Source organism: Clostridium sp. UBA1652 (assembly GCF_002320975.1).
Classification (GTDB): Bacteria; Bacillota; Clostridia; order Clostridiales; family Clostridiaceae; genus Clostridium_T; species Clostridium_T intestinale.
In genome coordinates this window covers 57,672-105,751 of sequence record NZ_DCLI01000087.1, presented here as the reverse complement: position 1 = coordinate 105,751, position 48,080 = coordinate 57,672, and the positions used below count along the sequence as shown (strand labels likewise).

The following is a 48,080-nucleotide window of genomic DNA, read 5'->3' as shown; positions in this document are numbered from 1 at the left end:
TTTATTAGAATATATATATAATATAAATGTCCAATATTATGAAAACTTTTCTTTACAAAGCATAAGCTATATGATAGAATTTCATAGTAACCGCACATAACAGGTTTTTAATTAAAACAAAGTTAAATCTTTGTACCTAAAATGGCGAGACCGTAATGAGGAGGTGTTTTTAATGTACGCAGTATTAACTACAGGGGGAAAACAATACAGAGTTCAAGAAGGAGACGTTCTATTCGTTGAAAAATTGAATGCTGAAGTTGACTCAACAGTTGAATTTAACGAAATCTTAGTTGTATCTAACAACGGTGAAGTTAAAGTTGGTAAACCAGTGGTTGAAGGTGCAAAGGTTGTAGCTAAAGTATTAGCTCAAGGAAAAGCAAAGAAAGTTGTAGTTTTCAAGTATAAACCAAAAAAAGACTACAGAAGAAAAGCTGGACACAGACAACCTTACACTAAGATCCAAGTTGAAAAGATCGAAGCTTAATTATGATTAAAGTAGTAATTAAATTTCAAGATGATAATATAATTGCAGTTGATATAAAAGGTCATGCTGTTAGAGATGCTGAAGCTGTTATAATAGGTGAAGCTTACGATATGGTATGTAATTCTGTATCTGTACTTTCTCAAAGTTTACTTATAGGCTTAGAGAGTGTATTAAAAATAAATTGTAGTTATGAAATCTATGATGGATACATAAGCTTAGATTTAAGCGATATAGAGAAAGAGGAATTATTAAAGGCACAAGTGCTTTTAAAAACCTTTGAACTTAGCTTAGAAAGTATAATGATATCCTTAGAACAAAGTTTTGGAAAAAATAAACGTGATAAATATATATTTCTTTTAAAAGAGGAGGTGTAACACCATGTTAATAATGAACCTTCAATTGTTTGCTCATAAAAAAGGAGTAGGTAGCTCTAAGAACGGTAGAGATTCTGAATCTAAAAGATTAGGAGTTAAATCAGCAGATGGTCAATTTGTTTTAGCTGGAAACATCATAGTTAGACAAAGAGGAACTAAAATCCATCCAGGTACAAATGTTGGAAGAGGTAAAGATGATACTCTTTTTGCAAAAGCTGATGGACTTGTTAAATTCGAAAGAGTGGGTAAAGATAAGAAAAAAGTTTCTGTTTACCCAGTACAGGTTGAAGAGATAGCTGAATAATTTACTCAGTAGCAAAGCACCCTAAGTTAGGGTGCTTTTTTAAATTTATTACAAAAGTGGCTTAAGAAAAAAATAAGTTATTTGTAACTCTTATGTATTTGCAAAATAAATTTCCATGTTGTAATATTTAAGAGATTAATAAAAAAATACCTGTTAATAATATATATAGAAAATAAGGTAAGGTGATTATATGTTTATAGATACAGCCAAAGTTTTTCTAAAATCTGGTGACGGTGGAAATGGTTCTATATCTTTTAGAAGAGAAAAGTATGTTCCTCTAGGTGGACCAGATGGAGGAGACGGTGGAGATGGCGGAGACATAACATTTGTAGTAGATACCAATATGACTACTCTTTTAGACTTTAAATATAGTAGAAAGTTTATAGCTGAAAGAGGCGTTAATGGTTCGGGCTCTAAATGTTATGGAAAAGATGGAGAGGATTTAATAATTAAGGTTCCAATGGGAACTATTATTAGAGACGTAGAAACTAATAAAATTATGGTAGACCTTTCTCATCCTGGAGATTCTTATAAAATCTGTAGGGGAGGAAAAGGTGGAAAAGGTAATGCTAAATTTGCAACACCTACAAGACAGGCGCCTAACTTTGCAGAACCTGGAATGCCAGGTGAAGAAAGATGGGTATTATTAGAGCTTAAACTTTTAGCAGATGTAGGTTTATTAGGGTTCCCTAATGTAGGAAAATCAACATTGCTTTCAATAGTTTCTAAAGCTAGACCAAAGATAGCTAACTATCATTTCACAACTTTAAAACCTAATTTAGGTGTAGTTAGTGTACCAGGAATAGAACCATTTGTTATGGCAGATATACCAGGTATAATTGAAGGAGCTTCAGAAGGTGTAGGCCTAGGAATAAAATTCTTAAGACACATAGAAAGAACAAGACTACTTATACATGTAGTAGACATATCAGGAGTTGAAGGAAGAAATCCTATGGAAGACTTCCTAAAGATAAATGAAGAACTTAAAAAATATTCTATAAAACTTTGGGATAGACCTCAAATCGTTGTGGCAAACAAAGCAGATATGTTATACGATGAAGAAGTATATACACAGTTTAAACAAAAGCTAAATGAAATGGGATATGATAAAGTATTTAAAATGTCAGCTGCTACTAATACTGGAGTAGAAGAAGTTATAAAAGAAGCTGCAAGAATGCTTCAAAGTATTCCAGTTATGGAACTTGAAATCTCTAAAGAAGACATGTATGTACAAGAGGAAAGAAGATTTACTTATGAGATTAGAGTTGAAGAAGGCGAAGAAAACGAAGATGGTAACAAGGTAAATGTCTATGTAATAGAAGGTAGCTTCGTAGATAGACTATTAACTGCTGTTAATGTTAATGATGCAGACTCGTTAAGATATTTCCATAAAGTTCTGAAAAATAAAGGAATTTTAGATGAACTTAGAGAAATGGGAATAGAGGATGGAGACTTCGTTAGACTTAATGACTTTGAATTTGAATACTTAATGTAATAAGAAGGGATGATTTTATGATAACTAGTAAGCAAAGAGCTTATTTGAGATCTCTTGCAAATAATATAGATCCTATATTCCAAATAGGTAAAAATGGTATAGAAGAAACCTTTATAAAACAGGTTGAAGATGCCTTAGAAGCAAGAGAATTAATAAAGATAAAGGTACTTGAAAACTCAGGATTAGAGACAAGGGAAGCCTCTGACATAATATGTGAAAAAGTAGGATGTGAAGGCGTTCAGGCTATAGGCAGTAAATTGGTACTTTACAAACAAAGTACTAAAAAACCTAAGATAGAGTTAAAGACAAAATAATGAAGAAAATTGGTATATTGGGGGGGACTTTTGATCCTCCTCATAATGGCCATATATATATCGCAGAACAAGCCTACAAAAGATTAAAACTAGACAAAATTATATTTATGCCTGCCGGAAGTCCTCCTCACAAAACTCATAAACAAATTACAGATGAAAATATAAGATATGAAATGGTTAAGCTTATTACGAAAGGTTACCCTTATTTTGATGTAAGTGATTACGAAATAAGCAAGGGTGGATTAAGTTATACTTATCTTACATTAAAACATTTAAATGAAGTAAATAAAGATTGTAAGTTTTATTTCATAGCTGGAGCAGACAGCTTACTTCAGCTAAATAACTGGAGAAATGTACAGGGAATATTGGATAATGCTACCTTAGTGGTGTTTGGTAGACCTGGTTTTCCTAAAGAGAAATTATTAGAAGAGAAAAATAAAGTTGAAGAAAAATACAATCATGAGATTATATATTTGGACTTATTAGAATTAAATATATCGTCTTCTCAAATAAGAGAAGAAATAGAAAAGGGGTTGCCTGTACCTGATGAAGTATTAACAGAAGAGGTAAGGGAGTATATTGGATATATGGGATTATATAAGGAGAGATAATTATGTGGAGTAATGAAGAGATACTACAATATCTTAGAGAGAATTTAAAAGAGAGTAGATATGAACACACACTAGGTGTAGTTAAGACAGCCAAAGCATTAGCAAAAATAAATGGTGTTGATGAAGAAAAAGCAGAACTTGCAGCTTTAATTCATGATAGTGCTAAAAATATGCACATTATTTCTATGAAGAAGATGCTAGAGGAGAATTTTGAGCAAATAGATGATATAGAAGAAAAAACACCTCAGCTTTTACATGGAAAAGTTGCAGCCATTATAGGTAAAAATATAATGGGTATTGAAGATGAAGAGGTTTTAAGTGCAGCTGCTTATCATACAACAGGTAAAAAAAATATGACGCTATTAGAAAAGATAATATATATAGCTGATTATATAGAGCCTAACAGGGTTTATCCTGGCGTTGAAGAGTTAAGAAAATTAACTTTTGAAGACTTGGATAAAGGTGTGATAGTGGGATTAAATAATACCATAAATTATATATTAAAACAAGGTGGACTTATTCATCCTAATACTATAGAGGCTAGGAATTATCTTATCATTAATGGTAAGGGAGGCTTAGAATAGTATGGATAACGGTGAAGAGTATAGAAGCAAAAAGAAAAAAGCCTACTACGAAAAACAAAGAAAAAGACGATTGATGATTATGAGTGGTGTATTGACTGCAATAATAGCAGCAGTTGTTTTTACTGTTATTTACTTTTATAATTTCTTTGGGAAATTTAGTACAGATGGGGTTTCAGTAGCTCCAAATGAAGTAAAGGCAAAAGAACCTGTTAATATACTTGTACTTGGATTAGATATAGGAGATGTTAATCAAAAGGATAATGAAAGTATAAAGAGAACAGATACCATCATGGTGCTTCATTATGAACCTAAAAATAATGCAGCAAGTCTTATTTCAGTTCCTAGAGATATGTTAATAAAGGTTAATAAAAAAAATAATAAGATAAATGCTGCTTACGCTATAGGAGGAGAAAAACTCATACAAAGCGAGGTAGAAAAACTTATAGAAGCAGATATTAACTATATTGTAAAAATAGATTATGAAGGATTTAGAGCTCTGGTAGATGCTGTTGGCGGAGTTGAAATGTATATTGAAAGAAATATGTATTATGATGACGATGCGCAAGATCTTCATATTAGATTCAATAAAGGTGAAACTGTTCTTTTGGATGGTAAAAAGGCAGAAGAATTCTTTAGATGGAGAAAAAACAACGATGGAACAGGTTTTGCAAATGGAGACTTAGATAGAATAGAAAATCAGCATAAGTTCATAAACAAGCTTATAGAAAAATGTACATCACCAGCTATAATTACAAACATAAAAGGAATACTAGATGTATTGCCTGCCTATGTTAAAACTAATATGTCACCAAGTAAGATTATCTCTTATGGTTTAGGGCTTAAAGATTTAGATAAAAGCAACGTAACTACGGCTACTTTACAAGGAGATCTTAAAACTATAGGGGGAGCCTCCTATGTGGTATACAATAGAAATATGAATATTGAAACCCTTGGATTACTGAGTGGATCAGAGTCTAGTAATGGTGCTATAAAGAAGAAAAATTTAAGGATAAATATCTTAAATGGAACTAGAATTACAGGATTAGCATCAAGGATGTCGGAAAATTTAAAAACAAAAGGCTACAGTGCTATAGACACAGGTAATACTCAAGAACGAAGCAAAACTATTATAAAAACTAATAATAAGGAAATTGGAAAACTTATAGTAGATGATTTAGGAACTGGAACTATTCAGGAGTTAGAAGATAATCCTCAAGGATATGATGCAATAATATTAATAGGAAGCGACTATAAAGAATAGATTTATTAAGGAGCAAAAATGAGTAAGATACAAAAGACAGTACCAGCTGAGTATGATAAACGAAAAATTAGAGAATATTTAAAAGAAGATTTGGGTTTATCAACAAGGCTAATAAGAGGGGCTGCTTTAGATAAACGAATATTAGTAAATAAAAAAGCAGTAAAAATGAACTATGTGGTATCAGAAGGTGAACATATAGTGGTTATATTAGATAAAGAAGAGAGTCAGAATATAGAACCGGAAAAAATGGATCTAGATATTGTATATGAAGATGAAGATATAATAGTAATCAATAAAAAGCCATACATGGTTGTGCATCCTACTAAAAGCCACTTTAATGGAACTTTATCTAATGGAGTTATGTATTACTTTAAAGAAACAGGACAAAATTCTATTGTTAGACTTGTGAGCAGACTAGATATGAATACATCAGGGCTTATAATTATTGCTAAAAATCAATTTGCACACATGCAGCTCTCTAAAGAGATGAGAGAAGAGCACTTCCAAAAAAGATATTTAGCTTTAGTTCATGGTAACTTAAAAGAAAGAGAAGGTACCATAAATAAACCTATTTATAGAGAAAGTGATGATGTAATAAAGAGAGTTGTAGACCCTAGAGGGCAGGAAAGTATAACTCACTATAAGGTTTTGGAGAGATATGAAAATGCTGACCTAGTAGAATGTCTTTTAGAAACAGGAAGGACTCATCAGATAAGAGTTCACCTAAGTTATTTAGGAAACCCTATTTATGGAGATTTTCTATATGGGGAAGAGGAAGATGAATTAATACCAAGGCAGGCTCTTCATGCATATGGATTAGATTTTTATAGTCCAAGAACAAGAGAGAAATTAAGTCTAAGAGCAGAAATGCCCGGCGATATGAAAGAACTTATAGAAAAAATTAAAAAATAGAGCATTTGCAAAAAAGCAAATGCTCTATTTTCTCATCTTCTTATTAAATATATTAGGATATTTTGCTTTAAGTTTTTTTCTCTTAATATGATTTTTATATTTGAGAAGAAAAAGAATTCCTAAAAAACTGCCTACTGATAAAATTATAGGAAGTGAATTTTTGTTTAAAATACTTTCTTTTACTGTTGTAGTTACTGGTTTAACTTCTCTATCTTCTCCAGAAGCTAAAGGAAGAGCTATGTAATTTTCGTTGTTTACTTTTACTTCAGAATTTAAAATAACCTCTCCTCTTTTAAAAGAAGTTTTAGATAAATCTTTAGTTTCACTTTCAACTTTAGAGTTTACATTTTTTTCTTGTCCTTTATCAGTAACGTAATAAACATCTTGAGTAGCTAATAAAGGGATTGTAGTATCCTTATCAACTTCATAACTTGAAACTTCTTGACCTTTAGAATAAAGTTTTACTAAGCTGAAATTATTAAATCCATATTCATATAAATCTTTTGCGTTTAGAAAAAAGGAATTTTTAATATCAGAACGCATAAAAGTAGCTATTAATCTTTGACCGTCCTTTTCAGCTACAGAAGTATAAGAATGTTTAGCGTCTATGGTATAGCCAGTTTTACCAGTAAGAGCATAAGGATAATAATACATACTATTTTTTCTTATAAGACTATTTTTGTTATCCGCCCATTTTTTCTCACCATTTATATTAGATGGAGGAAATTCATAAACAGCAGCTTGAGAAATTTCTAAATAATGAGGTGTTTTAGCAGCTTCTCTAGTAATTAAAGCTAAATCATAAGGAGTAGTTTTATGATTTTCATCATAAAGACCAGATGGATTAGTAAAATGGGAGTTATTAGCTCCTATTTCTTTAGCTTTTTTATTCATCATTTCAGCAAAACCTTCCACTGATCCTCCTACATATTCAGCTAAAGCTACAGCACAGTCATTACCTGAAAGTAGAAGCATGGCATGAAGTAAATCATTTACAGTGAAAACTTCTCCCTCAATCAAACCAAGTCTAGTTCCATCAACTGCTGGAGGATTTTTACCTATAGTTACTTTTGCATTTAAATCAGCATTTTCTAAAACAACTAAAGCAGTCATTACTTTTGTAGTTGATGCTGGAGCTAAAGATTCATTAGGGTTTTTTGAGTACAATAGCTTTCCGGTAGCAGCATCCATTAAAACAGCAGCTTCAGAATCAACATTAGGAACTTGAGCGGCTTTTGCAGGATTTCCTAAAAAAATAGTGAAAAAAAACATTAATGCAATAAAATAAACAAATCTTTTCATTTTATCCCCCGTCGGTTAATATCATTTAAAAATAAGTATAACAAATTATTAAACATATTTCTATATTATGTTTAAATTATGTCAATAATCATAAATAAATGAAAGATCTAGTATAAAAGTTGGAGGTCTTATGAGAATTAGAAAAAAAGAAAAGATTATTGGAATAGGAATACTTGTAACTCTATTAGTAGTTATAGGAGGGTTTTATTATTACATAAATAGACCAAAGCCCCTAACTAATGAAGAGATTGAAAATATGTTTGTTGAGGAAAGTACACAAGATAAAGAGGTTAAAACTCAAGAGAAGGTAGCTCAAACTGAAACTATAGTTGTAGAAATAAAAGGGGAAGTTAAAAATCCAGAAGTATACACATTGAAAAAAGGGGCTATAGTAAAAAACTTAATTGAAGAAGCTGGTGGACTTACTGAAAAAGGGGATACCTCAGCCATTAACCTTGCAAAAGAACTCCAAAACCATGAGTGTATAGTTGTTGGGAATATAGATGATAAAAGCGTTCAAGCTCAAAGTGTATCAGTATCCGGAACAGGTGGACAGAGTACTTCTAAAACAGATGGGAAGATTAACTTAAATTCTGCTACTGAAGCCGAATTAGATACTCTTCCAGGAGTAGGTAAGGTTATGGCTGGAAAGATAATTGAATATAGGGAGAAAAATGGTGGCTTTAAAGATATAGAGGAACTTAAAAATATAGATAGGGTTGGAGAAGCTACCTTCGAAAAGCTAAAGGATAAAATAAGTATTTAGAAATAACAAATAATTAATATAAAAAATAGTAGAATATGTATAAATAGTATATTAAAATTATAACTATAATATATAAGGGGGAAGGTTTCATGGATATACTTATTAACGTTGGATTAAGCTTTCTTTTTGGAATAGTTGGAATAGCAATAATGCTTATAGGTTATATACTATTTGATAAAGTTATAAAGGCTGATTTTGATAAAGAATTAGAAAATGGTAACATAGCGGTAGCTATTGTTGTAGCAGGAGTACTTATTGCAATAGGAATAATAGTTTCTCAAGTTATAGCTTAATAAAATCAGCGTATTCTATATAAGAATGCGCTGATTTTATTAAATAAACAATAATATTATCAAGTGTAAACATTTAAATGGTGATAGAAAATTAATAATTATATAAAAATATTAAATAATTCACAAAAAGAGAAAATACCTATTGCATATAGCCTTACTATATATTATAGTTATAAACATAAACTAAATAAAACTTTTTTGTTTCTTATCGTGAGAGGTGGAGGGACTGGCCCTATGAAACCCAGCAACCAACATAAATTCCATTTAATTTATGCATGGTGCTAATTCCTGCAGCTATTTTTTAGCTGATAGATGAGAGGATAGATTTCTAGGGCTGTTATTATCGCGCGGAGTTTATTCTCTAGCGCTTTTTTTATTGCAATCGATGGCTCAAAAGTCGTCGTAGCGATATTTTTCACTTTACCTAGGTATAACAATTTGGAGGAAATAAATGATAGAAATAAAAGGCTTAAGCAAAAGTTTCCATGGAACAGAAGTATTAAAAGATATACACCTTAAAATTCAAGAAGGCGAAATTTATGGGATTATAGGACATTCAGGAGCAGGAAAATCAACTCTCCTAAGATGCATAAATGGACTAGAAACCTATGATTCAGGTAGTTTAGAAGTTATGGGGCAAGAAGTAGCTGAACTATCTCCTAGAGGATTAAGAGAATTCAGAAAAGATTTGGGGATGATATTTCAAGGCTTTAATTTGTTACAAACAAAAACAGTCTTTGATAATGTTGCATTACCTTTAGAAGTATGGGGCTACAATAAGCAAGATATAAAGGAAAAAGTATATAAATTATTAGATTTAGTTGGACTTACAGAAAAAGAAAAAAGTAAGCCAGCAAGTTTAAGCGGTGGTCAAAAGCAAAGAGTAGCAATTGCTAGAGCTTTAGTTTTGGAACCAAAGATACTTTTATGTGATGAAGCAACCTCAGCACTAGATCCTAAAATGACAAAAGATATATTATCTTTATTATTAAAGATAAATAAGGAACTAGGAATAACAATAGTTGTAGTAACACATCAGATGGAAGTTGTTAAAGAAATATGTGAAAAAGTTGCTTTAATTGAAGGTGGGGTAATTAGAGCAGAAGGAAATGCAGAAGAATTATTCTTACGTCCAGGCTTGAGCCTTAAAAAGTTTTTAGGTGATGAGGAAGAAGAAACACTTCCAGAAACAGGAGTAAATATAAGATTATATTTCCCTAAAGATTTAAGTGAGAATTCAATAATAACTGCAATGGCAAGAGAATTAAATATAGACTTCTCAATTGTATGGGGCAAACTTGAAAAGTTTAGAGATGATGTTTTAGGAAGTCTTGTTATAAACATCAAAGAAGAGTATAAAGATATAGCAATAAATTATCTAAAATCTAAAGATATAATCTGGGAGGTGCTATAGGATGTGGAATGATATATTACTTAAAGCTATAAATGAAACGCTAATAATGGTTTTTGTTTCAACATTCTTTGCTGTACTCATAGGATTTATACCAGCGGTAGTATTAATTCTTACTGCACCAGATGGATTAAAGCCAAACAGTATTATATATAAAACTTTAGATGTAATAGTAAATGTCTTAAGAAGTATACCATTCATAATTTTGATGGTAGTAGTTGTTCCTATTACAAAATCAATAGTAGGAACTAGTATAGGAATCAAGGGGGCAATTGTTCCATTAACTATAGCGGCTGCACCTTTTGTAGCTAGAGTACTAGAATCTTCCTTAAGAGAAGTTGATAAGGGAGTAATAGAAGCTGCAAAATCATTTGGAGCCACAAACTCACAAATAATATTTAAAGTTATGCTAAAAGAGGCCATGCCAAGTATAATTTTAGGAATAACACTAACAATAATAAGTATAGTAGGATACTCAGCAATGGCAGGAGCTGTTGGTGGAGGTGGACTTGGAGCTGCAGCAATCCAATATGGATATAACAGATTCCGAGGAGATGTAATGTTTTATACTGTATTAATTTTAATTGTATTTGTTCAAGGATTACAGTCTTTGGGGAATTATATTTATAAAAAGAAAACAAAATAAAAAATTAGGGGGTTCTTAATATGAAAAGAAAAGGATTATTATCAATATTATTAGTAGGGGCATTAGCATTTAGTTTAACTGCATGCGGAAAAAAAGACGATAAAACTATAAAAATAGGTGTTACACCAGTACCACACGAAGAAATAGTTAATGAAATCAAACCATTAGTAGAAGCAAAAGGTTACACACTTGATGTAGTAGAATTTAATGACTATGTTACACCAAACACTGCATTAAATGAAAAAGAATTAGATGCAAACTTCTTCCAACATGTACCTTACTTAGAAAATATGAACAAAGAAAAAGGATTAGATTTAACTTGGGTAGCAAAAATCCATATTGAACCAATGGGTTTATATTCTAAAAAAGTTGCAAAATTTGATGATATAAAAGATGGAGCAAATATAGCTATACCAAATGATGCTTCTAATGGAGCGAGAGCACTTAAATTATTAGCAGATAACGGATTATTCAAAGTTAAAGATGGAGAATTAATAACTCCAAATGATATAACAGAAAATCCTAAAAATATAAAAATTACTGAATTAGATGCAGCTCAACTTCCAAGAACTTTAGATGATGCACAAGTTGATGCAGCTGTTATAAATACAAACTATGCATTAGATGCAGGCTTAAATCCAGTAAAAGATGCTCTTGCTATTGAATCAAAAGATTCACCTTATGCTAACATTTTAGCAGTAAGAAAAGGTGATGAAGAAACAGAAAAAATTAAAGTTTTAAAAGAAGCTTTAACATCTCCAGAAGCTAAAAAATTCATAGAAGAGAAATATGATGGAGCAGTAGTTCCAGCATTTTAATAACTAGAAATACAAAAAGCTATCATGAATTTAATTTGTGCACCTTGTTGCTGTAGAGGCTGCTCCTAAAGCCTCATTAAATTCATTATTTATAAAATATAAGACTGAAACTAGGAACCACTTCTACCGCAACCTTACTGCTGTAGAAGTGGTTCTCAGCTTTATTAAATTCATAGCTTAGTATTATTATGTTTAAAAAAGTTAAACACTTTAATACTGTAGAAGCGCTCCTCAGCTTCATTAGAGTCATTTTAATTGATAATTATGTTTAATAAAAAGTTAAACACCTTGTTGCTGTAGAAGCGTTCCACAGCTTCATTAGAGTCATTTTACTTAAATATTATGTTTAATAAAAAGTAAACACCTTGTTGCTGTAGAGGCTTCTTCTCAAGCCTCATTAGATTCATTAAATACTATGTTTAATAAAAAGTTAAATGTTTAAATGTTTAAAAAGTTAAATGTTTAAAAAGTTAAATGTTTAAAAAGTTAAATGTTTAAAAAGTTAAATGTTTAAAAAGTGTTATTTGAGAGAAGTTAAGGTAATTCTCTATAAAAATGAGCTCTTGATAAGACGTTTAAGATGTTTGAAAAATTTGTGCAGGATATAAAAACGCTAAAGCGGGAATAAAAATAATGTCGAGAGAAATAACATAATATAATTATTAAATAATATTGATTATTAATATCAACTATGATAGAATAAAATCATAGAAATTAAGAAACACGGAGGATTTTAATTATGAAACATGAATTACCAAAACTAAAATATGAATATAACGCGTTAGAGCCATATATAGACGAAACAACAATGACTATACACCATACTAAACATCATGCTACTTATATAAACAATTTAAATGCAGCTTTAGAAAAGTATCCAGATCTTCAAGAGAAATCAGTTGAGGATTTAGTTAAAGATTTAAATGCTGTACCAGAAGATATAAGAACTGCTGTAAGAAATAATGGTGGAGGTCACTATAATCATTCACTTTTCTGGCAACTTATGGGTCCTAATAAAGGTGGTAACCCAACAGGAGATTTAGGAAAAGCTATTGATGATAAATTTGGAAGCTTTGATAAATTTAAAGAGGAATTTGGCAAGGCAGCTGCTACAAGATTTGGTAGTGGATGGGCTTGGTTAATTGTAAATAAAAACAATGAGTTAGAAGTAGTATCAACAGCTAATCAAGATACTCCAGTAAGTGATGGAGCTAAGCCTGTATTAGCATTAGATGTATGGGAACATGCATATTACTTAAAATATCAAAATAGAAGACCAGATTATGTTGGATCTTGGTGGAGCGTAGTTGATTGGGATTACGCAGCAGAATTATATAAAGATGCAATAAAGTAAAGTTATTTCTTCCCCTTAAAAATGTCCCCTTTTACTACCTAAGTGTAAAACTTAGGTAGTTTTTTTATTCTTTAAGAAATTATGTTTTTTAAAGCTTTGGATAACTTAAATTAGATATGAATCTAATAAGTCTGCGTGAAGCTCCTAAAGAATAAAAAAATAAATTGAGCGCCTACCAGTTTTTCCTCACATGCGTTTGGAAAGGCAGATACGCAAAAAAAGTCGACGGCTCATAATCGCCTTGGCGACTTTTTTATTTACATTAAGGTTAACTTTATTTACATAAAAAGCTTTTTATAGTATATTAAAAGAATGTTATGAAGTGGAGGTATAAATATGGACAATAACGAGGGAATTGTTAAGGAAGTTGCTAAAGAAGAAAATAGTAATAAAAAGAATGGTGAAATAGGTTTCTTTGGAAGATTAATAATATCTATAGCAGATCAAACTATAGTGGCATTTTTAGCATTTATATTATTTTTTATAGTTAGTTTAATTTTAAAGGTAATTGGATATAAGATTGTGGTTGAGATAGGGATATATTTCTTCACATATGTTACTTCAAATATACTATATTACACAATTACAAAAAATAGCTTAGGAAGAACATTAGGAGAAAAAATATTTAATGTTCAATAAACTTACGGAGGAAAATCTAATAGATGAAAAAAGGTAGTGAAATAACCTTAACGATAGAAAAAACTGAATTCCCATCTAAAGGAATTGGATACTTAGAAGGAAAAAAGATATATTCTAAAAATTCTTTTCCAGGCCAAGTGATTAGGGGAAAAGTTACCAAAAAGAAACAAGAGTATGGAGAAATAAAACCTCTAGAGGTTGTTGAGAAGGCATCTTATGAAATTGATGCTAGATGTTCGGTATTCAATATTTGTGGAGGTTGTTCTTCACAAAATCTTAATTATGAAAAGCAATTAGAGCTTAAAAAGGAAGAAGTTAAAGAATTGTTCCTTGATGCAGAAGTTGACATGGGGGATTTCTTAGGAATAGAAGGAAGTCCAGATCAATGGAAATACAGAAACAAAATGGAGTTTACCTTTGGTGATGAGGAAAAAGGGGGAGAACTAACCCTTGGAATGCATATAAAAGGAAAACCATTTGGAATTGTAAATGTAGATGTTTGTGAGATAGTTGATGAGGATTTTAGAGAGATTTTAAAAGCAACAGTTGAATATTTTAGAGGAAAAGACCTTCCTTATTATAGAGTAATGAAAAGAGAAGGATATCTAAGACATCTTGTAATAAGAAAAGCTTTTGAAACTGAAGAAATAATGGTTAACTTAGTTACAACAACTCAAATAGATTTTTCTTTAGATGAGTATGTTGAACTTATAAAATCATTAAATTATAAAGGTAAATTAAAATCAGTACTTCATACAGAAAATGACTCTTTCTCTGATGCAGTTATACCTGAAAAAGTTAATTTATTGTATGGAGAAGACCATATAACAGAAAATCTTTTAGGGCTTAAGTTTAAAATATCACCTTTTTCATTTTTCCAAACTAACTCCAAAGGAGCTGAGAAGTTATATTCTCTAGTGAGAGATTTTATGGGAAGTGGAGAAGATAAAGTAGTTTTTGATCTATATTGTGGTACAGGAACTATAGGTCAGATAACAGCTCCTAAAGCTAAAAAGGTTAGAGGAATAGAGCTAATCGAAGAAGCTGTAGTTGCTGCTAATGAGAATGCTAAACTAAATGGACTAGATAACTGTGAGTTTATAGCTGGAGATGTAGCTAAAGTAATAACACAGTTAAAAGATAAACCAGATATAATAATATTAGATCCTCCAAGAAGTGGAGTACATCCTGTTGCACTTAAATATGTAGTGGATTTTAAAGCTCAGGATATTATATATGTAAGTTGTAATCCTAAGACATTGGTTGATGACTTAAAGTACTTAATAGCTTCTGGATATAAAGTTCAAAAGACTTTATGTATGGATATGTTTCCTAACACGCCACACTGCGAAACTATAGTGAAGCTATCTAGGTAAAATCAAGGGTTAAAAGAAATTTAATATATTAAAAATGTTGATTTACTACTAATTTGCTACCAATGATTTGAGATTGGTAGCAAATTATTTTTTTGCTACTAAAGATTCAAAGATATTAACAGTATCGTTTTTCATCTTCTGAGTTACATGAACATAGGTGTCCATGGTAGTAGCTAATTTAGAATGACCTAATCTCTTTTGAACGTCTTTCATGTTGGCACCATTCTCCAGTAGTAAGGTAGCATGAGTATGCCTTAAAGCATGAAAATTAAAATCTATACCTAAGTCATAATTAACAACTCTACTCAAATATTTAAGTGAGTTTGTGGATATAAGTTCACCATTCTCTTTAGTACTTAATAAATCAATTGCTGAATAAACTCTTTTGCCAAACTTATATGTAGCCTTAGAGTAGTATTCTCCATAACGTAATTTATTCTCTTTTTGCCATACAATGTGTTTTTTTAGTATATCTATAAGCGTAGCACCTATTGATATTGTCCTAAAAGAACTCTCGGTTTTTGGGGTGTCAAAACACCATTCAAACTCATCATTTAATAAATTCTTTTCTACTTTTAATGTTCTATTAACAAGATCTATGTTATCCCAGGTAAGTGCACATACTTCTGAAGCCCTTAAACCAGTATGAAAAGCTATTTGTACTGGAAGAAAGAAGTTAGATCCTTTAGGGAATCTATCAAGTATTGTGTTAACCTGCTCTATAGTTAATACCTTTATTTTTTCATCTGTCTTATTTAACTTAAATTTAGGCATTGAAACATAATTCATAGGATTTTCTTTTAGATGGCCGTATGGATAGACTGCAAGTTTTAAAGATCCAGATAAAACACCATAGAAATTAGTTACTGTGTTCTTTGTATAACCTTCAAGTTTTTTACTGTTTAAGAATTCTTGAAGAGTTGATGGGTCCAAAGAGTTCAATTTATGCTTACCAAACTTAGGAATTATATGAGAATCAACTATCTGTTTGTATTCATTGTATGTTCTATGTTTTAAGTTGACTTTTACATATTGGTCAAGCCAAAAGTTAAAATAATCACTAACACTTATGTTACTTAAAGCTGTAGACCTTCCTGTGTTTTCATACTCGGTCATAGCCTTTCTAAGAGCTTTTTCAGCTTCTACCTTAGTCTTACCACCTACTCGGCATATCTTCTTGTATTTCCCGTCTACCTTACTTGTATTGAAGTAATAGTACCACTTATCAGCACGTTTATATACTCCAGGCATTTATATCACACTCCTTTATTTTTATAAAGGGTTCGTCGCAAAGAAGAACCCAGATTATACAGAATAAAATTTAGAAATACCTTTGGATTTTGTAGTTATTTTCCTTTAAGCGCATTTTCAATAATAGTTAGCTGTTCTTTTTGCAATTCAATAATTTTTTTTTGGTTTATAATCAAGTCGCGTGCTTCTTCATTTAATTCCTCTAAAGAGTTTATTTTGGCTACTAATTCATTTATTTGAGGCTCGTAATAGTTTTCGATGAAACTGGAAACTAAATCTATACCATATTCGAGAGCTTCATTTGTCAAATTAATTAAATCTTCTTTTGTGAAATTGTCAAAATTATCAATATATGCAGGTACCTTTAAAGTAAAAGGATTGATTTTTGCCAAATCGTTTATAAAATCTTGTTTATCTTTTGATGACATATTCTCAAATGCTGAAGTATTTAGATTTAATCCATGGGGAGCAAGCATTTTTTTTATATCATCTGCAGATAATTTATCATAATATTTTTTATTGATAGAATCTGTTAATGAAGTAGTTACTGTATCATAAAATAATTTAATGTCTTCTGTATCCTTTCCTGAAGCAGATAATAGTTTTATTGAAGCTATATTTAAAGCTCTAGATATTTTGACTAAAGTAAATTCATCAGGAACTCTTTTATCTAGCTCATATTGAGAAATAGCTTGCTCTGATAAATCAACTTTTTGTGCTAATTCTTTAATTGTAAGTCCAAGCTCCTTGCGCCTTTTTCTAATAACATTACCTAAAGTGAGATTTTCTTCCATGATGCACCTCCATAAGTATATTTTATGTTAGTTATAAGAAAAAGTAAACAATTGATTATAAAAACTAAACAAATGAGTTGACATCTACTCAAATGAGGAGTAAGCTTTAAATATAAACTAAACAACTGAGTAGGAGGTGGTGAAATGTTAAAAATTGATAGAGACAAGTTTTTAATTGCAATTGCAAGAGCCGAAATAACAACAACTGAGTTAAAAGCCAAGTCAAATGTAGGGAGAAATACAATATCTAATATTATTAATGGAAAGGTATATGTAAGACCTGTAATAATTGGTAAACTTGCTAATGCATTAAATGTATCAGTAGAAGATTTAGTAGTATTTGAAAATTAGTTTTGTTTTTAATAATAAAAATAAGTGAAATTATTAGAGCGAAGATTTAGTTAGATAATTAAAATTTGTCCTAAAATAATATATAGGGTTTTTTAAAACTTTATTAGAAAACACTCTTTTCGACTATAGACAACTCAGTGAAGCTTTAAAATGGAGCAAATCCATAATCATAAAATAAATTAGCTGACCAATTAAATTCAAGAGTGGGGGATGTTAAAAATGAGTAAAAATGTAAAAGAAGTTACGCAGTTATTATGTACAGTTGAGGAGACTTCTAAGATATTAAAAACCAATACTAATACAATATATAAGCTTATCAGAGAGGGGAGATTGAAAGCATTGAAGCTTGGGAGATTAAAGGTACCTATATTTGAGATCGAGCGATTTTTACATGATAACTTAGGTGAAGATTTATCAGAGTATATATGTTAAGTGGGTGAGAGTTTGAACCCAATAGAATATTCTATAAGAAAAAAATATAGATACACAGCATTAAATTACGTATTTGATGTCTATATGGAGTGTGAGTATAGAGCTAATCTAACCCAAGAGATATTTGAGGAATTGGAACCTGGTGAATTTAGGTTTGATTATGAAAGTTGGAGTGCAAGATTAGGAATATCTAAAAAGCAATTAGAAAGAGCAATAAAGGAATTAACTACGAAAAGTGAAGTAATAATGCAAACTGAAAAAGGGAAAAGGGGCACTTGTAGCAAGTATTTTTTAGCTAGATTTCAGGAGAAGAAAAAAGAGAAGAGTAAAGAGGGGAATAAGAGAACATTAGGAGAAGAGTTAAGCGTTGATAACTCTAAACTTATAGTCACTTTAGGAGAAGAAAAAGGGAGTGATAAAGAGAGGAAAAAAGAGAAGAAAAAGGAGCAATCATCTCAATATAATAATCTCAATATAGAATCTAATAATATATATATGTCTGTTTTTGATTATTGGAATGAGAAAAACATAAAGAGACATAGGGTTTTAAACAATGATATTAAGAAAGCTATAGATAAGGCATTAAAGATAAAAGTTGAGGATGAATTTATAAAGGAGGCTGATATAAAGAGTGCAATAGATAACTACAAAGAGGTTTTAGATAGTGACTATTTCTTTAACTACAAATGGGGACTAGCTGAATTTCTCACTAGAAAACAAAAGGATAGTAGCGCAAACCAACTTGTATTGTTTTTAGACAATGGAGCAACTTATGAGAATTATAAAAGACAGTGTAAGAAGCCACTGGACAAACCTCAGGAACAGGTAATATACAAAACAAAAGTAAATAATGAAAAAGTATAGGGGGAACGCTATGTACTTTGATGTTGAACTAGAGAAGAACTTATTAGGAGCTATCTTATTCAGTAATGAGTTGATGGATGAGCTCAGAGTTAAGCCGATACAAATTTATAATAACAAAAACAGAAAATGTCTTGAAGTAATGTGTAGTCTTCATAGTGAGAATAAAGAGATTAATTATGTGACACTTGCAGAAGCTTTAAAGGGTATATGGACCATTACAGAAATTGCTTATCTAACAGACAATGGCTCACTTTATTTAGGATCATTTAACAGTATACAGGATAAAATAATAAGCCTATATGAGAAAACTGCAACCAATAATGCTTTAGTTAAAGGAATTGAAATGTTAAGTGAAGGAAAAGAACCTGTACATGTTTTAACAGTGATCAATGACTGTTTTAGTAAAGATATAGATGATAGCACAAGCAGTATAAAACATATAAGTGAATTTGTAGAAGATGCTTTAGTGACAATAGAAAATGCCTATGCAGGTGGTAGCAAAATAACTGGTATGGAAACTGGATTTAAGCTTTTAGATGATACCTTAAATGGTATAGAGAAAGGAAAGTATATAATAATCGGCGCAAGACCAGGCGTAGGTAAATCCGCGATGGCTCTGGAAATGGCCAAAAGGTTATCAAGAAAAAACACAGTTTTAGTATTCAGTCTTGAGATGCAAGGAGAAGAAAATGCCCAAAGGTTATTAAGTAATGAGGCTAGACTTCCTATGATGAATGTAAAACGTGGGAACTTAATGCCAGAATCATTTTCTAATCTTATTAATAAAGCGGCAGTATTAGAAAAACTTAATCTAAGCGTTGATGAAACAGAAGGTTTAACCATTGAAGAACTTGAAAGAAGGGCAAGAAGATTTAGAAAATCTAATGGATTAGATGTTATAGTAATTGACTATTTAACACTACTAAATGCAGAAGCTAAATTTAATGGAGTTAGAGAGAAGGTAAATTATATATCTACAAAGATAAGGCAACTGGCGAAATCATTAAATGTAGCAGTAATAGTCTTATCACAGCTTAAAAGAGAAGCAGAAAGTAATTCAAATAATGATACTCCTAAGCCTGTTACAATGGCTGATATAAGGGAGAGTGGCAATATAGAGCAGGATGCACACGTAATTCTATTACTTCAAGAGAAGATATCAGTGGATCCTAGCAATAAGGATAAGTTGTTAGTATATGTGGCTAAGAACAGGGGTGGACAAAAAGGAGAGACAATAGAGTTTAACTATTACAAGAGAACACAAATAATTGATGAAATAAACTAATGGAGGAATGGAAGTGAATAGAGAAGATTTAAGAAAAGTTGAGTGGAAAGAAAAAGTAGCTCCTATATATGACAATAGTGAACTATCTAGCGAGTATAAACAGATAAATAATACAGGGTATTTTCATATGTGGATTAAGGATAAGATAGTTTATTTAGATGGTGCTGAAGAAGTGAGAGTTAACGCTTTAGTAGAAAAAGAAAGTGGTGAAATGGTCTATGTCAATTCTACTGATATAAGATTTTGTGAAACCTGCATATAACGGGTATAGCGTATGAGCAATGAGAAAGAATTAAAGGTTGTAATTCTAAGAGTAAAAGATAAGTATCTAAAGTGCAATGACTTAAACTTAAAGAAACTTATGGGGAAAATTATTGCAGGAGATATAAGTATAAATAATAGAAACATGTAGAACAATAAGGTAAAAGTTGATGGTTTTGGATACAAAAATTATATAAGAAAGGGTAGGTGTATTTTATGAATCAAATAGTAACTGAGAGTAATGAAGGCTTAATTAAGAGTATAAAGCTTCTTTGTGGAGATGATTTAAGTAGGGGGAATATAGAGAATGTAATAAGTAATATTAAGCGTGTACAGAGATGCCTTGATGAAAGTGAATGGGTTCAAGAAATGATTAGAAATAATGCTTCAGCAAATGAAATAGCTGATGAAATAATAATAAGAATGAAGTATATTATGGAACAGAAAAAGTTGAAAGAGCAGAACGCTAAAGAATATCAACTTAATTAATATTTATGTGGAGGTTAAAATATGAATTTAAGAGAAATAAGGGAATCTAAGGGATTTGATCTAGTATATGTTTCAAAAATGACAGGCGTTACTAAAGGGATTTTAAAGAAGTTTGAAGATGGACAATATGATTTAAAACTAAGTGAGGCTAAAAGTATAGCTAGGTTCTTTAAGATAAATATATACAGCTTAATTGGCAAAGAAACATCAAGTAATGCTAGCTTTAATGTCAAATTTGAAAAGAATCTATTAAAGCTTAGGAGAAAAGCCATGATGTTTAGAAATAATGAATTTGCTAGTTCAATAGGAATTTCAACAAAGATTTTAGGAGAAATTGAGAATAGAGATTATGACATAAGAATTAGTCTATTATTTAAAATATGTGAAAGTTTAAAACTAGATATAGAAGAAGTACTAATATGTGCTTGATTCAATATATGTAGCTAAAAGCAGTAAATTAAGACTTGAAAACTGAAGTGCAATATACGCACATTAGGGATAGAAAAGATTAATAGGCAGTGTAATGCTAAAAAATTAGGAGGAAAAGAAGATGATTAAACAAAGTCAAATATTTAAATATAAGAATAAAATTTTTGTATTAGCAGAACATGATAGTGATTTTGAAGGGTATTCATTTAGTTTTAAAAATATAAGAATAATAAGCGTTAATGGAAAACTAGCTAAATGGAAAAAACAATTATGGCTCCATAAATTCATTAAAGCAGAACTGAGAGGACAACGTAGTGGATGTCTAAGATAACAGTAATTATGATAAGAAATAAAAATGATCAGAAGAAGTTTTTAAAAGACAGTAAAAATAATATAAAAAAATAAAAGCCCATTTCCAAAGGAAATAGACTAAGTCTCGCAACTTTAGTTTATCCTTTGGAGATATAAATGTCAAGGAGGATACTTATGGCGGTAGCTATATTACAAGCATATTTAGATTACTGTAAAGAAAATAATGTTATTCCAAATGTAGTTGAGCTTAATGAATGGAAGAAGAAATATAATCATAGATAGTTAATTGATAATGTAGGAATCTTCTACATTAAGAAGTAAAAAGTCAGGTGTAGTTTTTTCTACACCTGAAGTACACTTATAATTCTCAAATAAGGAGAAAATACAATGGAAAAAATATATACAAAAGGAATAGATGAATCAATTTCATATAAATTAATTTTAGATAAATTTTTAGTACAAGTTATCAAGGAATATAAAAAGAGAATTTATCCAAGGATTCATAGGAAGTTACTTATCAGGGATGTAGTAATAGTAGCTGATAAGTTAACAAGACCTACTATAGGAAGATATAAAGCTATTGAAAGTGAGGAATATGACTATACTCATAAGATTACGGTGAGCACAAGCCTTTTAGATAGCTATTTATATACGCGTTCACGAAAAACATACTACAAGAACATGATAAAAGATACTATAGCACATGAAATCTTGCACGCAATTGTTAAAGAAAAATATGAGCGCTTTTTTAAAACATCATTAAATGATGGCAGTCCTATATTCCTTAGTCTACTTACGTTTTTTAATGTACCTAGCGGTCATAGAGCTATGGGAAGTTTTATGAGAACTGAGTTATATAAAAGAGTAAAAGAATTTAATAGCTTTGATGAGCTTGATGATTTTATATTCCTAAAGTTAATGGAGTACAAAGATATGTTTAGAGAATTAGAAAAAATAGGAGATGAAAAAAAGGAAATCATTTATTTAAATGACTTTATTTTTTCTAGTGGTGAAGTAACAGGAATAAAGGGATACAGTACTATTACTGGAGAAGACAATGGAGTAAGATGTAAAGCTAGTATTTTTGAGATAGGACCATATACTGAGATATCAGATATAAGAAAACTTGTAATTAAAAAAATTAAAGCAAATAGTTTTGAGAATAAGATTATAACAATTGATAAAAAGAGTGCTTTAAAAGTGCAGCATATGGACGTATAGAAAAAGGAGAATAATATGATAAATACTAATAAACATAAACTATATTTAAAAGCTTTTGATGATGCCTTAATAGCTTATGAAGAAGCTTTTAAAGATAATAAGAAAGACCTCAAGGAGATTATAAGGAAAATAATTGTATATGGAGTTAAATCAATAATTACTAAAGAACAAGATGATTCTCAGTCAGAATTGAATTTTATTATGGCAGACGGAATAACTCAATTGATGGGATCTCTAACTCCTGGAGAATTTATTTCACTTTATCCTATTAAAAAAGAATATGACGGAGATAAATCGGGCTTCAAAGATTATTACTATACCAAGGCCTATATGGACACTTTAAATGCTGATGAGCCAATAGGACAAGAAATAATAAATCTTTTATGGGAATACCACAATATAGAAATAAAATTATTTAATGTTAAGTTGCTTGGATACATGAGTGATGTTAGGGTTCTAAATGGGGGAAGAAGTTTAGAGCAAGAATTCGCAGGTGATATGGGATTAAAAACTATTAGGATGTATAAAGGTAACAATGGAAAACAATTTATGATTAATGAAAATGGTAAGTCAGTAAAGATAAATAATAGACCAAGCTATATAAAAATAATTAAGTAAATTAGAAAGGATGAGATAACATGGATAATTTAGAAAGTACATTTAAAGATTTCGATTACTTCTTTGCAAACTTTGCATCAGAAAAATTAATAAATAAATTTGCTCAACAATTTAAACAGAAATTAATTGATAAATCAAGGGGAGGAAAACTGGACCTTGAGGATCCTGGAAATATGAGTTTTGTATTAGGTGAGTTTTTTATAAGTACAATAATGGCTAATAGAGAAATGCTAGCTTTATATCATAATTGGTTAGTAAATAACTTTGAGATAAAACCGAAGGAAGATTAAGGACAAGGTACTGGAGGTATGAATGGAGAAAGTTTTAAAAAAAGAAATAGAAAACAAGTTATGTACCTATTTTATTAAAGATAAGGTTATATGCAACTTGAAAAAGGAAATAACATTACTTGAAAAGCACATTGAAGATATCAGAAATGAAATAGAGAAAAATAGAAAGTCTATAGATAATTCAGATGCATATAAAATATACACCAGTAATTATCAAGAGCAAACTATATTAAATATAATAGCTAAAAAGGAAGAAGAAATAGCCAGTAAGATATCTAAAATAAGTGATATTCAGGAAACAATAAGAAAGATGGAAGCAGATTGTGAGAAGGTTAAATATAGTTTAGAAAAACTTGAACTAGATAATAAGGAGTATATGGAACTTCTTAAGCTAAAGTATGGTGTTCCTAGGCATAATGAGCAGCAGATAGCTTTTAAGCTTCATTGTAGCCAATCCACAGTAAACAGGATGAAAGATAGCTTGTTAAAACATATAAGCTTGGAACAATGAATAAATAGTAATAGAAGGATGTGTAAATATAGGTGCACATCCTTCTTTAGTAATTTAAATTAAGTAAAGTTCTAATAGTAGATTTATCATTAGTTTAATTCCTTTAATGCTTGTCTAACTGCTTCTTGTCCAAATTTCTTGATTAACACCTCTGCAAAAACTTCTGAAGCTCTTCTATTAAATTCCTTTTTACCTTCTTTGCTTAGTTCTACAATGCTGACTTTAATTTTTCTCTTCATAATTCCTCCAAGGGGATATTGTTGATTTCACAATTTTTTTGCAGCTTCTTTCACTCCTTCTACTCCAAATTTTTTTATAGCTATTTGAGCTATAGCTTCAGCAAGTCCTCTGTAAATTTCATCCTCACTTTTGTATGTGTAACTTATAATTACTTTAATTTCTCTTTTATTAATAGAAATCAACCCCTTTATGACATTATATGTAAAATAATACCATTTAAAGTGAGAGTTGAAAACACTAAACTACATAAATTTATGAATAAAACATGAATAATATCCGAATAAAATAAGATGTTATATTTGCTATACTTAATATATAGTAATTGTGATATTTCATGTCCAGTTTTAAGATATAGGTTGACTATACCCAAAACGAGGTGATTTCAGTGATTGATAAAGAAAAAATTAAAGAATTATACATAAATGGATATAATGCAGTTGAGATTGCTAAGTCAACTAATAATAAAATAGATGCTGTTAGAAAGTGTATACAAAGAAATTTTGAGCATTTAAAATATAGCCATGAAGTAGCGATAACACGAAGAAAAGAAGAAGTAAGGGCAGTTAATTACGGATCTAAAAGATATCTTAGCGATAGAGCGTTTATATTGAAAAATAGGTCTATATATAAAACATTACCTAATGGAGATATCGTCCTTAATAAAGAAGTAGCTGGAATAGTTACATGGGATACTCCAAAAAGATTAGTAAATGAAAATAAGAGTATTATATGAGGCACTCATTAGTTTGAGTGTCTTTATTATTGTTTATAAGGAGGGGGAGTGGCATGGAGTATATAACATATCTATGTAAAACTTGTAGAAAAGAATTTATATTACCTACAGATGAATTAGAATCTAATACAAGAAAGGGACTGTATATTTCATGTTGTTACTGTGGGGATAAGAGTGTAAGGAAGGTTAGTGAAACAGATAGTATAAAAGAGTGCATGAAGGAACGAAAATATATGAGAAATAAGCATGGAGCATTAATGCAAAGATAGAAGGATTTTAGAACCTTTTTATGGAATTATATCTATAGAAAGGTGGTGTTGTTGATGGATAAAGAAAAAATAGAGAAAAAACTTATATATTTAAGAGAACAAAAGGAAAATCCTACAGGGAATTATAGAAAATATTTAGTTAGAACTTACATGTATATATTAGAAGATTCCAAGGTTGATAATAGGGGCTGGAGCAAAACAACTCTTAACAAAATGGTTGAATATGTATATGAAGATAATCCTGATCATATGGCTAGAGAAATGGTTGTTGAGTATAAGAATACTCTTAGGGACTTGGGTTATATAAGAAATGCTAAAGAGGATGGAGAATGGCATACATATATAATCAAAGAACTTGATTTTTAAAATGATTATATGTATCGGAGGCAAGATATGGATATAAAAGATAGAGTTTTAATAAAGTATATAGATAGAAAAATTAATAATAAGCCACCTAGTACATACAAGGAATTGAAAGAAAAACTAGAAGAAAAATATACAAAATATAATGATGAGAATTTAATTGAAGAATATAATCACTTAAAATATCAGAAAATAGCTGAGGAATCAATGAATTCAGAGAATAAACCGTTAGGAATTGTAGCTGTAATTTCTGTAATAGTATCATTGGTAGCTATTTTTTATGAATCTAACAAACCAATATTAGAAAAAGGTACCTTTGTATCTATTTTAATAATTATGCTTTCATATGTACTCTTTATAAACATTAGAATAGATAATAAAGCTAAAAATCTTGTTTATTATAGTTTAGCAATAGAGGTAATGGAAAAAGTACTTAAAAATAAAAATTTATTAAAAGAGTCCTAGTAGGGCTCTTTTTCTATTTGGGAAATTAAGGAGGTGAGTCTATTGGCAAAATCTAAATGGGAAGACATCAAAGATAAACTAATACTTATTGAGGGGTGGGCACGTGATGGGCTCACTGATGAACAAATAGCTAATAATTTGGGAATAGGTAAGACAGCTTTTTATAAATATAAAAAGGAACATGTGAACTTTGCGAACGCCTTAAAAAAGGGAAAAGAAGTTATTGATTTTGAAGTAGAGAGCTCACTTCTTAAAAGAGCGTTAGGATATGAATATACAGAAGTAACTAAAGAGAGAATTATGAGGAAGGATGAAAAAGGACAACCAATAACTGATATTCATGGTTTTCCTTGCTATGATATGGTGGTCACTAAGACAGTTAAGAAAGAAGTTGTACCAGATACTACCGCACAAATCTTCTGGCTTAAGAATAGAAGACCTGATAAGTGGAGAGATAAGCAAGAAATGCAGCATAGTGGAGATATGGGATTGAATATAGTTGTTGACTATGGTGATGACGATGAAGGCAGTTAAAGTTCAATTCAATGCTATCTTTAGAGAATTTAATAAGTGTAAAAAGAGATACAGACTTGCTAAAGGTTCAGCAGGTTCCGGAAAGTCCGTTAATATAGCTCAAGACTTTATTTTAAAACTTGCGGATATTAAATATAAAGGAGCTAATCTACTTGTAGTTAGAAAGATTGAATCAAGTAATAAGGACTCAACATTTGCTGAGTTACAAGCAGCTATATATAAAATATATGGTGAAAATACGCCTATGTATTGGGATATTAAAGAGAACCCATTAGAAATAACAAGTAGAGTAACTGGAAATAAGATAATATTTCGTGGTATGGCTGATGCAAGGCAAAGGGAAAAGGTTAAGTCTATAACATTTAAACAAGGAAAATTAACATGGATATGGATCGAAGAATCTACAGAACTATTTGAATCTGATATAGATATCTTAGATGATAGACTTAGAGGAGAATTATCCTTTAACTCTAATTTGTATTATCAAATTACTTTTTCATTTAATCCTGTGTCAGCTTCACATTTTATAAAGGCTAAATACTTTGATATACAGAACCAGGATATATTTACTCATCAAAGTACATACAAAGAGAACAGATTTATAGATGATGCTTATTCAAGACGTATGGAGATGAGAAAAGAAAGAGATCCAGAAGGTTATAGAGTATATGGTTTAGGTGAATGGGGAGAAACTGGTGGATTAATATTAACCAAGTATAAGGTCCATGACTTTGATATAAACCCTCAATTCTTTGATAATATGGTAAACTCTCAAGACTTTGGTTTCAATCATGCTAACTGTATAGGAGAGATTGGATTTAAGGATGGAGATTTATATGTATGTAGGGAAATATACGTATTTGAGAAGGATACTGAAGAAATTATAACACTTGCAAATACTAAGAACTTTAATAAGAGTCTAACAATGCATTGTGATAGTGCTGAACCAGATAGGATAAAGATGTGGAAGAAAGCAGGATATAGAGCTAGAGGAGTAAAGAAGGAGTCAGGAAGTGTCAAGGCTCAAATAGATTATCTAAAACAAAGAACCATACACATACATCCTTCATGTGTAAATACAATAAAAGAAATTCAACAATGGAAATGGAAGAAAGACGAGAAAACAAATACGTATCTAGATGAACCTGTAGAGTTTATGGATGATGCTATGGCAATGCTCAGATATAGTGTTGAAGATATAAGAAGAAATAGAAAATGGTTAGTTTAAGGAGGTGGTATAAATGCTGTTAGATATATTATCAGACAATGAGATTATAGCTGCCAAAGCATTAGAGAAAGCATTAGCTAAAGATAGAATATCAGATAAGAAAAAGAAAGCCAGGGAAGGGTTAGCTTATTACAAAGGTGAGCATGAGATCCTAAACTATAGGCTTTTTTATTTTGATTCAAATGGAGTACTTAAAGAAGATAAATATAAAAGTAATATAAAGATACAACATCAATTTCATACTGAATTAGTAGATCAGAAGGTTCAGTACTTATTGTCCAATCCCTTGGAGGTAATAACTAAAGATGAAAAGTTCCAGGAGTATTTAAAAGAGTATATTAATGAGCAATTTCAAGAGTTATTACAGGATATTGTAGAAGGTGCAGCTAATAAGTCGTATGAGTACGTATATGCTTATAAAGATTCAACTGGAAAATTATCATTTCAAGTAGCTGATTCATTAGGGATAATACCTATTTATGATGAAGCAGATAACTATAGTTTAAAGGCAATAGTTAGATATTATGATATTACTGTATATGATGATAATCTAAAGGAATTGACTATTACTAAAGTTGAAGTATGGACAGATACACATACAACTTACTATATACAAAGAAAAGATAAATCAGGTTATGAAATTGATAAAGGGATACAGCTAAATCCTAAACCACATATAGTCTTAGAAGATGATACAGCTATATATGATGGGGGAGGACTTGGATATATACCTTTCTTTAGGTTAGATAATAATAAGTACCAAAAGACAGATTTAGAGCCTATAAAAGCTTTAGTAGACGATTATGATTTAATGGCATGTGGTTTATCAAATAATCTTCAAGACTTTCAGGAAGCTATATATGTTGTTAAAGGATATCCAGGAGATAGTTTGGATGAGCTTACACAAAATCTAAAGACCAAGAAAACAATAGGAGTAGACGGTGATAACGGAGGTCTAGAAGTAAAGACTATAGACATTCCGGTAGAAGCTAGAAAGGCTAAAATAGCATTAGATAAAGAAGCTATATATAAATTTGGTATGGGATTTGATTCATCTCAAGTAGGGGATGGCAATATAACCAATATAGTTATTAAATCAAGGTATTCTTTATTAGATTTAAAGTGTAATAAGGCTGAAACAAGATTAAGAACATTAGTAAGACAGCTACTTAGAATAATAGTAGATGATATTAATTCAAGGTATGGTACTTCTTATAATCACCAGGATATTGAGATTAATATTGTAAGAGAAACTATGGTAAATGAGGATTCTGTAGTAGCTAATGCAAAAATTGAAGCAGAAACTCAAACAGCTTTGATAAATAATGTTTTATTAGCTGGGAATACAATTAGTAATGATACTAAGCTTAAACTTATATGTGAGATATTAGAACTTGATTATGAAGAAGAAAAGAAAGCTTTAGAAGAACAAGGCCCATATGTAGATATGAATAAACTTAGTGATGAATTAATATCTAAAGCTAATAATTCCGGTGGTGATGTAGTTGAGTAAGTATTATGATGAGCTCGTAAATCTAGCCGAAAAAGACGAAGAAAAAATAAAGAAGACACTTATTCAAAACTACGTACAATCCATAGCTGAGATGAAAAAGAAAATAAAAGATTATACTCAGACTAATGAAGCTCTAAGCTTTGCTAAACAGATGGAGCTTAAAAGATATGATTCTTTGATAGAGCAAATGAATTCTATATTAAAAGGTTTATATGATAATAACTATAATGCAATAGTGGACTATGATATTACTAATTTTGATAGAGAGTATTTTGGAGTATTTTATCAAGCTGAAAATATAGGTAAAGTAAACCTTCAATTTAGCCTTTTAAACGAAGATTATATAAGACAGGCAATAGAAGCACCAATAGAAGGTTTAAAGCTATCAGAAAGGCTATATGATAAGAATTTGAATGATATGAAGCTAAGGGTTAAAGGTGCGGTTACTCAAGGATTGATTAACTCAAATGGATATGCTTCAATAGCTGAAAATATTTCAAGTATAGGGTGGACAGACTTCAATCATGCACTTACTATAGCAAGAACTGAAGGTGGAAGAATTAAGTCTTTAGGTAGGCAGCAAGGTCAACAGGAAGCAGTAAATAAAGGTGTAGATTTACAAAAGAAATGGTTATCTACTCTTGATAAAAAGACTAGACACTCACATCAAAAATTAGACGGTCAAATTGTAGCTATAGATGAAGAGTTTGAAATCAATGGACATAAAGCTCCTCAACCTAGATTATTTGGAGTAGCCAGTGAAGATATTAACTGTAGATGTGATACTGTAACATTAGTTGAGGGTATCTCATCACGCTTAAGACGAGATAATATAACAAAAGATACAGTTACTTATAAGAACTATGAGAACTGGTATAAAAACAGAGTAGAGCCTAAAAAATAGGCTTTTTATTTTTGCTCTTTTTACACGTTTGCAGAGCATAAAGAACAAAGAACTCTTAACAGGGACAGACCTGTATAAAAATGTATTGGAGGAATAGAAAGATGGAATGGTTAAGAAAATTATTAGAAGGCGCAACAATAGCAGATGGGAAGTTAGATATAGAAGCTTTAATGACTTCTATAAATACTGAATTTCCTAAAAATGCGGTACCAAAAGATAAATATAATGACATTAGCGGTGAACTTAAAACAGCTAATGCTACTATCAAGGATCTAAAGAAAAATAACTCGGATAATGAAACACTACAGAATACAATTAAGGAACACGAGACGACAATAGCCACTTTAAAGGCTGATTCAACAAAGAGAGAAAAAGAGTATTCAGTTAAAGGTGCTTTAGAGAAAGCTGGAGCTACTGACATAGAGTATTTACTGTACAAGCTTGGCGGAGTAGATAAACTTGAAGTAGATTCAGAAGGTAAGATAAAAGATTTAGATAATAAAATAAAGGATTTACAAGCTACTAATGCTACATTCTTTAAAACTATAGAAAGTAATGAAAATAAACCTAAGGTAATAGAAAACAAGTTACCTGGAGGAGAGCAAACAAAATCATTTACTAAAGATGAAGTTGCCAAAATGTCTCCACAAGAGATTAATGCAAACTGGGATGTAATAAAAACAATAGATTTAAGTAAATAAGAGAGGATGATGTTAAATGTCAGTATCAAATTTTATACCAACAATATGGGAAGCTAGATTAGTAGAGAACTATCACAAAACATCTATAGCAGATGTTATTACAACTCCACCAACCAAAATAGAAGGGAACAAGCTTGTATTTAATAATGTAGGTGCTGTAGCTATTAAAGATTATATAGGAGCTGTTGAATGGGATGAATTAGACACCCCTAAAGTAGAAATAAACATGAATCAAAAGAAGTATTGGGCAATAAAGCTCGATGATGTAGATGCTATTCAAGCTGCTGGAGATTTAGTAGATGCTCATACAGCTGAAGCATCAGCAACACTAAATGAGGTTATAGATACTTATGTTTTATCACAAATGGCAACAGGAGCAGGTAAGAAACTTGGTGCTAAAACAGTGAATAAAACTAATGCTTATGATCTAATTGTAGATATGGGAACAGAATTAAATAAGAAAAAAGCACCTAAGATTAATAGATATGTAGTTATTAACTCAGACTATTTAGGACTATTATCAAAGGATGATAGATTTACTAAGCAACCTATAATACTTCAAAATGGAGTAGTTGAAGGTCAAGTTATAAATGGATTCCAAGTAGTAGTTTCTGAAGAAGTTCCAGTTGCATCAGGAGCAGCGACTATAATAGGCCTTTATAAAGGAGCTACAGGACATGGTAAGCAGCTACAAGAAACAGAAGCCTTAAGATTACAAGATGCTTTTGCAGATGGTATGAGGGGACTTTGTGTTCATGGAACTGGGGTTATTAAAGCGGATGGATTAGTAACAGCAGTGGTTACTATAGAAGTTGAAGGAGCATAGAACTAGGGGAAATCTCTAGTTCTTTTTAGGTGGTGATAACTTGATAATCACTTTGGATAAAGCTAAACAACTATTAGGAATAAGTGATACTTCTAAGGACTTTGAGATAGAAGAAAAGCTTAAAGGGTTAGAAATAACAGTAAGAAACTTAACTAATAATAAATTCTTAGATATCAGGGTTAGAAGTCATAGAAAGCTTGTATTTGGTTCTGATAATAAAACTATAACTGGAGATAATTTTCTTAAGTTAGGCTTTAGACCAGGAGATTCTATAGATATAGATGATTGTTTATTAAACAAAGGGATATTTACTGTAGAAGCTGTTACTGATAGTTCTATAACAGTAAATGAAGATATATTAGATGAAGAAAATATAAGCCTTATAACTAAGATAGTATACCCTTATGACATTGTACAAGGAGTAATTAAGCTTATTAATTATGACTTTAAAATGTCAGATAAAATAGGAGTAAAGCAAGAATCTATATCCAGATATTCAGTTACTTATTATGATGTAAATTCAACTGAAAGTATAGAAGGTTATCCGGCCACTCTTATGAAATTTTTAAATAAGTATAAGAAGTTGAGGTGGTCTTAATGGATACTTCAAAATGTCCTGAATACTCAGTTATGGGAGTAATACAAACTGATAATGAAATAGGTGGATTTGTAGAGACACAAGAAGAATTATTCAAAGTTAAAGGGTTTTTAGATCTATTAACAGGAGATGAAAAGACAACTAATAATGCTTTTATGGAAGAATCAACTCATATTCTATTAATGAATTATAGAGCTGGGATAAAGGCTAAAGAGAATTGGTTAGTTGATGAGATAGGTAATAGATATGATATTACTCTTGTAGATGATCCTATGAACTTCCACAGGCATTTAGAGATTTACTTAAAGTTTGTAGGTGATAAAATATGACTTTTGTAAATAATTCTAAAGCATGCAAAGAAGCCATAAGAAAAGCTCAAGTTAAATGGTTATATGCAGCAGGTGAGCTATTAGTAAGTACTATAAGACCTTTAATACCAGTAATGACTTCTAATCTTAAAACTTCACTTGATTATGTGGTAGATGAAGATAAGATGACATTAACAGTAGGTGTAGGTGAAGAATACGCCGTGTATGTTGAGTTTGGAACTGGTGAATTTGCAGAGAATGGACAAGGGCGTAAAGGTGGATGGACCTATAAAGATCCTATAACAGGTGAAACAGTATTTACATGGGGGCAGTACCCACAACCATATATGAGACCAGGTTATAGGAATCAGAAAAAGAATATAGAAGTTTTACTCGCAAAATATTTAAAAGAGCTTGGGACTTCAGCTAAAATAACCATGAAGAAGGTGAAGAAATGATACCTTTTTTACAAGAATTAAATAAAGAGTTTAAGAAGGTATGTACGGAAAGTTATCTTGAATATAATACAGCTAAAGCAGTGACATACCCATACCTAACATATACCCTTTCTAGTGAAGATTTAGAGCACCAGGAAGGGTTTTATGTTGATGTAGATATATTTGATAACTGTGGTTCAAATACAGTAAATTTGGAGCAATTAACACATAGTCTTAAGCAGCATTTCAAAAGCAATGCTATCCTTACAGATGATTTGTTAATCCAATTTGAATATCAAACAGCTAGGAACATTCCTACTATGTCAGAAGTAATAAAAAGAAGATCTGTACAGTTATATTGTAAAGTAGATTGGAGGTAATAATATGCCAGAAGCAGTAAAAACAAATGGATATAGTGCCAATACTCCTAAGTATTATCTTTTAAATGCTGGAGCTATATTCAAGAATGTTGCATATAATGCAACTAGTCATAAGTATGAAGGGGATGCAATAGGAGCAACTACAGAAGGTGCTAAACTTAGTATTGCAATGACATTAAGACAACCGGAAGTTGATGGACTTTTAGTTAAAGTTAAAGGAAATGATGTATTTGAAAGTGTTGAAGCAACTCTTGAATGTACCTTGAAGGAATGGAAAAAAGAGAATTTAGCAAATGCTTTATTTGCAGATGTAACAACAGGAGATGGAACTACAGCACCTACTGGATATAAGATAATTAAGGGAAGAAATGTGATACTAGATAGTGACTATATAACAAATATAGCCTATGTAGGTAAAATATCAGGAGAAAATGAACCTGTAATTATATTCTTAAAGAATGCATTAAATACAGCAGGGTTATCTATAGAAACAGCTGATAAAGGTGAAGCTGGAATACCTTGCAAGTTTGAAGCTAGAGCAGATGCAGATAAACCAGAAGATTATAATAGCATATGGGAAATAGTATACCCAGAAACAACACCTTAAGCTAGGAGAAATCCTAGTTTTTATTTTTAGGAGGATTTAGTTATGGAAGAAGAAAAGTTAGAAATGAGAAAACTTACAGGACAAGATTTATTTCCTATGCTCAAGATTTTGAGTAAGGTAAAAGTAAAAGATATGGTAATGGAGTTTATTAAGAAAAGAGAAGAGTTTATTAAAAATGCTAAAGAGTATACAGAAAAAGAGCAAATGCAAATAGGTATGGAGCTATTTGGAGAGATAATTAACACAACTCTTGCTAATTTAGAACTAGCTAAAGATGATATCAATAAGCTTCTAGCTAACCTATGCAAAGTAGAAATATTTGAAATTGAAAAACTCAATATGATTGAATATACAGAATTAATTTTAGGCTTTTTTGAAAAGGATGAATTAGCCGATTTTTTCAAATGTATTTCTTCATCCAAAAAGTTAAGGAATTTAATATAAAGGATTTACTATTTAAAAGATACTCCAATGTTAATGAGCTCTTAGGAACTTTTAATGATTTTAAGGATCTTAAGGAGTACCTAGAAAATCTTTTAAATAAATCCATGGACGAAGAAATGTATGAGTACTATATTCATAAATCAATTCTAAGTGACGTTAGTTTTGAGGACTTTAAAAATAGTGTTATGCAGCGAGTTAAAGCAAGCCAAATGACAGATAAAGAAGTAGATTTAATTATGAATGATGCGTTCCAATACATTGAACCAAGGAGGTGAGAATAGATATGGCTATGATGGATTTATTTACTATGGCTGGTCAAATTGTTACTAATGCAGATGATGCAAACAAAGATATTGATAGTGTAACAAATAAAGCAGAAGAATCCGAAAATCGTATGGTAAAGGCATTTAAAGGCATAGGAGCAGCTGTAATAGCTGCATTTGCAGTAGATAAGATAATTAGTTTTGGTAAAACCATGGTAGAAACAAGTGCTAAATTACAAGCTCTAGACTCACAATTCGAACAAACATTTAAAGACAATCAAGGGCAAGCTATGGATATGATTAATAATCAAGTGCAAGACCAAGGGATTCATGTAGATAGGCTTAGAGGTGCATGGAGCTCATTCTATGGAACGTTTAGAGGGAATGGAGCAGATGCAAACCAATCACTAGAACTTACTAGCAAATACATGACATTGGCTGGAGATGCCTCTGCCTACTATGATACATCTTTAGAAGATGTTACTGGACGATTAAAGTCTCTAGTAATGGGAAATTTTGAAGCTGGTGATGCAATAGGTATTAATATAAATGCCACTAAGATGGATACTATAGCTAAAAGAGAATATGGTAAGGCGTGGCAGAATCTTAGTGATACAGAAAAAGAATATTTACTTATAGATACTGTAGGGAAAATATATGATAGTAATGGTGCTATGGGACAAGCGAGTAGAGAAGCTGATGGGTACGAGAATGTAATGGGAAATTTAAATGCTGCATGGGATAGATTTCTTCAAGTTTTAGGTTCACCACTTCTTGGGGGTGTTGTTTTAGTAATACAAGGAATAACTGATGCTCTTACTAAACTAACTGAATATATAAAAGAGAATGAAACATTATTTCAATCAGTTGCAGCGTTTGTTGGGATTCTAACTTTGGGGATTATAGCATATACAATATCTATGAATTCAGCAGCCATAGCTACATTTTTAATGACAGCAGCAACAACTGGTTTTGGAGCTGTAATGGCATTTATTACTTCGCCAATAGGAATTGTAACGTTAGCATTAGCATTATTAGTTGCAGCAGGAATAGCCCTTTATAAGAATTGGGATTGGGTTAAAGAGAAGGCCCTTGAAATATGGGGTTCTATCAAAGAATATGTATCTAATAAGCTTTCAGAAGCTGGAGAAGCTATAGATGGTCTTAAAACAACAGTAAATAATGTATTTAGTTCTTTGCTTGACATAATGACTCAACCATTTAGAGATGCCTATGATTTTATAATGGGAATAGCAGATAAAATAAAAGAATCAATAAATAAGATGTTTGATGTTAAGATAAAACTACCACATTTTAAGCTAGATGGTGAATTTAGTTTAATGCCGCCTAGAGTACCTAAACTGGGTGTAGAATGGTATGCGGATGGCGGCATAATGACTAAGCCGGGTATATTTGGGGTTAATCCAAGCACAGGTAAACTAATGGCAGGAGGGGAACCTTCTACAGGAGGTGAAGCTATTATGCCTTTAAATAAGCTTCCTGAGATTATAGCTGAAGCTATGAGGAGAGCTGGGTTTGGCAGTCAATTAGTACAAGTGGTACTTCCAGATGGAAGAATCTTAGCTGAGCTAGTAGCAGAGAATCAGGATGTTGTAGATAGGTATAATAATAGAGGGTTATAGGAGGGAACTATGAAAGCTACAAGTATAATATTTAATAACAGAGATTCGGTAGAAGATTTTGGTTTGTATTTAGCTGAAAGCCCTTCTATTCCTTTAAGCATAGAAGAAACTGAGAGTATAGTTGTTGAAGGTAGAAGTGGAACATTAACTAGAAAACTTGGAACATATAAAGATAAAAAGATTAGGTGTAAATTTAGATTATTATCAAAGGAAGATTTCACAAGAAAAGTTGATAGAATAATAGAATGGTTAAATATCATTGAAGATAGCGATTTAATATTTGAATTTGATAATGAGGTAAAATATAAAGTTAAAGTAGTTAATTGCAGTGAAGATATACAAAAGCAATTAAATTTTTATGGAGATTTTGATGTTGAGTTTGTTTGCGATCCTTTTAAATATCCTATTTATAATGATATTATAACAACTAACCAAAAGAATACTGTTTTATATAACAATGGCACATATAAAAGCGAACCGTATATAAAAATGATTGGTAGTGGAAATATAACTATTTCTGTAAATGGGAAGACCACAATAATAAATAATGTGAGTGAGTACATAGAATTAGATTCTATGTATTTTTTATGTAAAAAAGGATTAACAAATGAAATGCTCAAGATGAATGGAGATTTTCCTATATTTGAAGTTGGAAACAACACTATATCAATAACGGGAAATGTTACAAGTGTAGAAATCAATATGAGAACTAGGTTTCTATAGTGGGGTGAGAAAATGATTAAGATTTATGATAGATTTTCAACTAAAAATACTGTTCTTTATACTAATGGATTAGCAGCATTAGATAATATTTGTATAAGTGCTGAAATAACTGAAAAAGTTAATGGAGAATATGGATTTAGTGCTACCTTCCTATTAGATAAAGAAAATAATAAACATGAATATATAGATGAAGAAGCAATATTAAAAGTTCCGGATGTATATGGAGATGAAATATTTAGGATACAAACAGTAGATAAGAACACTCCAGGTAGAATTCAGATATATGCTAGACATATCTCATATGACACTAAGAACTTATTTTTAGAAGATGTAAGACCTACTGAACTTAATGGAGCTACTTTTCTAAATTGGATATTTACTAGGACCACAACAAGTCATGAATTCAGTTATTCAAGTGATATTACTAAGACAGTAACATCGTATTTTATGAATAAGAATTTGTATGAAGCTTTATTTACTTTAGATAATTCATTCTTAAGTAGATTAGGTGGAGAAGCAGCAAGAAGACAATATAGTATTGCTATAAATAATAAGATAGGTTCTAATACTGGTGTAACTATTAGATCAAGAAAGAATCTAACTGGATTCAAAAGATTTACAGATATAGATACGGTAGTAACTAGGATATATCCTAAAGGTAAAGAAGGACTATCTATACCTAGTAAATATGTGGATTCTCAGTATATAAATAATTATCCAAATATAAAGAGCCAAGAAGTTACCTTTAATAATATTGGTGTTGATGAAGAGAATGGCATTACTGAAGCTATGGCCAGACAACAGTTAATAGAAGCAGCTGAAGCTATGTTTCATGAGCAGCAAGTTGATTTACTTAAAGCCGAATATAAAATAACCTTTGCTAGTCTAGAAAAAACAGAGGAATATAAAAACTTTGCACTATTAGAGAGAATATGGCTTGGTGATACAGTTAATATATATGAGGAAAACTTTAAGATAAATGTATCAGTAAGAGTAATAGAGAGAAAGTGGAATGTTTTAAAGCAAATTCATAACACGATAACATTATCTAATATAGCAGAAAAATCTATGTCAAATTTAAATAAAATAATATCTTTATTAAACTCTATAGTAGACCCTCAGACAGGGTTCTTACAGCAGGCTAAGGATAATGCAACTAAACTTATTCAGAACGGTATAGTAAACTCCTACGTCCTTGTAAGGAAGAATGAAATACTTATAATGGATAAGCCTAGCATTGAAGAAGCAGTTAAAATATGGCGGTGGAATGTTAATGGGCTTGGATATAGCTCTACGGGGTATAATGGTACCTTTGGACTTGCTATGACTATGGATGGGGCTATAGTAGCTGATTTTATAAACACAGGTACATTGAATGCTAATTTAATAAAAGCTGGAGTTATCTCTTCTTTAGATGGAAGTTTTACAATGAATCTATCTACTGGAGTAGTTTCTTTTAGTAAAGGATTAATACAAGGATTAAATTCAAACTGGGATTTGAGCACAGGAATATTTTCAACTCAAAAAACAGATAGTAGCGGAACATATCAGCTTAAACTTGGAAATGGTGGATTAACTTCTGATTATTATTTAGATATAATGTCTAAGTTAAGAGTTATGTTTGGCTATCAAGGTTCAACTATAAGTAATAGTAATTTATTCTATGCATATGAAAATGGGTGTGTTATTTCTGCCAATAGCGGATATATACAACTTCAAACATTTAATGGTGATGATATTGACTTAGTATGTGCAGGTGGGGGAGCTGTAAATGTAAGTGGAGATTTAGAAGTTACAGGAAATAAAAACTGCATTCAATTAACTAAAGAGTACGGAAGAGTTCCTTTTTATAGTACAGAAGATATAAACTCTCTATTAACAAGAACGCCTATAAATGAAATATATGAAACACAACTTTATGATACTGGCAAATATAAATGCATAGTTCCTATAAGCCAATTTATGCGTGAATGTATAAATACTGATTTAGATTACAATGTATGGTTTAGCAAATTAGGGCCAGGTGATATTTGGATTTCAAATACTTATCCTGGTTATTTTGTTATTGAAAGTGATAGACCAGTGAAATTTAAATACAAGCTTGAAGGCATGAGAAGAAACTTTGAAAATATGACAGAAGAAAACTATCTTAACAAACTTTGCAGGATAAACAAACTATAATATTGAGGTGTAAGATGGATGAACTTATTAAAGAAGCTGCTAGCCAAGGTTTTGGGTATGCGCTTTTTGTCTTTTTATTATTATATGTACTAAAGACTACTGGAGATAGAGAAAAAAGATACCAGGATCTCTTAGATAAATTAACAGAAAAGTTCAGTATAATTGAGGATATTAAATCAGATGTAAAAGAAGTAAAAGAACATATTTTTAAGAAATAATTATATGGAGGTTTACAAATGGAAGAATTAAAGTCTTTATTACAAGTGAAGAAGTTAATATCAATACTATTAACTATAGTATTTTGTATATTAAGTATTAAAGGAAAAGTTACTTCAGAGCAATTTCTAACTATTTTTAGCTTAGTAATAGCATTCTATTTTGGTCAATCTACAGCAAGACAAGCAACTAAACAATAATAAATAGATTCATAAATATTCGTTTGAAATGAATTATATACAAAATCTTAAAAACGCCACTATGGCGCTTTGTATTTTTTAATAAAGTACGAAACGCCATAGTGGCGTTTTTTGTTTATCCAAGTTAAATCAAGGCTTTCAAGAGTTAAAAATGGTGAATAAAAAAACTCTCATGGAACATGATAAATTATTTTTGGATTTTATAGAAAAGAAAAGTGATATTTATACAAATTATTAAACTACATAGAAATGGAAATGTTTTATTGTTACAATTAAATTACAAATTATGTGAAAAAATATTTAAATTAAGGTATGGGAGGGGAAGAAATAATAATGAAGATAATAGAGTTAAATCCAGAACGTAGAGAAGCAGCAGAACAAAAATTAGCTGAGATACTTGTAGGAATGTACTTAAAAAGTTTATGGCTTAATAAAATAAATAGTAAATGTAAAGGTGATAAAAAACCTTAATTACTTAACAAAAGAAGCTTATATTATAAAGAAGATTAATATAAAAAGCTCCTGTATCAAAAATATACAGGAGCTAAGCTCAATGTTTTTACAAGTAAAAATGGACCACTCGTTACGCCTTATTCAGATAAGATTATTAGTAAAAGCAGTACAATAATTGATATGGAACATTCTATATAATATATGCAGTTTAAGATATTATTGCTACATATAAACAAGGAGAATATTTATATACAAAATTAAATAAATTATGTTAATATTTACTTATAATAACAGATTCTTGCTAATATTAGGAGATAGAATATGATTGAGAAAAAGGTTAATTTACTAATCAGTATTATAAAAAATGACGAAGAAAAGTTATTATTAGTTGTAGATTTATTAGAGTCTTGCTCCAAGTATTCTTCAAGTGTGACGATGTTAGCTTTATTTTCAATGATAGGTAAAGTTAAATGTAAAAGTATAGAAGAGTATAGAGAAGAGATGAAAAAATTAGACTTCATTAGAAGAGTTAATCATCAGTCATTAATATCACTAATTAAAGCGGTTGATAGATTATGCATTCAAAATCAAGTGCCTGAAATATATGGGAAAAATTACGATGAAAGAAAGGAAATAGCTATTTTTGCACATGAATTAACAAATGAGTACTTCCTTATTGGAATAAACAAAAAACAATAATTGGAGGATGGATGTGGGAGAGAATAATTCATATTTATTACATTGTACAACAAGTCTTTTAGCTAACATATATCATTTATCTGAAAATGAATATATTCGAAAGAGCATTGAACGGAGAGCCTCTTATGAATACACTAATGAAATCATTGAACTATCTTATAATGAAATTGGAAATATTATAAGGAAGACAGATAATAATATTAAAACTGTAAAATGGGAGAGGTTCGAACAAGCGAGTTCATTAAAAATAATAGATAATGAGTTGAAAGAATTATTGATAGATTTAACGAGACTACGGAATAAAACAGTTCATACTAATATGAAAATTAATAAAAATTTACTGGTTTTTCATAGACTAATAAATTATATAACAATAGGATACGCAGTTTTCAATATTAGTACATATATAGACTTTCTATCTTTTAGTAATTTTAGAAGTCATAAAAAACAAAATAATGTACTGTATATAGACAAAAAATACATAGAAGAAGAGCTGATTAAAAATATAATAGATAAGGATATTGTTTATAAGTCAATTAACAAATTAGCTAAAGATAAAAGCTTTAGAAATATAAAAATTGATTTTAACCAATATACAAACTTATTTTCATAGAATGCGGAAAGGGGGTATTGAATGTTTGTAGTTTCCATACTAATGATTTTAGGTGGTGTAGTGGGTATAGTAGTAGGGCTTATTAGAGCTATAATTAAAAGAAAAGTGCAAAAATCAATTTTAATCTTTGTTTTAATAGCTGTAATAGGATTAATAATTTTTGGAATCTCTATACCAAAGACTAAAGATTATCAAGTTATAGTCAATGGTACTGATGTATCTATAAAATATAAAGTTACACGCCTATTAACTGAGGATAGTATAATAACAGATTCTTTAAATAAATTTAGAGATATTATAGAGAAAGAAGAACTAAAGAAATATGAATTAGTAACTTATAATGTATCAGCCGATAATTCAGATAAAAAAGAAGTAGTAGCTATTAATTTAGTTTTTGAGGGCAGCAAATTATCTAACGATTTAAATGATAGTCAGTTATTAAATGCAGCTCAAAGTATTGGTTCAGATCCTATATTAAGAGATAAAATAGAAGGGTTGAAGAAATAGATAAACATTATGCATAAAGAAGAATTATAAACTAGTATAGAAGACTCCTTAATTGGAGTTTTTTTCATATAGAAAATCACATGAAAAATTTAATAATGATATAAATATGTACAGTCTCTAAAGTGTAAAAGTAACTACTTAATAGAACTTATAGCTAAATAATAAAGAATATAGTTTAAGCTATAACTCATAAAAAATGCAATTACAAGGAATGTTAGTTAAATAAAGGAATTTATCTCTTTTTGTAGAATTAACTTATAAAAGGAGATGGTATTTATGGATTTAAGTAAAAAAGAGAGGTTAATACTATGGAATCAATATGAGATATTAAAAGCCTTGTATCCAGAGAATAAAGACGTGTATGATGTTGATCAAAAGATAGTTCTTAGTGGATATAAACATAATTACGATGAATTAATCTCAGGAATGTTTGATGAAACGCCAGAAGATGTTTCAAAATTTGTTATTGATGTTTTTTCTATGTTTAGATCTCTTATTGGCTCTTATAAAAATCTAAAAAGAGAAGAGAAAGAAGAGATTAAAAATGAGAAGATATTATTTAAAGGATATGATGGTAATGATGAGTTAGATTACTATGATTATTCAAAGTTCTTCTTAGATGATTTTGATAAATTCGGAGAAATAAAAGCAATGAAGGATTTTGAATATAATTCACATTGTGCTATGGTTGGAAGATACTCTGAGATGTTAAGAAAATGGAAAGAGGTTAGAATTTCCAAATATGATGATTTAACATTAGAGCAAATAAAATATATTACTGAGGAATATTAGTAATTGAGTAATTAAAGAAATTTCATACAGGAGATTCAATATCTCCTCTATTGTACACATTAACAGGGGTTATAACTGGAGTAATATACTCTCTATTTACATTAATATAACCACCATTTTCAAGTGAATCGATGATGCTATTAATGTCTTCGAATTTAAGTTCTTTAATTAGTAAATTTACAGCCGCTAATTCTTTGTCACTTTTTTCAAAATGATTTTTTATTTGGGCTAATATAAGTAGAGATTTATCATCTAACATAACAATCACCTCTTTTTTACAATATATCACTATATTGAGGTATATATGTAAAATGTATATAGCAAAAAAGTTGATAAAAATACGTTTAATGATAATTTGATAGTAAAAAGTTGGAGTTTTAATAATAAACCCAATATTTTAAAATGATATTAGTTTGAATTACGTCATTTTACTTTTTTAGTATTAAAAGTTAATGGTTAGAGTAAAGAGAGGAGGGGATAATAATGACAAATTTACTTGATTATAATGATTCAAAAGCAATCATCAATTCTAATAATGGAGCTAATAGAAGTTTCGGAAATATAGAGAAATTAATTGATGTGTCTAAGGTAAAGAAATGCTATGTAAAAAACATATTTAATAAAGTATCTCCGAAAGAAATGTACATGCTCACAGAAGACAAGATTATAATAAGTTCTTTTAACCCATTAAGTTTGACTGTATATAGATTACAAGAAATCAAAAACGTGAAAGTCAATTTTCAAGGGCAGTATGAAGTTTCATTAAATATAGTGCTAAAAGATGGTATAGTAATAGAATTTAATAATGTTAAAGATTCTAAAGAAGATTGGCAAAGCGACTATTTTGATTATATTATTGATATAGCTAATTTTTTAATGAATTAAATTTAATAATTTTAATGAGAATCTAGTAAAATATTTTTTGATTATGAAAATTTATTTTAACTCAATATTTTATAATCGAGACACTTGAAAAAGTGTCTTTTTATTTTTATATACAATAAAGAACGTAAGTATATAGCATATATTTGAGAGATATTGTATAATTAGTCAATATGGAGGGTGATTATGGTATATATAATAAATAAATCATTGATTATAGTAGCAACACTTTTATCAAGTATATAGGTAAAATAAAAGTACTTTTTTAATTTTAAGATAAAGAATATTGGGTAGACATTTTAATTCTATATGTTAGGAGTTGTTATTTTTGGATAGGGAAAGACTAAATTTAGCATATGATAGTATTTTAATTAATACAAAAATTAAAAGTAAGAAATTAATATTTTTTAGATTCATCAAGATGATTCCATTTTATATTATGAGTGTAACTCTTTTATACATGGGCTATGTGATACTTAAAATGGGATGGTTAGGTGAAGATAAATCTATAGAAATCAAACTAGCCGCAATTTCTGCTTATTTTGGAATTGCTGCAATTATGTTTGTAGTTCTTCAAATGAGTATAGATATGGTTATAAAACATGACCATGGAGAGGATATTAGTAAATATCTATATATAAACAATAAATTTCTCATATTAAAAGAATCTGGGCTTTTAGATGAAGAAAAACTAATAGAACTATATAAATCCAATTGGGAAATATATGTACAAGAGAAATTTAATAAAAATGAGAATAGTGAGATTAGTAGGATGCTAGATAGTTATGACAATATAATGAATGATATAAGAACTGATGAATTAAAAAAGAAAATTAGAGATAATATATTGGGAAAATAAACCAAATATAAAGAATTTATTTTAAGGAAGGGATAAACTATGTATACTGTGAATTATTTAAAAGTGAGAGAAGAATATAAGCCAATAATAAACACAATATTATCATTAAAGAAGAATGGAAACATACATGGATTACATAATTTCGTTAATAACATGGAGGAATTTCAATATGGTTTTACATTAATATTATATTACATAGGGATGTTAGGTGTCGAAAGCGGTTCGACTAAAGAAGAATATCTGAGAATGAATATAGATAGCATTAAAAGAATCAACAGAGAATATTGCAAATTTTTTGAAGCAAGATATGATGTTTTAGAAAAGAACTTGTACAAAGGATTAGATATATTCAGCGAAATGTAAGCAATGGCTAAGTATAGTTAGTAGTAACACTACCAATTTGCTACTAATGAGTAGACAATCAACACAATTTATTATTTGAAGCACTTACTTTAATGTAGGTGTTTTTTATTTTGATCTAAGAGTTGTAAATCCTCAAAATATAGATATTTGGCAGATGAATTATGGAGAGATATTATTGGGGGTATGTGAGAGCATATCCTTTTTTATAAAAATTTATATAAGTATGAATATTAGTTGGTGATAACGCGAATACTTTTCTCGTATTAGTATGTATTAGGTGGTAAGAGATATGGATAGAAATGATTTTGTTAAGATGTTTTGGAGAACTGATGTTGAGATGTTTTTAAGTAAATGGTTTATAGCTTTAGATTTTATTAGCGAAAGCAAGTTTGATAAAAGTAAAATTGGTATTAAAAACAATAATAAATTAGCTAAAGAATTAAGTTCATTTGAACTCTCTTTAATTATGTATGATATAATAGATAATCCTATTGAACAATTAATTTCGGCAGCTTTAGTGATAAGTATATATAGTTCTTTAGAAAAATGTATATTAACATTAATACCTGCGATTGAAAATAAAAGTAAAATTAAATATTCAAAATATAATGATAATCAGAAGGACCGTAGATTATCTGGTATGGATAAATTAATAAAATATATAGAAGATTTTTCAAACATAAAATTTGATAAGGAATTATCTAAAGACATAGATGTAATCAGGGTATTAAGAAATGAAATAGTTCATAATAGTTCAAGAATATCAAATAGAAAGATGGAATTTTATAGAAGCAATAAACACATATTTAATAAATATGCTGTTATAGAAAAAGGAACTGATGGAGAAGTTTTTTTAGGAGAAGATTTAAAGCATATAAATAATATATTTAAAACTATTGAACCATTCTTGATGAATACATTAGACCAAGAAATATTTATTTAAGTAAATATTTAAACTATACTATTGAACCATTCTTGGAGAGCACTTACTTTATGTAGGTGTTTTTTTGCTTTTTTAAAGATTTGTAAACAAATATAAAATCATATAAGTTTGTGAGTGAATGTATTTTTATGTTAGAATACACGTAGAAAAGTATGGAAAAGTATAGAAAAATATACTATAATTTAATAAAAGAAGTTTTGATGCAAGTAAAATACTAATAAGAACAGATTTCCATATTAGAATTTCTAATTTAAAAAGTTCAATACTTGGAAATTTTAAGAGGATAATAATGGAGAAGTAAAATTCAAAATTTATTTGATTAGAAAGAGTAATTAAATTTTGAAGTCAATATTTTTATATTTAACATAAAATACAAAATGATAAATGGACAAGCTAAAATTAAAATAAATGAATTTTTATTGAAAAAATTGGTAATAGTATAGATAGGATTGAATAGAATGGGTAGTGAGATTATAAATTTTGAGGCTTATCATGGTACTAATAAGAGTTCATCAGAAAGTATTATGAAATCTAAATACTACATACCTAGTAATAAAGATAACGAATGGCTAGGATCAGGTGTATATTTTTTTATTGATAATAAAACAGAGAAGTCAATAGAAAATAGCATAAAATGGGCGGTAAATTTTAAAGGTTTTAAAAATTATGCAGTTATAAAAAACAATATAGAAGTTGATAAAGATAAAGCAATGGATCTCAATAATGAAGATTGGCAAGATATATTTGAAGCTTATAAGATTGAAAAAATAAAAGATTATAAAAAAAGAGGAATACAATGTAATATGAACGTAAAACAATTAGATTGTATGACCATAAATGATATTTGTAATGAAATGAAATTAGATATTGTATACCAACAAAGGTATATAGAATTAGGACAAAGGGATAAAGGAAATAAACTAATAGCTTCCAATATACCTAATTGTAGAATAATGAGCGTAAGAAAGCCTGAAATTATAGATAAAAACTCTATGTATATAATTGAGGAGGGAGAAGCATGAATAAAGAACAAATACTAAAAAGATTGGTAGAAAGTTTAGGTGAAAAATCGGATCAAGAAGTTTTAGGGGAGTTAGGAAATCTAAATATTGAGTATTACTATAATCCTCAAACAGAAGGACAAATTTTTTTATACAATGATTTATATGAAGATATTTTGAACTTCTCTCAATCAGAGATAGAAATTCCATCAATAGAGATAGAATATGAGAATACGTTAGTAATTAATAGGTTAAGTTCAACACCAAGTTTAGATTTGAAAAGTGATATGATTTTTTGGGGAGGTCTTGCATCGTGATTGGACAAGATAATTCTTGTAAGTTAATTTTACATAAAGTTTATGCTGAAAATATAGATTTTAGAAGAACAGATAAATATAGAGAGGATAAAAAAAATTTAGAATTTAAATTAGGATATGCAATTTCTAATGTTGATGAAAATAACAAGTGTAAATTAACAATTAAAGTTGATTTAGAAGATGATAATAATAGAAGTATGTTTTTTAGTTTAGATTTTTCAGGCATTTTTAGTTTAGATAATGGAGAAAATCTAATTAACACTTCATTTAAAAAAAATGCATTAGCAATTCTATTTCCGTATGTAAGAAGTATGGTTACTACAATTACTGCTCAATGTGGCATACAATCAATAATATTACCGCCAATGAATTTTAATGCACTTATAGATAATGAAGAAAAATTAGGATCTAAGAATGAATTTATTGAAAAAAAATAGTTGAAAGTTTAAGTACGGTAATACCATAACTAAATTTAATGAATTTCTATATTGAATCTTAATAATAAATGAATAATATAAGAAATTAGTAGTAGTACTACTAATTTGCTACTAATGAGTAGACAAACATTATAATTTAAAATAATTAAAGATAATTTGATTTAAGTATAAATTTCCTTTAACCCTTGGAATTACAAAGCTGAATTGAGGTGATGTGATTTCAAGGGATTTATTTTAAGCTATTGTTTTGATAAACGCCACATGTTGAGACTATTGTTAAGTTAGCTAAGTAATAGATGATAAGCTATGTCTTATATTAAAAGTAAAAATAGTAAAAGATTTTAAAAATCCTCCAAGCTGTAAGGTTTGGAGGATTTTTTGTTGTG

At 29.7% G+C, this 48,080-nt stretch carries 70 protein-coding genes and 1 riboswitch; of the genes, 64 read left to right on the top strand and 6 right to left on the bottom strand.

Annotated elements, in window-relative coordinates:
• Positions 1–172 precede the first annotated feature (172 nt).
• The 9 genes from rplU to B3N22_RS19305 all read left to right on the top strand — a co-directional run bounded on the left by rplU (position 173) and on the right by B3N22_RS19305 (position 6,339).
• Positions 173–484 (top strand): 50S ribosomal protein L21, encoded by a 312-nt coding sequence (gene rplU / locus B3N22_RS19345; protein WP_021800629.1) that lies wholly within the window; start codon positions 173–175, stop codon positions 482–484.
• A 2-nt stretch (positions 485–486) separates the two neighbouring features.
• Positions 487–858: a ribosomal-processing cysteine protease Prp gene (locus B3N22_RS19340; protein WP_021800630.1), complete on the top strand. Its 372-nt coding sequence runs from the start codon at positions 487–489 to the stop codon at positions 856–858.
• 4 nt (positions 859–862) lie between these two features.
• Positions 863–1,162, top strand: a complete 300-nt coding sequence (rpmA, locus tag B3N22_RS19335) for a 50S ribosomal protein L27 (protein WP_021800631.1) — start codon at positions 863–865, stop codon at positions 1,160–1,162.
• 190 nt (positions 1,163–1,352) lie between these two features.
• Positions 1,353–2,657: a GTPase ObgE gene (obgE, locus tag B3N22_RS19330; RefSeq protein WP_286909694.1), complete on the top strand. Its 1,305-nt coding sequence runs from the start codon at positions 1,353–1,355 to the stop codon at positions 2,655–2,657.
• A 17-nt stretch (positions 2,658–2,674) separates the two neighbouring features.
• Positions 2,675–2,971, top strand: a complete 297-nt coding sequence (gene yhbY / locus B3N22_RS19325) for a ribosome assembly RNA-binding protein YhbY (protein ID WP_073018169.1) — start codon at positions 2,675–2,677, stop codon at positions 2,969–2,971.
• On the top strand, positions 2,971–3,582 hold the full coding sequence (gene nadD, locus B3N22_RS19320; protein WP_286909693.1) for a nicotinate-nucleotide adenylyltransferase: 612 nt from the start codon (positions 2,971–2,973) through the stop codon (positions 3,580–3,582). The genes yhbY and nadD overlap by 1 nt, the downstream gene beginning before the upstream one ends.
• 2 nt (positions 3,583–3,584) lie before the next feature.
• Complete coding sequence (gene yqeK / locus B3N22_RS19315) at positions 3,585–4,166, top strand: bis(5'-nucleosyl)-tetraphosphatase (symmetrical) YqeK (protein ID WP_286909692.1); 582 nt, start codon at positions 3,585–3,587, stop codon at positions 4,164–4,166.
• A 1-nt stretch (position 4,167) separates the two neighbouring features.
• Positions 4,168–5,427 (top strand): LCP family protein, encoded by a 1,260-nt coding sequence (locus B3N22_RS19310; RefSeq protein ID WP_286909691.1) that lies wholly within the window; start codon positions 4,168–4,170, stop codon positions 5,425–5,427.
• Positions 5,428–5,445: 18 nt separating this feature from the next.
• Positions 5,446–6,339: an RluA family pseudouridine synthase gene (locus tag B3N22_RS19305; RefSeq protein ID WP_286909690.1), complete on the top strand. Its 894-nt coding sequence runs from the start codon at positions 5,446–5,448 to the stop codon at positions 6,337–6,339.
• Positions 6,340–6,363: 24 nt separating this feature from the next.
• Here the strand turns inward: B3N22_RS19305 and B3N22_RS19300 are convergent, their stop codons facing one another.
• Positions 6,364–7,641, bottom strand: coding sequence for a D-alanyl-D-alanine carboxypeptidase family protein (locus tag B3N22_RS19300; protein WP_286909689.1), 1,278 nt, complete (start codon positions 7,639–7,641; stop codon positions 6,364–6,366).
• A gap of 130 nt (positions 7,642–7,771) precedes the next feature.
• Between B3N22_RS19300 and B3N22_RS19295 the strand changes: the two genes are divergently transcribed.
• The 8 genes from B3N22_RS19295 (at position 7,772) to rlmD (ending at position 14,944) form a co-directional block, all read left to right on the top strand.
• A complete protein-coding gene (locus tag B3N22_RS19295) occupies positions 7,772–8,407 on the top strand; it encodes a ComEA family DNA-binding protein (RefSeq protein WP_286909688.1) in 636 nt (211 codons plus the stop codon).
• An 89-nt stretch (positions 8,408–8,496) separates the two neighbouring features.
• A complete protein-coding gene (locus B3N22_RS19290) occupies positions 8,497–8,700 on the top strand; it encodes a DUF350 domain-containing protein (protein ID WP_073018184.1) in 204 nt (67 codons plus the stop codon).
• Positions 8,701–8,902: 202 nt separating this feature from the next.
• Positions 8,903–9,019: riboswitch (SAM riboswitch) on the top strand.
• Positions 9,020–9,151: 132 nt separating this feature from the next.
• Positions 9,152–10,114: a methionine ABC transporter ATP-binding protein gene (locus B3N22_RS19285; RefSeq protein WP_238902705.1), complete on the top strand. Its 963-nt coding sequence runs from the start codon at positions 9,152–9,154 to the stop codon at positions 10,112–10,114.
• Between the two features lies 1 nt (position 10,115).
• Positions 10,116–10,757 (top strand): methionine ABC transporter permease, encoded by a 642-nt coding sequence (locus tag B3N22_RS19280; RefSeq protein ID WP_238902704.1) that lies wholly within the window; start codon positions 10,116–10,118, stop codon positions 10,755–10,757.
• Between the two features lie 20 nt (positions 10,758–10,777).
• Positions 10,778–11,575: a MetQ/NlpA family ABC transporter substrate-binding protein gene (locus B3N22_RS19275; RefSeq protein ID WP_286909687.1), complete on the top strand. Its 798-nt coding sequence runs from the start codon at positions 10,778–10,780 to the stop codon at positions 11,573–11,575.
• A gap of 739 nt (positions 11,576–12,314) precedes the next feature.
• Positions 12,315–12,929 carry a superoxide dismutase gene (locus B3N22_RS19270; RefSeq protein ID WP_238902702.1) on the top strand — a complete coding sequence of 205 codons (615 nt, stop codon included), beginning with the start codon at positions 12,315–12,317 and terminating at the stop codon, positions 12,927–12,929.
• Positions 12,930–13,265: 336 nt separating this feature from the next.
• A complete protein-coding gene (locus B3N22_RS19265; protein ID WP_073018195.1) occupies positions 13,266–13,568 on the top strand; it encodes a hypothetical protein in 303 nt (100 codons plus the stop codon).
• Positions 13,569–13,591: 23 nt separating this feature from the next.
• Positions 13,592–14,944 carry a 23S rRNA (uracil(1939)-C(5))-methyltransferase RlmD gene (rlmD, locus tag B3N22_RS19260; RefSeq protein WP_286909685.1) on the top strand — a complete coding sequence of 451 codons (1,353 nt, stop codon included), beginning with the start codon at positions 13,592–13,594 and terminating at the stop codon, positions 14,942–14,944.
• 84 nt (positions 14,945–15,028) lie between these two features.
• On the opposite strand, the gene B3N22_RS19255 is transcribed toward rlmD, so the two are convergent.
• The gene (locus B3N22_RS19255; RefSeq protein ID WP_286909683.1) at positions 15,029–16,195 is read right to left on the bottom strand and encodes a tyrosine-type recombinase/integrase; all 1,167 of its coding nucleotides are present in this window, start codon (positions 16,193–16,195) and stop codon (positions 15,029–15,031) included.
• A 95-nt stretch (positions 16,196–16,290) separates the two neighbouring features.
• Positions 16,291–16,989, bottom strand: a complete 699-nt coding sequence (locus B3N22_RS19250) for a helix-turn-helix domain-containing protein (protein ID WP_286909681.1) — start codon at positions 16,987–16,989, stop codon at positions 16,291–16,293.
• Between the two features lie 144 nt (positions 16,990–17,133).
• Between B3N22_RS19250 and B3N22_RS19245 the strand changes: the two genes are divergently transcribed.
• The 13 genes from B3N22_RS19245 to B3N22_RS19185 all read left to right on the top strand — a co-directional run bounded on the left by B3N22_RS19245 (position 17,134) and on the right by B3N22_RS19185 (position 24,052).
• Positions 17,134–17,340 (top strand): helix-turn-helix transcriptional regulator, encoded by a 207-nt coding sequence (locus B3N22_RS19245; RefSeq protein ID WP_286909680.1) that lies wholly within the window; start codon positions 17,134–17,136, stop codon positions 17,338–17,340.
• 219 nt (positions 17,341–17,559) lie between these two features.
• Positions 17,560–17,772, top strand: coding sequence for a helix-turn-helix domain-containing protein (locus B3N22_RS19240; RefSeq protein ID WP_238902696.1), 213 nt, complete (start codon positions 17,560–17,562; stop codon positions 17,770–17,772).
• A gap of 12 nt (positions 17,773–17,784) precedes the next feature.
• Positions 17,785–18,636 (top strand): hypothetical protein, encoded by an 852-nt coding sequence (locus B3N22_RS19235; protein ID WP_286909678.1) that lies wholly within the window; start codon positions 17,785–17,787, stop codon positions 18,634–18,636.
• A 10-nt stretch (positions 18,637–18,646) separates the two neighbouring features.
• On the top strand, positions 18,647–19,921 hold the full coding sequence (locus B3N22_RS19230; protein ID WP_286909676.1) for a replicative DNA helicase: 1,275 nt from the start codon (positions 18,647–18,649) through the stop codon (positions 19,919–19,921).
• Between the two features lie 13 nt (positions 19,922–19,934).
• Complete coding sequence (locus tag B3N22_RS19225; RefSeq protein WP_286909674.1) at positions 19,935–20,183, top strand: hypothetical protein; 249 nt, start codon at positions 19,935–19,937, stop codon at positions 20,181–20,183.
• 12 nt (positions 20,184–20,195) lie between these two features.
• Positions 20,196–20,333, top strand: coding sequence for a hypothetical protein (locus B3N22_RS19220; RefSeq protein WP_286909672.1), 138 nt, complete (start codon positions 20,196–20,198; stop codon positions 20,331–20,333).
• A 65-nt stretch (positions 20,334–20,398) separates the two neighbouring features.
• The gene (locus B3N22_RS19215) at positions 20,399–20,671 is read left to right on the top strand and encodes a hypothetical protein (RefSeq protein WP_286909670.1); all 273 of its coding nucleotides are present in this window, start codon (positions 20,399–20,401) and stop codon (positions 20,669–20,671) included.
• 21 nt (positions 20,672–20,692) lie between these two features.
• Positions 20,693–21,100 (top strand): helix-turn-helix domain-containing protein, encoded by a 408-nt coding sequence (locus B3N22_RS19210; RefSeq protein WP_286909668.1) that lies wholly within the window; start codon positions 20,693–20,695, stop codon positions 21,098–21,100.
• A gap of 121 nt (positions 21,101–21,221) precedes the next feature.
• Complete coding sequence (locus B3N22_RS19205; RefSeq protein WP_286909666.1) at positions 21,222–21,431, top strand: hypothetical protein; 210 nt, start codon at positions 21,222–21,224, stop codon at positions 21,429–21,431.
• Positions 21,432–21,799: 368 nt separating this feature from the next.
• Positions 21,800–22,633 (top strand): hypothetical protein, encoded by an 834-nt coding sequence (locus B3N22_RS19200; RefSeq protein ID WP_286909664.1) that lies wholly within the window; start codon positions 21,800–21,802, stop codon positions 22,631–22,633.
• Between the two features lie 15 nt (positions 22,634–22,648).
• Positions 22,649–23,251, top strand: coding sequence for a hypothetical protein (locus B3N22_RS19195; RefSeq protein WP_286909662.1), 603 nt, complete (start codon positions 22,649–22,651; stop codon positions 23,249–23,251).
• 20 nt (positions 23,252–23,271) lie between these two features.
• Positions 23,272–23,541 carry a hypothetical protein gene (locus B3N22_RS19190; RefSeq protein ID WP_286909660.1) on the top strand — a complete coding sequence of 90 codons (270 nt, stop codon included), beginning with the start codon at positions 23,272–23,274 and terminating at the stop codon, positions 23,539–23,541.
• Positions 23,542–23,563: 22 nt separating this feature from the next.
• A complete protein-coding gene (locus B3N22_RS19185) occupies positions 23,564–24,052 on the top strand; it encodes a hypothetical protein (protein ID WP_286909658.1) in 489 nt (162 codons plus the stop codon).
• Positions 24,053–24,141: 89 nt separating this feature from the next.
• Here B3N22_RS19185 and B3N22_RS19180 read toward each other — a convergent pair whose 3' ends face one another.
• Both B3N22_RS19180 and B3N22_RS19175 read right to left on the bottom strand, forming a co-directional pair.
• Complete coding sequence (locus tag B3N22_RS19180) at positions 24,142–24,291, bottom strand: hypothetical protein (protein ID WP_286909656.1); 150 nt, start codon at positions 24,289–24,291, stop codon at positions 24,142–24,144.
• Between the two features lie 27 nt (positions 24,292–24,318).
• On the bottom strand, positions 24,319–24,474 hold the full coding sequence (locus B3N22_RS19175) for a hypothetical protein (protein ID WP_286909654.1): 156 nt from the start codon (positions 24,472–24,474) through the stop codon (positions 24,319–24,321).
• Positions 24,475–24,677: 203 nt separating this feature from the next.
• On the opposite strand from B3N22_RS19175, the gene B3N22_RS19170 reads away from it, so the two are divergent.
• The 27 genes from B3N22_RS19170 (at position 24,678) to B3N22_RS19040 (ending at position 42,892) form a co-directional block, all read left to right on the top strand.
• On the top strand, positions 24,678–25,025 hold the full coding sequence (locus B3N22_RS19170; RefSeq protein WP_349676654.1) for a DNA-binding response regulator: 348 nt from the start codon (positions 24,678–24,680) through the stop codon (positions 25,023–25,025).
• A gap of 53 nt (positions 25,026–25,078) precedes the next feature.
• A complete protein-coding gene (locus B3N22_RS19165; RefSeq protein WP_286909650.1) occupies positions 25,079–25,294 on the top strand; it encodes a hypothetical protein in 216 nt (71 codons plus the stop codon).
• Between the two features lie 54 nt (positions 25,295–25,348).
• Positions 25,349–25,660, top strand: coding sequence for a hypothetical protein (locus tag B3N22_RS19160; protein WP_286909649.1), 312 nt, complete (start codon positions 25,349–25,351; stop codon positions 25,658–25,660).
• Between the two features lie 27 nt (positions 25,661–25,687).
• Positions 25,688–26,122 carry a hypothetical protein gene (locus tag B3N22_RS19155; RefSeq protein WP_286909647.1) on the top strand — a complete coding sequence of 145 codons (435 nt, stop codon included), beginning with the start codon at positions 25,688–25,690 and terminating at the stop codon, positions 26,120–26,122.
• Between the two features lie 42 nt (positions 26,123–26,164).
• Positions 26,165–26,656 (top strand): transposase, encoded by a 492-nt coding sequence (locus B3N22_RS19150; protein ID WP_286909645.1) that lies wholly within the window; start codon positions 26,165–26,167, stop codon positions 26,654–26,656.
• Positions 26,643–27,884, top strand: a complete 1,242-nt coding sequence (locus tag B3N22_RS19145; protein WP_286909643.1) for a PBSX family phage terminase large subunit — start codon at positions 26,643–26,645, stop codon at positions 27,882–27,884. The genes B3N22_RS19150 and B3N22_RS19145 overlap by 14 nt, the downstream gene beginning before the upstream one ends.
• Positions 27,885–27,897: 13 nt before the next feature.
• A complete protein-coding gene (locus B3N22_RS19140; protein WP_286909641.1) occupies positions 27,898–29,397 on the top strand; it encodes a phage portal protein in 1,500 nt (499 codons plus the stop codon).
• A complete protein-coding gene (locus B3N22_RS19135; RefSeq protein WP_286909639.1) occupies positions 29,390–30,301 on the top strand; it encodes a phage head morphogenesis protein in 912 nt (303 codons plus the stop codon). The genes B3N22_RS19140 and B3N22_RS19135 overlap by 8 nt, the downstream gene beginning before the upstream one ends.
• A 101-nt stretch (positions 30,302–30,402) precedes the next feature.
• On the top strand, positions 30,403–31,002 hold the full coding sequence (locus B3N22_RS19130) for a phage scaffolding protein (protein ID WP_238902677.1): 600 nt from the start codon (positions 30,403–30,405) through the stop codon (positions 31,000–31,002).
• A 16-nt stretch (positions 31,003–31,018) separates the two neighbouring features.
• The gene (locus B3N22_RS19125; protein WP_286909635.1) at positions 31,019–31,828 is read left to right on the top strand and encodes a hypothetical protein; all 810 of its coding nucleotides are present in this window, start codon (positions 31,019–31,021) and stop codon (positions 31,826–31,828) included.
• A 40-nt stretch (positions 31,829–31,868) separates the two neighbouring features.
• Complete coding sequence (locus B3N22_RS19120) at positions 31,869–32,426, top strand: head-tail connector protein (protein ID WP_286909633.1); 558 nt, start codon at positions 31,869–31,871, stop codon at positions 32,424–32,426.
• Complete coding sequence (locus tag B3N22_RS19115) at positions 32,426–32,755, top strand: phage head closure protein (RefSeq protein ID WP_286909631.1); 330 nt, start codon at positions 32,426–32,428, stop codon at positions 32,753–32,755. The genes B3N22_RS19120 and B3N22_RS19115 overlap by 1 nt, the downstream gene beginning before the upstream one ends.
• Positions 32,752–33,192, top strand: a complete 441-nt coding sequence (locus tag B3N22_RS19110) for an HK97-gp10 family putative phage morphogenesis protein (RefSeq protein ID WP_286909629.1) — start codon at positions 32,752–32,754, stop codon at positions 33,190–33,192. The genes B3N22_RS19115 and B3N22_RS19110 overlap by 4 nt, the downstream gene beginning before the upstream one ends.
• Entirely contained in the window at positions 33,189–33,551 is a 363-nt protein-coding gene (locus B3N22_RS19105) for a hypothetical protein (RefSeq protein WP_286909628.1), read from the top strand. Before B3N22_RS19110 ends, B3N22_RS19105 begins: the two co-directional genes overlap by 4 nt.
• A gap of 4 nt (positions 33,552–33,555) precedes the next feature.
• Entirely contained in the window at positions 33,556–34,158 is a 603-nt protein-coding gene (locus B3N22_RS19100) for a hypothetical protein (RefSeq protein ID WP_286909626.1), read from the top strand.
• 42 nt (positions 34,159–34,200) lie between these two features.
• On the top strand, positions 34,201–34,602 hold the full coding sequence (locus B3N22_RS19095; RefSeq protein WP_286909624.1) for a hypothetical protein: 402 nt from the start codon (positions 34,201–34,203) through the stop codon (positions 34,600–34,602).
• Entirely contained in the window at positions 34,563–34,877 is a 315-nt protein-coding gene (locus B3N22_RS19090) for a hypothetical protein (RefSeq protein WP_286909622.1), read from the top strand. The genes B3N22_RS19095 and B3N22_RS19090 overlap by 40 nt, the downstream gene beginning before the upstream one ends.
• An 8-nt stretch (positions 34,878–34,885) precedes the next feature.
• Positions 34,886–36,508 carry a phage tail tape measure protein gene (locus tag B3N22_RS19085; RefSeq protein WP_286909621.1) on the top strand — a complete coding sequence of 541 codons (1,623 nt, stop codon included), beginning with the start codon at positions 34,886–34,888 and terminating at the stop codon, positions 36,506–36,508.
• A 9-nt stretch (positions 36,509–36,517) separates the two neighbouring features.
• Positions 36,518–37,231, top strand: a complete 714-nt coding sequence (locus B3N22_RS19080; protein WP_286909619.1) for a distal tail protein Dit — start codon at positions 36,518–36,520, stop codon at positions 37,229–37,231.
• Between the two features lie 12 nt (positions 37,232–37,243).
• Positions 37,244–39,412, top strand: a complete 2,169-nt coding sequence (locus B3N22_RS19075) for a phage tail spike protein (RefSeq protein WP_286909617.1) — start codon at positions 37,244–37,246, stop codon at positions 39,410–39,412.
• A 14-nt stretch (positions 39,413–39,426) separates the two neighbouring features.
• On the top strand, positions 39,427–39,630 hold the full coding sequence (locus B3N22_RS19070; protein WP_286909616.1) for a BhlA/UviB family holin-like peptide: 204 nt from the start codon (positions 39,427–39,429) through the stop codon (positions 39,628–39,630).
• Positions 39,631–39,648: 18 nt separating this feature from the next.
• Entirely contained in the window at positions 39,649–39,828 is a 180-nt protein-coding gene (locus tag B3N22_RS19065) for a hypothetical protein (RefSeq protein WP_286909613.1), read from the top strand.
• Between the two features lie 333 nt (positions 39,829–40,161).
• Positions 40,162–40,299 (top strand): hypothetical protein, encoded by a 138-nt coding sequence (locus tag B3N22_RS19060; RefSeq protein ID WP_286909611.1) that lies wholly within the window; start codon positions 40,162–40,164, stop codon positions 40,297–40,299.
• 303 nt (positions 40,300–40,602) lie between these two features.
• Complete coding sequence (locus tag B3N22_RS19055; protein WP_286909609.1) at positions 40,603–40,980, top strand: DUF3232 domain-containing protein; 378 nt, start codon at positions 40,603–40,605, stop codon at positions 40,978–40,980.
• Positions 40,981–40,993: 13 nt separating this feature from the next.
• Positions 40,994–41,593, top strand: a complete 600-nt coding sequence (locus tag B3N22_RS19050; RefSeq protein WP_286909607.1) for a hypothetical protein — start codon at positions 40,994–40,996, stop codon at positions 41,591–41,593.
• A 21-nt stretch (positions 41,594–41,614) separates the two neighbouring features.
• Positions 41,615–42,100 carry a hypothetical protein gene (locus tag B3N22_RS19045; protein WP_286909605.1) on the top strand — a complete coding sequence of 162 codons (486 nt, stop codon included), beginning with the start codon at positions 41,615–41,617 and terminating at the stop codon, positions 42,098–42,100.
• 276 nt (positions 42,101–42,376) lie between these two features.
• Positions 42,377–42,892, top strand: a complete 516-nt coding sequence (locus B3N22_RS19040) for a YfbU family protein (RefSeq protein WP_286909603.1) — start codon at positions 42,377–42,379, stop codon at positions 42,890–42,892.
• 22 nt (positions 42,893–42,914) lie between these two features.
• Here B3N22_RS19040 and B3N22_RS19035 read toward each other — a convergent pair whose 3' ends face one another.
• The gene (locus tag B3N22_RS19035) at positions 42,915–43,151 is read right to left on the bottom strand and encodes a hypothetical protein (RefSeq protein ID WP_286909601.1); all 237 of its coding nucleotides are present in this window, start codon (positions 43,149–43,151) and stop codon (positions 42,915–42,917) included.
• Between the two features lie 224 nt (positions 43,152–43,375).
• Between B3N22_RS19035 and B3N22_RS19030 the strand changes: the two genes are divergently transcribed.
• From B3N22_RS19030 to B3N22_RS19000, 7 genes are all read left to right on the top strand, one after another.
• Entirely contained in the window at positions 43,376–43,777 is a 402-nt protein-coding gene (locus B3N22_RS19030) for a hypothetical protein (RefSeq protein WP_286909599.1), read from the top strand.
• 325 nt (positions 43,778–44,102) lie between these two features.
• The gene (locus B3N22_RS19025; protein WP_286909597.1) at positions 44,103–44,633 is read left to right on the top strand and encodes a hypothetical protein; all 531 of its coding nucleotides are present in this window, start codon (positions 44,103–44,105) and stop codon (positions 44,631–44,633) included.
• A gap of 39 nt (positions 44,634–44,672) precedes the next feature.
• Complete coding sequence (locus B3N22_RS19020) at positions 44,673–44,996, top strand: hypothetical protein (protein ID WP_286909595.1); 324 nt, start codon at positions 44,673–44,675, stop codon at positions 44,994–44,996.
• A gap of 289 nt (positions 44,997–45,285) precedes the next feature.
• Entirely contained in the window at positions 45,286–45,939 is a 654-nt protein-coding gene (locus B3N22_RS19015; RefSeq protein WP_286909594.1) for a hypothetical protein, read from the top strand.
• Positions 45,940–46,397: 458 nt separating this feature from the next.
• Positions 46,398–46,961 (top strand): hypothetical protein, encoded by a 564-nt coding sequence (locus tag B3N22_RS19010; RefSeq protein ID WP_286909592.1) that lies wholly within the window; start codon positions 46,398–46,400, stop codon positions 46,959–46,961.
• Entirely contained in the window at positions 46,958–47,257 is a 300-nt protein-coding gene (locus B3N22_RS19005; RefSeq protein ID WP_286909589.1) for a hypothetical protein, read from the top strand. Before B3N22_RS19010 ends, B3N22_RS19005 begins: the two co-directional genes overlap by 4 nt.
• A complete protein-coding gene (locus B3N22_RS19000; protein ID WP_286909587.1) occupies positions 47,254–47,694 on the top strand; it encodes a protein-export chaperone SecB in 441 nt (146 codons plus the stop codon). Before B3N22_RS19005 ends, B3N22_RS19000 begins: the two co-directional genes overlap by 4 nt.
• Positions 47,695–48,080: the final 386 nt, after the last annotated feature.

Excerpts from the sequence above, each read along its gene's own strand:
- B3N22_RS19300 (WP_286909689.1), bottom strand. The coding sequence starts at position 7,641 with ATGAAAAGATTTGTTTATTTTATTGCATTAATGTTTTTTTTCACTATT.
- B3N22_RS19130 (WP_238902677.1), top strand. The coding sequence starts at position 30,403 with ATGGAATGGTTAAGAAAATTATTAGAAGGCGCAACAATAGCAGATGGG.
- B3N22_RS19085 (WP_286909621.1), top strand. The coding sequence starts at position 34,886 with ATGGCTATGATGGATTTATTTACTATGGCTGGTCAAATTGTTACTAAT.
- rplU (WP_021800629.1), top strand. The coding sequence starts at position 173 with ATGTACGCAGTATTAACTACAGGGGGAAAACAATACAGAGTTCAAGAA.
- B3N22_RS19110 (WP_286909629.1), top strand. The coding sequence starts at position 32,752 with ATGACTTTTGTAAATAATTCTAAAGCATGCAAAGAAGCCATAAGAAAA.
- B3N22_RS19290 (WP_073018184.1), top strand. The coding sequence starts at position 8,497 with ATGGATATACTTATTAACGTTGGATTAAGCTTTCTTTTTGGAATAGTT.
- B3N22_RS19215 (WP_286909670.1), top strand. The coding sequence starts at position 20,399 with ATGAATCAAATAGTAACTGAGAGTAATGAAGGCTTAATTAAGAGTATA.
- B3N22_RS19040 (WP_286909603.1), top strand. The coding sequence starts at position 42,377 with ATGGATTTAAGTAAAAAAGAGAGGTTAATACTATGGAATCAATATGAG.
- B3N22_RS19140 (WP_286909641.1), top strand. The coding sequence starts at position 27,898 with ATGCTGTTAGATATATTATCAGACAATGAGATTATAGCTGCCAAAGCA.
- B3N22_RS19020 (WP_286909595.1), top strand. The coding sequence starts at position 44,673 with ATGTATACTGTGAATTATTTAAAAGTGAGAGAAGAATATAAGCCAATA.
- yqeK (WP_286909692.1), top strand. The coding sequence starts at position 3,585 with ATGTGGAGTAATGAAGAGATACTACAATATCTTAGAGAGAATTTAAAA.
- B3N22_RS19200 (WP_286909664.1), top strand. The coding sequence starts at position 21,800 with ATGGAAAAAATATATACAAAAGGAATAGATGAATCAATTTCATATAAA.
- B3N22_RS19185 (WP_286909658.1), top strand. The coding sequence starts at position 23,564 with ATGGAGAAAGTTTTAAAAAAAGAAATAGAAAACAAGTTATGTACCTAT.
- nadD (WP_286909693.1), top strand. The coding sequence starts at position 2,971 with ATGAAGAAAATTGGTATATTGGGGGGGACTTTTGATCCTCCTCATAAT.
- B3N22_RS19210 (WP_286909668.1), top strand. The coding sequence starts at position 20,693 with ATGAATTTAAGAGAAATAAGGGAATCTAAGGGATTTGATCTAGTATAT.
- B3N22_RS19095 (WP_286909624.1), top strand. The coding sequence starts at position 34,201 with ATGGAAGAAGAAAAGTTAGAAATGAGAAAACTTACAGGACAAGATTTA.
- B3N22_RS19275 (WP_286909687.1), top strand. The coding sequence starts at position 10,778 with ATGAAAAGAAAAGGATTATTATCAATATTATTAGTAGGGGCATTAGCA.
- B3N22_RS19105 (WP_286909628.1), top strand. The coding sequence starts at position 33,189 with ATGATACCTTTTTTACAAGAATTAAATAAAGAGTTTAAGAAGGTATGT.
- B3N22_RS19265 (WP_073018195.1), top strand. The coding sequence starts at position 13,266 with ATGGACAATAACGAGGGAATTGTTAAGGAAGTTGCTAAAGAAGAAAAT.
- B3N22_RS19340 (WP_021800630.1), top strand. The coding sequence starts at position 487 with ATGATTAAAGTAGTAATTAAATTTCAAGATGATAATATAATTGCAGTT.
- B3N22_RS19195 (WP_286909662.1), top strand. The coding sequence starts at position 22,649 with ATGATAAATACTAATAAACATAAACTATATTTAAAAGCTTTTGATGAT.
- B3N22_RS19160 (WP_286909649.1), top strand. The coding sequence starts at position 25,349 with ATGGATAAAGAAAAAATAGAGAAAAAACTTATATATTTAAGAGAACAA.
- B3N22_RS19205 (WP_286909666.1), top strand. The coding sequence starts at position 21,222 with ATGATTAAACAAAGTCAAATATTTAAATATAAGAATAAAATTTTTGTA.
- B3N22_RS19180 (WP_286909656.1), bottom strand. The coding sequence starts at position 24,291 with ATGAAGAGAAAAATTAAAGTCAGCATTGTAGAACTAAGCAAAGAAGGT.
- B3N22_RS19230 (WP_286909676.1), top strand. The coding sequence starts at position 18,647 with ATGTACTTTGATGTTGAACTAGAGAAGAACTTATTAGGAGCTATCTTA.
- yhbY (WP_073018169.1), top strand. The coding sequence starts at position 2,675 with ATGATAACTAGTAAGCAAAGAGCTTATTTGAGATCTCTTGCAAATAAT.
- B3N22_RS19045 (WP_286909605.1), top strand. The coding sequence starts at position 41,615 with ATGTTTGTAGTTTCCATACTAATGATTTTAGGTGGTGTAGTGGGTATA.
- B3N22_RS19280 (WP_238902704.1), top strand. The coding sequence starts at position 10,116 with ATGTGGAATGATATATTACTTAAAGCTATAAATGAAACGCTAATAATG.
- B3N22_RS19145 (WP_286909643.1), top strand. The coding sequence starts at position 26,643 with ATGAAGGCAGTTAAAGTTCAATTCAATGCTATCTTTAGAGAATTTAAT.
- obgE (WP_286909694.1), top strand. The coding sequence starts at position 1,353 with ATGTTTATAGATACAGCCAAAGTTTTTCTAAAATCTGGTGACGGTGGA.
- B3N22_RS19005 (WP_286909589.1), top strand. The coding sequence starts at position 46,958 with ATGAATAAAGAACAAATACTAAAAAGATTGGTAGAAAGTTTAGGTGAA.
- B3N22_RS19190 (WP_286909660.1), top strand. The coding sequence starts at position 23,272 with ATGGATAATTTAGAAAGTACATTTAAAGATTTCGATTACTTCTTTGCA.
- B3N22_RS19100 (WP_286909626.1), top strand. The coding sequence starts at position 33,556 with ATGCCAGAAGCAGTAAAAACAAATGGATATAGTGCCAATACTCCTAAG.
- B3N22_RS19270 (WP_238902702.1), top strand. The coding sequence starts at position 12,315 with ATGAAACATGAATTACCAAAACTAAAATATGAATATAACGCGTTAGAG.
- B3N22_RS19285 (WP_238902705.1), top strand. The coding sequence starts at position 9,152 with ATGATAGAAATAAAAGGCTTAAGCAAAAGTTTCCATGGAACAGAAGTA.
- B3N22_RS19240 (WP_238902696.1), top strand. The coding sequence starts at position 17,560 with ATGAGTAAAAATGTAAAAGAAGTTACGCAGTTATTATGTACAGTTGAG.
- B3N22_RS19125 (WP_286909635.1), top strand. The coding sequence starts at position 31,019 with ATGTCAGTATCAAATTTTATACCAACAATATGGGAAGCTAGATTAGTA.
- B3N22_RS19090 (WP_286909622.1), top strand. The coding sequence starts at position 34,563 with ATGTATTTCTTCATCCAAAAAGTTAAGGAATTTAATATAAAGGATTTA.
- B3N22_RS19115 (WP_286909631.1), top strand. The coding sequence starts at position 32,426 with ATGGATACTTCAAAATGTCCTGAATACTCAGTTATGGGAGTAATACAA.
- B3N22_RS19035 (WP_286909601.1), bottom strand. The coding sequence starts at position 43,151 with ATGTTAGATGATAAATCTCTACTTATATTAGCCCAAATAAAAAATCAT.
- B3N22_RS19295 (WP_286909688.1), top strand. The coding sequence starts at position 7,772 with ATGAGAATTAGAAAAAAAGAAAAGATTATTGGAATAGGAATACTTGTA.
- B3N22_RS19030 (WP_286909599.1), top strand. The coding sequence starts at position 43,376 with ATGACAAATTTACTTGATTATAATGATTCAAAAGCAATCATCAATTCT.
- B3N22_RS19070 (WP_286909616.1), top strand. The coding sequence starts at position 39,427 with ATGGATGAACTTATTAAAGAAGCTGCTAGCCAAGGTTTTGGGTATGCG.
- rpmA (WP_021800631.1), top strand. The coding sequence starts at position 863 with ATGTTAATAATGAACCTTCAATTGTTTGCTCATAAAAAAGGAGTAGGT.
- B3N22_RS19250 (WP_286909681.1), bottom strand. The coding sequence starts at position 16,989 with ATGGAAGAAAATCTCACTTTAGGTAATGTTATTAGAAAAAGGCGCAAG.
- B3N22_RS19165 (WP_286909650.1), top strand. The coding sequence starts at position 25,079 with ATGGAGTATATAACATATCTATGTAAAACTTGTAGAAAAGAATTTATA.
- B3N22_RS19075 (WP_286909617.1), top strand. The coding sequence starts at position 37,244 with ATGATTAAGATTTATGATAGATTTTCAACTAAAAATACTGTTCTTTAT.
- B3N22_RS19015 (WP_286909594.1), top strand. The coding sequence starts at position 45,286 with ATGGATAGAAATGATTTTGTTAAGATGTTTTGGAGAACTGATGTTGAG.
- B3N22_RS19245 (WP_286909680.1), top strand. The coding sequence starts at position 17,134 with ATGTTAAAAATTGATAGAGACAAGTTTTTAATTGCAATTGCAAGAGCC.
- B3N22_RS19255 (WP_286909683.1), bottom strand. The coding sequence starts at position 16,195 with ATGCCTGGAGTATATAAACGTGCTGATAAGTGGTACTATTACTTCAAT.
- rlmD (WP_286909685.1), top strand. The coding sequence starts at position 13,592 with ATGAAAAAAGGTAGTGAAATAACCTTAACGATAGAAAAAACTGAATTC.
- B3N22_RS19055 (WP_286909609.1), top strand. The coding sequence starts at position 40,603 with ATGATTGAGAAAAAGGTTAATTTACTAATCAGTATTATAAAAAATGAC.
- B3N22_RS19060 (WP_286909611.1), top strand. The coding sequence starts at position 40,162 with ATGAAGATAATAGAGTTAAATCCAGAACGTAGAGAAGCAGCAGAACAA.
- B3N22_RS19080 (WP_286909619.1), top strand. The coding sequence starts at position 36,518 with ATGAAAGCTACAAGTATAATATTTAATAACAGAGATTCGGTAGAAGAT.
- B3N22_RS19310 (WP_286909691.1), top strand. The coding sequence starts at position 4,168 with ATGGATAACGGTGAAGAGTATAGAAGCAAAAAGAAAAAAGCCTACTAC.
- B3N22_RS19010 (WP_286909592.1), top strand. The coding sequence starts at position 46,398 with ATGGGTAGTGAGATTATAAATTTTGAGGCTTATCATGGTACTAATAAG.
- B3N22_RS19305 (WP_286909690.1), top strand. The coding sequence starts at position 5,446 with ATGAGTAAGATACAAAAGACAGTACCAGCTGAGTATGATAAACGAAAA.
- B3N22_RS19065 (WP_286909613.1), top strand. The coding sequence starts at position 39,649 with ATGGAAGAATTAAAGTCTTTATTACAAGTGAAGAAGTTAATATCAATA.
- B3N22_RS19220 (WP_286909672.1), top strand. The coding sequence starts at position 20,196 with ATGAGCAATGAGAAAGAATTAAAGGTTGTAATTCTAAGAGTAAAAGAT.
- B3N22_RS19155 (WP_286909647.1), top strand. The coding sequence starts at position 25,688 with ATGGATATAAAAGATAGAGTTTTAATAAAGTATATAGATAGAAAAATT.